Annotated in this window: 38 protein-coding genes and 2 tRNA genes; 19 read left to right on the forward strand and 21 right to left on the reverse strand. The window is 55.8% G+C overall.

The genetic code is table 11. The features are described from left to right. Both RE6C_RS02055 and RE6C_RS32690 read right to left on the reverse strand, forming a co-directional pair. A partial coding sequence (locus RE6C_RS02055; RefSeq protein WP_236617874.1) for an HD-GYP domain-containing protein occupies positions 1–552 on the reverse strand: 552 nt, incomplete at its 3' end. A gap of 49 nt (positions 553–601) precedes the next feature. Then, entirely contained in the window at positions 602–817 is a 216-nt protein-coding gene (locus RE6C_RS32690; RefSeq protein ID WP_008653384.1) for a hypothetical protein, read from the reverse strand. 389 nt (positions 818–1,206) lie between these two features. Here RE6C_RS32690 and RE6C_RS02065 point away from each other — a divergent pair, with 389 nt between their 5' ends. Both RE6C_RS02065 and recQ read left to right on the forward strand, forming a co-directional pair. Beyond that, the gene (locus RE6C_RS02065; protein ID WP_008653385.1) at positions 1,207–1,830 is read left to right on the forward strand and encodes an RNA polymerase sigma factor; all 624 of its coding nucleotides are present in this window, start codon (positions 1,207–1,209) and stop codon (positions 1,828–1,830) included. An 87-nt stretch (positions 1,831–1,917) separates the two neighbouring features. Next, complete coding sequence (gene recQ, locus RE6C_RS02070; RefSeq protein ID WP_008653386.1) at positions 1,918–4,155, forward strand: DNA helicase RecQ; 2,238 nt, start codon at positions 1,918–1,920, stop codon at positions 4,153–4,155. 41 nt (positions 4,156–4,196) lie between these two features. Here recQ and RE6C_RS02075 read toward each other — a convergent pair whose 3' ends face one another. Genes RE6C_RS02075 through RE6C_RS02085 form a run of 3 tightly spaced genes read right to left on the reverse strand, consistent with a single transcriptional unit; the run spans position 4,197 to position 7,815 of the window. Beyond that, positions 4,197–5,153 carry an ABC transporter permease gene (locus RE6C_RS02075; protein WP_008653394.1) on the reverse strand — a complete coding sequence of 319 codons (957 nt, stop codon included), beginning with the start codon at positions 5,151–5,153 and terminating at the stop codon, positions 4,197–4,199. Continuing rightward, entirely contained in the window at positions 5,150–6,718 is a 1,569-nt protein-coding gene (locus RE6C_RS02080; protein WP_008653400.1) for a sugar ABC transporter ATP-binding protein, read from the reverse strand. Before RE6C_RS02080 ends, RE6C_RS02075 begins: the two co-directional genes overlap by 4 nt. Further along, positions 6,715–7,815 carry a sugar ABC transporter substrate-binding protein gene (locus RE6C_RS02085; RefSeq protein WP_236617875.1) on the reverse strand — a complete coding sequence of 367 codons (1,101 nt, stop codon included), beginning with the start codon at positions 7,813–7,815 and terminating at the stop codon, positions 6,715–6,717. The genes RE6C_RS02080 and RE6C_RS02085 overlap by 4 nt, the downstream gene beginning before the upstream one ends. 214 nt (positions 7,816–8,029) lie before the next feature. Between RE6C_RS02085 and RE6C_RS02090 the strand changes: the two genes are divergently transcribed. From RE6C_RS02090 to argF, 5 genes are all read left to right on the forward strand, one after another. Beyond that, the gene (locus RE6C_RS02090; RefSeq protein ID WP_236617876.1) at positions 8,030–8,557 is read left to right on the forward strand and encodes a hypothetical protein; all 528 of its coding nucleotides are present in this window, start codon (positions 8,030–8,032) and stop codon (positions 8,555–8,557) included. Continuing rightward, positions 8,554–9,891, forward strand: coding sequence for an NTP/NDP exchange transporter (locus tag RE6C_RS02095; RefSeq protein ID WP_008653408.1), 1,338 nt, complete (start codon positions 8,554–8,556; stop codon positions 9,889–9,891). Before RE6C_RS02090 ends, RE6C_RS02095 begins: the two co-directional genes overlap by 4 nt. A 172-nt stretch (positions 9,892–10,063) precedes the next feature. After that, a complete protein-coding gene (gene argB / locus RE6C_RS02100) occupies positions 10,064–10,927 on the forward strand; it encodes an acetylglutamate kinase (RefSeq protein WP_008653409.1) in 864 nt (287 codons plus the stop codon). Further along, on the forward strand, positions 10,924–12,414 hold the full coding sequence (locus tag RE6C_RS02105) for an aminotransferase class III-fold pyridoxal phosphate-dependent enzyme (RefSeq protein WP_008653411.1): 1,491 nt from the start codon (positions 10,924–10,926) through the stop codon (positions 12,412–12,414). Before argB ends, RE6C_RS02105 begins: the two co-directional genes overlap by 4 nt. Further along, on the forward strand, positions 12,414–13,352 hold the full coding sequence (gene argF, locus RE6C_RS02110; RefSeq protein WP_008653412.1) for an ornithine carbamoyltransferase: 939 nt from the start codon (positions 12,414–12,416) through the stop codon (positions 13,350–13,352). The genes RE6C_RS02105 and argF overlap by 1 nt, the downstream gene beginning before the upstream one ends. Positions 13,353–13,380: 28 nt before the next feature. On the opposite strand, the gene RE6C_RS02115 is transcribed toward argF, so the two are convergent. Beyond that, positions 13,381–13,947: a hypothetical protein gene (locus RE6C_RS02115; protein WP_039960989.1), complete on the reverse strand. Its 567-nt coding sequence runs from the start codon at positions 13,945–13,947 to the stop codon at positions 13,381–13,383. Positions 13,948–14,299: 352 nt separating this feature from the next. Here RE6C_RS02115 and RE6C_RS02125 point away from each other — a divergent pair, with 352 nt between their 5' ends. From RE6C_RS02125 to rpiB, 4 genes are all read left to right on the forward strand, one after another. After that, positions 14,300–15,424: a glycosyltransferase gene (locus tag RE6C_RS02125; RefSeq protein WP_008653415.1), complete on the forward strand. Its 1,125-nt coding sequence runs from the start codon at positions 14,300–14,302 to the stop codon at positions 15,422–15,424. 211 nt (positions 15,425–15,635) lie between these two features. Continuing rightward, positions 15,636–16,619, forward strand: a complete 984-nt coding sequence (locus tag RE6C_RS02130; protein ID WP_008653416.1) for a lipase family protein — start codon at positions 15,636–15,638, stop codon at positions 16,617–16,619. 10 nt (positions 16,620–16,629) lie between these two features. Then, positions 16,630–17,658, forward strand: coding sequence for an AAA family ATPase (locus tag RE6C_RS02135; protein WP_008653417.1), 1,029 nt, complete (start codon positions 16,630–16,632; stop codon positions 17,656–17,658). A 542-nt stretch (positions 17,659–18,200) separates the two neighbouring features. Continuing rightward, positions 18,201–18,674, forward strand: coding sequence for a ribose 5-phosphate isomerase B (gene rpiB / locus RE6C_RS02140; protein ID WP_008653419.1), 474 nt, complete (start codon positions 18,201–18,203; stop codon positions 18,672–18,674). A gap of 62 nt (positions 18,675–18,736) precedes the next feature. Here rpiB and xerC read toward each other — a convergent pair whose 3' ends face one another. The 3 genes from xerC to RE6C_RS02155 all read right to left on the reverse strand — a co-directional run bounded on the left by xerC (position 18,737) and on the right by RE6C_RS02155 (position 21,277). Continuing rightward, positions 18,737–19,639, reverse strand: a complete 903-nt coding sequence (gene xerC / locus RE6C_RS02145; RefSeq protein WP_008653420.1) for a tyrosine recombinase XerC — start codon at positions 19,637–19,639, stop codon at positions 18,737–18,739. Positions 19,640–19,667: 28 nt separating this feature from the next. Then, positions 19,668–19,913 carry a hypothetical protein gene (locus tag RE6C_RS02150; RefSeq protein WP_231846438.1) on the reverse strand — a complete coding sequence of 82 codons (246 nt, stop codon included), beginning with the start codon at positions 19,911–19,913 and terminating at the stop codon, positions 19,668–19,670. A gap of 71 nt (positions 19,914–19,984) precedes the next feature. Continuing rightward, on the reverse strand, positions 19,985–21,277 hold the full coding sequence (locus RE6C_RS02155; RefSeq protein WP_236617878.1) for a hypothetical protein: 1,293 nt from the start codon (positions 21,275–21,277) through the stop codon (positions 19,985–19,987). Between the two features lie 281 nt (positions 21,278–21,558). Between RE6C_RS02155 and RE6C_RS02160 the strand changes: the two genes are divergently transcribed. Continuing rightward, positions 21,559–21,645 (forward strand) — tRNA-Ser (locus RE6C_RS02160). Between the two features lie 76 nt (positions 21,646–21,721). Here RE6C_RS02160 and RE6C_RS02165 read toward each other — a convergent pair. The 8 genes from RE6C_RS02165 to RE6C_RS02200 form a co-directional block, all read right to left on the reverse strand. After that, on the reverse strand, positions 21,722–22,663 hold the full coding sequence (locus RE6C_RS02165) for a CNNM domain-containing protein (protein WP_008653427.1): 942 nt from the start codon (positions 22,661–22,663) through the stop codon (positions 21,722–21,724). Then, the gene (locus RE6C_RS02170) at positions 22,660–23,880 is read right to left on the reverse strand and encodes a CNNM domain-containing protein (protein WP_039960999.1); all 1,221 of its coding nucleotides are present in this window, start codon (positions 23,878–23,880) and stop codon (positions 22,660–22,662) included. Before RE6C_RS02170 ends, RE6C_RS02165 begins: the two co-directional genes overlap by 4 nt. A gap of 23 nt (positions 23,881–23,903) precedes the next feature. Next, complete coding sequence (locus RE6C_RS02175) at positions 23,904–25,787, reverse strand: ABC transporter permease family protein (protein WP_008653430.1); 1,884 nt, start codon at positions 25,785–25,787, stop codon at positions 23,904–23,906. 89 nt (positions 25,788–25,876) lie between these two features. Next, the gene (cysC, locus tag RE6C_RS02180; protein WP_008653431.1) at positions 25,877–26,686 is read right to left on the reverse strand and encodes an adenylyl-sulfate kinase; all 810 of its coding nucleotides are present in this window, start codon (positions 26,684–26,686) and stop codon (positions 25,877–25,879) included. 39 nt (positions 26,687–26,725) lie between these two features. After that, positions 26,726–28,201, reverse strand: coding sequence for an SMI1/KNR4 family protein (locus tag RE6C_RS02185; RefSeq protein WP_008653432.1), 1,476 nt, complete (start codon positions 28,199–28,201; stop codon positions 26,726–26,728). Positions 28,202–28,506: 305 nt separating this feature from the next. Continuing rightward, positions 28,507–29,874 (reverse strand): DUF1501 domain-containing protein, encoded by a 1,368-nt coding sequence (locus RE6C_RS02190; protein ID WP_008653433.1) that lies wholly within the window; start codon positions 29,872–29,874, stop codon positions 28,507–28,509. Between the two features lie 44 nt (positions 29,875–29,918). After that, positions 29,919–33,005, reverse strand: a complete 3,087-nt coding sequence (locus RE6C_RS02195; RefSeq protein WP_008653434.1) for a PSD1 and planctomycete cytochrome C domain-containing protein — start codon at positions 33,003–33,005, stop codon at positions 29,919–29,921. Between the two features lie 256 nt (positions 33,006–33,261). After that, positions 33,262–34,365 carry an AAA family ATPase gene (locus RE6C_RS02200; RefSeq protein ID WP_008663882.1) on the reverse strand — a complete coding sequence of 368 codons (1,104 nt, stop codon included), beginning with the start codon at positions 34,363–34,365 and terminating at the stop codon, positions 33,262–33,264. Here RE6C_RS02200 and RE6C_RS02205 point away from each other — a divergent pair. Then, entirely contained in the window at positions 34,364–36,877 is a 2,514-nt protein-coding gene (locus RE6C_RS02205) for a DUF4159 domain-containing protein (RefSeq protein ID WP_236617881.1), read from the forward strand. The two genes, RE6C_RS02200 and RE6C_RS02205, sit on opposite strands and share 2 nt — an antisense overlap. A 52-nt stretch (positions 36,878–36,929) precedes the next feature. Here the strand turns inward: RE6C_RS02205 and RE6C_RS02210 are convergent, their stop codons facing one another. From RE6C_RS02210 to RE6C_RS02225, 4 genes are all read right to left on the reverse strand, one after another. Next, entirely contained in the window at positions 36,930–38,780 is a 1,851-nt protein-coding gene (locus RE6C_RS02210) for a phospho-sugar mutase (protein WP_008653437.1), read from the reverse strand. A gap of 169 nt (positions 38,781–38,949) precedes the next feature. Beyond that, positions 38,950–40,074, reverse strand: a complete 1,125-nt coding sequence (corA, locus tag RE6C_RS02215) for a magnesium/cobalt transporter CorA (RefSeq protein WP_039961000.1) — start codon at positions 40,072–40,074, stop codon at positions 38,950–38,952. A 19-nt stretch (positions 40,075–40,093) separates the two neighbouring features. Continuing rightward, the gene (gene smc, locus RE6C_RS02220; protein WP_008653439.1) at positions 40,094–43,672 is read right to left on the reverse strand and encodes a chromosome segregation protein SMC; all 3,579 of its coding nucleotides are present in this window, start codon (positions 43,670–43,672) and stop codon (positions 40,094–40,096) included. 167 nt (positions 43,673–43,839) lie between these two features. Continuing rightward, positions 43,840–44,646 (reverse strand): DUF456 domain-containing protein, encoded by an 807-nt coding sequence (locus tag RE6C_RS02225; protein ID WP_008653440.1) that lies wholly within the window; start codon positions 44,644–44,646, stop codon positions 43,840–43,842. A 235-nt stretch (positions 44,647–44,881) separates the two neighbouring features. Here RE6C_RS02225 and RE6C_RS02230 point away from each other — a divergent pair, with 235 nt between their 5' ends. The 6 genes from RE6C_RS02230 (at position 44,882) to RE6C_RS02255 (ending at position 49,477) form a co-directional block, all read left to right on the forward strand. Then, on the forward strand, positions 44,882–45,487 hold the full coding sequence (locus tag RE6C_RS02230; protein WP_039961001.1) for an HNH endonuclease: 606 nt from the start codon (positions 44,882–44,884) through the stop codon (positions 45,485–45,487). A 221-nt stretch (positions 45,488–45,708) separates the two neighbouring features. Beyond that, positions 45,709–46,173, forward strand: coding sequence for a hypothetical protein (locus RE6C_RS02235; protein ID WP_007328560.1), 465 nt, complete (start codon positions 45,709–45,711; stop codon positions 46,171–46,173). 152 nt (positions 46,174–46,325) lie between these two features. After that, a tRNA-Pro gene (locus tag RE6C_RS02240) sits at positions 46,326–46,399 on the forward strand. 109 nt (positions 46,400–46,508) lie between these two features. Next, a complete protein-coding gene (locus RE6C_RS02245; protein ID WP_008653444.1) occupies positions 46,509–47,963 on the forward strand; it encodes a tyrosine-type recombinase/integrase in 1,455 nt (484 codons plus the stop codon). A 95-nt stretch (positions 47,964–48,058) separates the two neighbouring features. Then, the gene (locus tag RE6C_RS33405) at positions 48,059–48,241 is read left to right on the forward strand and encodes a helix-turn-helix transcriptional regulator (protein WP_008653451.1); all 183 of its coding nucleotides are present in this window, start codon (positions 48,059–48,061) and stop codon (positions 48,239–48,241) included. Positions 48,242–49,072: 831 nt separating this feature from the next. Next, positions 49,073–49,477 (forward strand): hypothetical protein, encoded by a 405-nt coding sequence (locus RE6C_RS02255; protein WP_039960995.1) that lies wholly within the window; start codon positions 49,073–49,075, stop codon positions 49,475–49,477. Positions 49,478–51,190: the final 1,713 nt, after the last annotated feature.

Here is a 51,190-nt window from a genome sequence, read left to right on the forward strand (position 1 = left end):
ACTGAGTGCCGAACGGTAGACTTGATCCGTCGTCATCGCGTCAAAGGCACCGGCGATGGACATCATCCGAGCGCCCAGCGGAAGGGCGTCGCCACGAACATGGTCTTCTTGTCGGCGTGAGTCATACCAGACACCGCAGTACCTCACGATATCTAACAACGATTGGTCGGCGGTGCAGCCACGCAGGATCTCGCAACCAAGTTCCGAACAACAATCCATCGTCAGCTGCTCTTCGATGCTGAGCTTGCCTGGCTTTCGAAGAATGCGATCCGGGATTCCAATCTTGCCGATGTCGTGAAGCAACGCCGCGACTTCGATGCGATCTCGCGTCTGCTCGGCCAATCCCAACCGTTCACACCACGCGGAACAGGCAAGAGCAACGCGTAGGCTGTGGGCCGCCGTGGGGGCGTGCTTGGTTCGAAGAGCATAAAAGAGCGATGTCGCCATGCCCAACCGGGCCATGGCCAAATGATTTTCAAACGGCCGCGTATCTTCTGCCGGAGTGTTCGACGAATCTGTTTGAGCGTTTGCGATCGGAGCGGGTTCAATCACTCCCGGGAGCTGCCCTGTGGCTGCTTCCCCAACCCCATCAACAGCTCACTCAATCGAGACGCCGAATGTGCGGCATCAGATGGTGCGGCGTCTGATGTCGCGGCATGAGCAGACGAGCCATGGCCCCAGAATTCTTAAGCTGCGGGCGATCTGATGGATCTGAATTGCTGTTGGCCGCATCCTCGGCAGGAGAAGCTGCGGGAACAGGCACCACGGGTGGCATGCTGTGGTTGGCGAAATCGCTGGGAACCATTTGGTCGTTCATAGCCGGTATTCTGCGAGACATCGTTGTCGAGATGACGAACCCTACGTCCCATTTTGAACCCAGCTGCCTAAGGATCCCCTGGTGGCATGAATCACTCGGATTTCGCACCCTCACGGGCCCCTAAAGTCCGCACAAACGATACCACTGGTCTACCGAGACAATTTCTGCCCCGTAATTCGCTGGGGATTGGGAACTTCGGCATCCAAATTTCGGCTCCAATGACTCGAAAACCTCGAGCGATCACCCCGTGCGGAACAATCGCAATCTTCCGCGAAAAACTTGCCACCGAACCCCCGTCCATCTAACATGGTTACGCGGCTTGTGACGGACCTTTAGCCTTCAGTCCAGAGCCCACAGGCTCAATTCATCTCATCTTCCGGACCATCACTGTGAGCCTTTCCGACGTCGATCGTCAGCTACTGCAACGTTGCCTCGACCGGGAACCCCGGGCGTGGCAAGACTTCGTCGATCGATTTGTTGGCCTGGTCGTCCATGTCGTCAATCGGACCGCGATGGGCCGTGGCTTGTCGATGGACGAAGCCACCCGAGACGACATGGTTGCGGAAGTGTTCCTGGTCTACGTCCGGCATGATTTCGCCGTGCTTCGCCGCTTTCGACGCCAATGCTCGCTCGCGACATACCTGACGATCGTCGCTCGACGTGTTGTGGTCCGTCGCCTGACTGCCAATTCGGCGGTACCTGGAAACCACACCTCGGCATCTTCCGCGGGGAGCTCGCTGGGTGGCGGAAACTTGGCCAACGGAAACACCGTCAATGGTGCCACCAACGGTCACGCCACGCCAACGCAGGTAAACGGCGAACTTCAGCGAATCGAAAACGCCGAAGAAGTCGAGCACTTGATGCTACGTTTGGACGCGCGTGAAGCGAGCGTCGTGCGGATGTACCATTTGGAAGGCAAGTCCTATCAAGAGATCAGCCAAGCGGTCGGATTGAGCGAAAATACGATCGGCCCATTGCTCCATCGTGCCCGAGCCAAAATGGGCCGCGGCTGAAAACCCTCGATCGAGTGAACGACACTGTTCACCGAAACTGCTAACCTGTTCGATCTTCTTTTTCGAACGATTGCAGTGAGTTCTCGGATGTCGTCGCCTTCTGATTCGACCTCAACCTTCGCACCGTCCAACTCTTCCGGAAACGAGATGGACCGAGCCCATTCGGTCCTGCGATCGGTCTGGGGCTACGACTCGTTTCGTCCGCTGCAGGCGGATGCCGTCCAGGACGTGATCCAGGGGCGGGACAGCTTGGTTGTTTTGCCGACCGGCGGCGGGAAATCATTGTGCTACCAAGTTCCGGCGCTCGTTCGCGACGGAATGTCCGTGGTCGTCTCACCGCTCATCTCGTTGATGAAGGATCAAGTCGACGCGTTGACCAGCAACGGTGTCTCAGCGGCGTTGGTCAACAGCACCCAGTCGGTGGAACAGAAACGCGAAACGGCAGAACGGATTCGCCGAGGCGAGATCAAAATCCTCTACCTGGCCCCCGAACGGTTGCTCACACCCAAGACACTCGACTTTCTACGCAGCCTGCCAATTTCGTTCTTCGCAATCGACGAAGCTCACTGTGTTAGCAATTGGGGACATGATTTCCGCCCCGAGTACCGCGGACTGCGAATTCTCAAAGAACAGTTCCCCTCGGCGTCCGTGCATGCTTTCACCGCGACCGCATCCGAACAAGTTCGCGATGACATCGCCGAACAATTGCAACTGAATCAACCAAACGTTCTGGTTGGTGATTTCGATCGACCAAATTTGACGTATCGAATGCTTCGCGCCGACGGCAAATTGAACCAGATCCAGCAATGCATCGCTCAACATCCCGGTGAGTCTGGCGTGGTGTACTGCATCACTCGCAAAGAAGTCGAACAAACCGCCGGCGCACTCGAATCCATGGGCATTCGAACGCTTCCCTATCACGCGGGATTGCCTGACGAAGTTCGACAGGCAAACCAGGAAGCATTCATTCAAGAGAAAGTCGACGTCATCGTCGCGACGGTCGCGTTCGGCATGGGCATCGACAAATCCAATGTTCGATTTGTCATTCACGCGGGGATGCCCAAATCTATCGAACACTATCAACAGGAAAGTGGTCGAGCCGGACGCGATGGACTGGCCGCCGAATGCATCCTCTTGCACAGCGGCGGCGATCTGATGTCATGGAAACGCATTTTGGAAAACGGTGACCGCAACAACTTCCAATCCGCCATGGCCTCCGTTGAGTCAATGGCGGCACTGTGCAACGGTGTGAAATGCAGACATGCATCGCTCGTCGAATACTTCGGTCAAGAATACGACTCAGACAACTGCAACGCATGCGATGTTTGTCTGGGCGAGCTCGACGTCGTGGACGATCCAATCACGCTTGCGCAGAAAATCCTGTCGTGCGTGGTTCGGCTGAAAGAGCGATATGGTGCCGGACACACTGTCAAAGTTCTCACCGGGTCGCGTGACCAGAAAGTCATTCAAGCCGGACACGATCAACTGAGCACCTACAACTTGCTCGCAAGCGAAGGTGCCACCGCCGTTCGCACTTGGATCGAACAACTCATTTCTCAAAACCATTTGATTCGGAGCGGCGAGTTTCAATCACTTCGCCTGACCGAATCCGGCCGAGCCCTTCTGAAACGCGAAGGTGAAGTGACGCTCACAAAAGTGTCGGCGAAAAGCTCATCGCGTCGTCCCGCCGCGAATGAATCTTGGGAAGGTGTCGATCGACAGTTGTTCGATCACCTCCGTTCACTACGCAGCGAGTTGGCATCAGAGCGGGGCGTGCCGGCCTATGTTATCTTCGGCGACGCCGTCCTTCGCGAATTGGCTCGTGTTCGTCCAACTTCGATTGAGAAACTCACCAACATCCGTGGAATCGGTGATCGAAAACGCGAAGAGTTTGGACAACTGTTTTTGGATTCAATCGATCAATACTGCGAGGAAAATCCACTGGACAGAAACCAGACCGCCAACTCCTCTCCGACGACCATTATCAAACCTCGCGTGAACGCGGCGCCCAACGCTGCCATGGTTCAAGCATCTCAGCTTTTCCGTGACGGATGTTCGGTGGAAGAGGTCGCATCGAAAATGGGCCGAGCTGAGTCGACGGTGAACAAGTACCTCAGCGACTACATCCAAGCTGAAAAAATCACCGATCCATCACAATGGGTTTCCACCGAAGAATCCGAGGCAATCCGAGCCGCTTTAATGGCCGCCGAAGATGAACGGCTCCGTCCGGTCTTCGAAGCACTCGGCGAAGAAGTCTCCTACGAAAAGATCCGCATCGTCGCTTCATGTATGAAGAACGAGATGGCAGATGACCCGGACGACTGACAGTCGCAGCGTTTCAAGCTGCCAAACCATGGTCGATCGGATCAGCTTCGACTCCATCGTGTTCTCAAGGCGTCGATCAATACCGCCACAACGATCACAACTCCTGTGATGATCTGTTTGCTGGCGTCGGACACTCCGACTTGAGCCAACCCGGTCTGCAAGACTTGGATGATCAAGACACCGATAAACGATCGGATCACGTTCCCGCGACCTCCCATCAAACTGGTACCGCCGATCACGCACGCGGCGATCGCCGCCAACTCGATTCCGATGGCCGCGTTGGGATCGGCCGTCGACAATCGCGATGTTTGTGCGAGTCCCGCCAAACCGCACATCATCCCACTGATCGCGAAAATTGCGATGCACAAAGGAGCCGACCGAATCCCAGACATTCGAACCGCTTCCGCATTGGTGCCGATCGCGATGCAGTAGCGTCCCCAAACCGTCCGAGTCAAAAACAGCTGTCCCAGAACCACAGTTGCAATCGCGAACATGAAGGCGGGTGAAACAAACGCGCCGGGCAAAGGCTGACCAAACCATTCGATTCGGCTGCCAATGTAAATCGCCTTCGAATCGGTCACCACTTTGGTTGCTCCGCGAGCGATCTCGAGCATGCCCAACGTGACAATGAAAGATGGAATCCCAAATCCGATTGAAATGGCTCCATTCACCCCACCGCCGATGGATGCCACCAGAACCGCAATCGGAAGCGCCGCCCAAATTGACCATTCATAGTTGACCATCAAAACGCCCAACACCGCCGACGACACCGCCAGCAACGAACCAACCGACAGATCGATTCCACCGATGATCAACACCAACGTCATCCCGACGACCAAGAACGTCAGATCGGGAACTTGGTTGGCGATCGAGATCACCGTGGACATTTGGAAGAAGTTATTGCTGAGCGTCGAGAAGATTGCCACCAACACCAACAAAACCGCCACCAACCCGAGATGCGGGGCGAGCTGTTTCAAGAATCCTTGCAAACGATTCATGGTTTCGCCTCCTCGTTCTGCCATTTGTCGTCAGATAACGCAGTGGTCAGCTGCGATTCTTGTCCCGCAAAGGAAGCTTCCAAGATCGCATCCTCGCTGAAGTCATTCCGTTCGTACTTCGTCACCATTCTGCCGGCCGACATGACCGCGATTGCGTCGCACGTTTCAAACAATTCTTCCAAATCACTGCTCACAATCACGATCGTCTTGCCTTGCTTGGCTAATTCCTCAAACAGTTCGTAAAGCTTTCCGCGAGCGGCCACATCGATCCCGCGCGACGGTTCATCGAAGAGGTAGACCTCGGCACCGCGAGTCAGCCATTTGGCCACCGCGACCTTTTGTTGGTTGCCGCCGCTGAGTGTGCCGACAAGTTGTTCCAACGATTGGCATCGAGTTTCCAACGACGCGTGGATCGCACTGGCTGATTCAGCCTCCGCTGTTTGCCGAATCCATCCCTTGGCGGAAAACTTGGTGGCAAGCGCGGCCAGCGAAGTGTTGGCTCGGATCGGCTGAGTCAGCAGCAACCCGTTCTGTTTCCGATCTTCGGTCACCATTGCGAAACCAGCTTCGACAGCCTGACTGGGATGGGTGAAGCGAACTGCCTCGCCACCGGCCAGCAACACGTGCCCCGAATCAGCCACGTCGGCACCAAAGATTGCTCGTAGCAACTCCGTTCTTCCGGAACCCACCAATCCAGCGATCCCCAATCGTTCTCCTCGACGAACATCGAACGAAACGTTGTTGACCATCCCGCATGAGATCCCCTGAACCGACAAACCGACCTCGTCTCGACGATGACTGACAAAGCTGGCCGCTGGCTGGCTGGAATCGTCGTCCGCTTCTTCCTCGGAACTCATCCAAGCAACCATCTTTTCACGATTGATGTTTGCGATGGGTTCTGTGGTAACGAGCTGACCGTCGCGCAGCACGCTGACTTCGTCGGACAGTTGCTGAACCTCTTCGAGTCGGTGCGAGATGTAGATGATCGCGACGCCTTGTTCACGCATGCGGGTGAGATGCGTAAACAACTCTTCGGATTCACTTCCGGAAAGCGCAGCCGTTGGCTCATCTAAAATCAACACGCGAGCGTCACGGGCGAGCGCTGCCGCAATTTCGACCATCTGTTGTTTGCCAACACCCAAACTGCCAACGATCGTGTGCGTGTCGACATCGGGCAGACCAAACCGATCCAATATTTCGCGAGCGGAACGATGCAGTTCGCTCATTCGCAAAACGCCCCACCGATTGGGAAGAGACGCCAGCCGAAGGTTCTCGGCGACCGAAAGCGTTTCGATCAAATTCAATTCTTGTTGAACAATCTGAACTCCACTGGCCTCCGCATCCTGCTTGCTGCCAGGCTGATAGTCGCCACCACCCAGAGACATTTGCCCTGCGGACGCCGAGACCAAACCGCTGATGATCTTGCACAGCGTGCTCTTGCCAGCACCATTGGCACCAAGCAAAGCGTGTAGATGGCCAGCATAAAAATCGATTGAAACATCGTTCAGCACCGTGACGTTGCCGTAAGACTTCGTCAGGCCACGAACCGAAAGAGCGACCTTCATTCGTTGCTCAGAGTCTCGGACGTGATCAGATCGACGGGCGTTTCAACGTCTTCGATGGAAGCTACCGAGTCCGAAGAATCGCCGAGCTGTTCCAGCGCAGCTTCGATGCCAAAGACAGCCAACTGATCACCGTGTTGATCCGCGGTGGCCAGCACCTTGCCTTCTTCAATCGCTTGCCGAATCGCGGTGATGTTGTCGAATCCAACGATTTGCACTTCGCCCGCACGGCCTGCACTCTTAACCGCGGCGATGGCGCCGAGAGCCATGGAATCATTGGCGGCCAAGATCGCAGAGATTTCTGGATGCTCGCTCAACATCGACGACGCAACCGTGTTGGCTCGCGACATCTCCCAATCCGCGGATTGGCTGCTGACGATTTCCATGTTGGCCTCTTTCATCGCGGCCTCAAATCCTTTCAATCGCTGTTGAGCATTGAACGAAGTGCGAATGCCTTCCAAAATCGCGACTTTGTCGCCTTTGCGATTGGCGGCCAAGTAGTCACCCACGGCTTTCGCTCCCGCCAGGTTGTCTGGGCCCACAAAGGGAACCGCGATGTTTTCTTGCTGCAGCACATCCGCATCCAAACGGTTGTCAATGTTGACCACGACCACTCCCGCATTGATAGCTCGTCGAAGAGCGGGCACCAACACCTTGGAATCCGCGGGCGCGATGACGATCGCATCCACACCGCTGGCGACCATTTCTTCCACCAAAGCAACTTGCCGACTGACATCGCGTTCGTCTTTGATACCGTTGACGACCAACTCGTACTGGTCCGAATGCTCCGCTTGATGAGCCTCGGCCCCTTTGGCCATTGTCGAAAAGAACTCATTGGCCAACGACTTCATGATCAACGCCACTCGCGGTTTTTCATTGCCTTCGTCCTTGGATTGCGAAGTGGAATTGGACGACGTGCACCCGGTGACCATCAGAGCCAAAACGGCAGCAACGCAAACGACACGTTGGATCGTCGTCGTTTTCGACCGACATGCGGACTGAACCATTGGCAAAGATTCGTTGTTCAATGATTTCGAGACTTGCCCCGAGAGGGTCAGATCTCGTTGCGGACCAGGTCCGGTGATGATTGCAGTGAGCATTCGATTGATGCGGTGAGGTGGGGAAGGAAGCATCAGGAAGGTGTGCCAGGCGATAAAGAAACATCACACGGCAGCGACAGCATAACCAGTCTATCGATTGACGTGGCGTGAGGCACCAGCATGTTTCGGCAGTGGGGTTGCTCAGCCGGCGATGGCCCATGAAATTGTTTGGAACTCAATTTCGCTTCGCACCTCGCACCCGATCGGCTCGATCATGTTTGCTTTGGATGTCCTATCACGAATCATCCACGTCGGCACGGCGATCACCTTGGTCGGTGGATCAGCGTTCATGCTGTTGGTGTTGATGCCCTCCGCCAAGATGATCTCCGAAGAAGCCCGCCAAACGCTGGCCCAAGCGGTGACCGGTCGCTGGAAACGCTTCATCCACGGCGGCATCCTGCTGTTTCTGCTCAGCGGATTCTACAACTACATGCGTGCGATCCCCACTCACAAGGGTGACGGGCTGTACCACGGTTTGCTGGGCGTCAAAATGTTGCTCGCCTTCGCAATCTTCTTTCTCGCGTCAGCGTTGGTTGGCCGCAGTGCCGCCTTCAACGGCATCCGCGAAAATCGTGCGAAGTGGTTGAAGGTGATTGTCCTGCTCGCAGCGATCATCGTCGGCATCTCGGGCTTTGTGAAAGTTCGCGGGCCTTCGGTGTCCACGGAAGAAGCCGTCGTTGTTGTTTCCGGCGAACCCGAATCGGTCGAAGGATTGGAAACGCAACCGGCGATCGCTGAGTGACTCGCCTACGCCAGTGGCGTGACAAGTTTTTCCGACCAGGAGAAATCCGGCTTCTGGTTTGGTCGACGGCATGGTTCTTTTGTTTGCTGGGTGGCTACTACCAGCTTCGGCCGCTTCGCGAAACGGAAGCCTTCACCCGCGGAAGTGATGAAATCCCGTGGCTGTTTCTGGCGAGCTTCCTGACCATGTTGGTCGCCTCTCCGATCTACGCCTCCGTCGCGAATCGTGGACGTGGAATGCAATTGGTCAGCCGCGTCTACCGTTTCTTTGAACTGAACTTGCTGGTCTTCTTTTTCGCGATGCAAGTCAGCGACGCCGGCATCGCCGCTTGGGTGGGCCGCGTTTACTTTGTCTGGCTGAGCGTTTTCAACCTGTTTGTTGTGTCGTTGATGTGGAGCGTTTTCACCGACGCCTACCGCAGCGACCAAGCCAAACGGTTGTTTGGGTTCATCTCGGCGGGCGGAACGATCGGCGGGATCACCGGATCAGCATTCGCATCGTGGCTCTCACAACAAGTCGACATCTCGTATGTGCTGATCGCGGGCATCGTCGCATTAGAATTGTGCCAGCAATGCGGTCGAGTTTTCGCGAAAACGTTGACGTCACAAGACTTGGTCAACCAGGACGCTCAAAACCAAGACGACGAAACCGCCGCACTGGCCTCGACTGAACAGACTGCCACATCGAAAGAAAAGCATTCGATGTGGGTTGGGATTCGCACCGTTTGGAAGTCGCCTTATTTACTGGGCCTCTGTTTGTTCATGTTGGCACTGCAAGCCTGTGCCACGACGGTCTACTGCGAACAAGCTGACTTCATCCGCGAAGCGAATCTCAACGAAGCCGACCGATTCGCGTTGATCTCCAAGATCAACCTCTGGGTGCTGAGCCTCACGTTGGCGGTGCAGCTGCTCGGAACTGCCGCGTTGCTTCGTCGGCTCGGGATGGCAATCGTCTTGGGAGTGTTCCCGCTGATCTACGTGGTCGGTTTTGCTGGATTGGCGTTTTGGCCCAGTCTTAATTGGATTGTCGCGTTGGTGGTCGTCCATCGTGCGGCCAGCTACGCCGTGTTTGCCCCCGCGATTCAAATTTTGTACACAGTCGTGGATCGCCGAACGCTTTATCAAGCCAAGGGATTTCTGGACACGGCCGTGGTTCGAGGCGGGGACGTGATGTCGGCCCAGCTATTCGGGGTATTGAGGTTCAACGGTTTGAGTTTGACCGCGATCGCCGCCGGTTTCCTACCGCTGGCGGTCCTGACTGGATTGCTGGGGATGCGGATTGGTCGCCAGCAGGCCGAAATGCAGCAACGCGGGCGACCGGCCGGCCATGATTGACCCGCTCGTTGGCCATTCGTAGACTTGACGGGTTTCCGACCAGCAATTCTCGACGAAATTCGCCCACGCCGGCCAGCAATCGCTCGCCGGCATCTTTTTTTCGTTGATCTTTTCCGTCATTCATCTCTTCCGCGAACCTTCTTTCTACGTCCAACAGGGACACCCGCCGCTCATGGACCAAGCGATTGCGAAAGCCGACACCCTCATCGAAGCGATGGGTTGGATCCGCCGTTTCCGAGGCAAAACGACCGTCATCAAACTCGGCGGCAGCCTGCTCGAGGACCGAGAGGCCCTGCAGCACTTGCTGCTGGATGTGATCTTCATGGAAACCGTCGGCCTGCGTCCTGTCGTGGTTCACGGCGGCGGCAAAGCGATCACGGAAGCAATGGCCAAAGCCGGCATCGAAGCCCAATTCATTCGCGGGCGACGGGTGACGGACGAGAAATCGCTGGAGGTCGTCGAACAGGTCCTCGCGGGAGAACTCAATGTCGAATTGACCGAAATGATGGAACGGTTTGGTGGTCGCGCTGTCAACTTGTCGCCTCGAACCACGTGTGTCCTGAAAGGCAAGAAGCTGATCGATTCCGAAGGCGACGACCTTGGCTTCGTTGGTGAAGTGACCGAGGTCGATCGTGACGTGATTGAAAGCTTGGCATACACCGACCAAGTCGCCGTGATCCCTTCTTTGTGCACGGATGAAAAAGGGCAACTGTACAACGTCAATGCAGACACCGCCGCGATGGCGGTCGCTCAATCCTTGGGAGCGGACAAACTCGTGTTCTTGTCGGACGTCAACGGAGTTCGCCGAGACCCCAAAGATCCCGAGACAATCATTCCAGCGTTGTCGGCCGAGGAAGCTCGCCAATTGATTGCCGATGGTGTGATTCAGTCCGGCATGATCCCGAAGGTCGAAGCCTGCTTGGAAACACTCGGTCGTGGCGTTCAGAAAGTCCACATCATTGATGGACGACTGCGTCACTCATTGCTGCTCGAAATTTTCACCACCGACGGTGTGGGCACGGAGATCCACCAGTGAACGCGTCCGGCAACGGCGATGCCCCTCGCGGCGACAATTGGATCAATGCGATTGCAGGACGTCTCTCTCCGACAGGTGAGAACTCGTTCCGGGATGCCTTGCGTCAATTCGCAGATCAACCCGAGTGGTGCGGCGATGCTGACCTGCGAACCAAGATCACGGAGCAACTGCGCACGCTGACCAACGCGGATGCTTCAACGCTCGCTGATTGCATTCCAACTTCTTCGCGAGACCAAGCACTCGAACATGCTTTGATCGCGGCTCGTCGACGTCATCTGTCACAACACGATGCGGAAGACGCGGCCGCCGAGAATGCATCGGCGCCAAAGTGCCTTTGTTTGGTAGGCAGTGATCACGGACGCAGCATCGTTGCGAGAATGGCGAGCGGCAAACCAACGTTGCGAGGCAACGAGTGGCCCCTGCTGCCTGGCTTCGTGCACGCGCCGGCGGAACGCTTCGTCGACAAAATCGATTCATCAACCGCGGTCGCTTTGGTCGCTCCGGTGGACTTCAGCGGAGTCGGCCAGCCATTGACCGCTGAATGGTGGGCTCGATGCCGTCAACGATGTGATGAAACGGGCACGCAATTGATCGTCGATCATGGTGACACTCCCGCAGCCGGGAACGGCTACTTCTTTGCTCATGAAATGGTCGCCGGAATCTCTGCCGACGCGGTCATCCTTTCGGCCGGCTTGGTCGGCGACCTTCCTGGCGGCATGTTGGTTCTATCGGAATCGCTCGCATCGCATCTCGACCAAACCGCTCATTCCAGTGACTTGGTTGGACATCTTGTTTCCGCCGCACTGTCGACGCTGATTAAAACCGACGCTCTTGCCACGGAAGCGGACGCGTTCGCCATCGCTCTGGCTGAACGAATTGCCACCCGCGGGTGCGTCCGAGACCTGCATGCCTGCGGGCACACCGTGATCTTGGAATTGGATGTCGAATCTCAAGCTTGGATCGATCAATCCGCGGCGGAACAACTGCACGCCGATGTTTGCAGCGAACATTCGGTCCTGTTCCAACCTCCGTTGCTGATGACGGCCGAACAACGGGAAATCCTGATCGACCGAATCGATGCGGTGCTGGCGGGGTTGGAAGGAACTCAGGAGTCAACGGAAGCAACCTCATCGGCGGAAACTGAATCGGATCCGATGGAGGAACCCGCTGACGAAGCCCGACCCGACGAAGCCCAACCCGACGAATCGCCAGTCGACATTTCACTTGATGCGGATATCGATGAAGCCGCATCTGCGGAAGATTCGGACGAAGAGCTGGATGACGACGAAGACGATGACGATGAGGCAATCGAAGAGGACGAACTCGACGACACGGCCGATGAAGAATCGGCTGAGGAAGATGAAACGGACGACGAAGTCGTAGGCGGCGATGAAGACGAAGAGCACGAAACCGAACAAGAAGAAACTGAACTGGAAAACAACGAACTGGACGAGTTCGAATCCAACGAGGAAACGGAGAAACTTTGATGCGACACTTGCTCACACTCTTTGATCTGACCCCGCAAGAGTTGCGTCAGATTTTGGCAACCGCACAAACCCTCAAATCCAAATTGAAACAGGGCGAACGGCCCGCCATTTTGGAACGCTACACGCTTGCGTTGTTGTTTGAAAAACCAAGCTTGCGAACCCGTGTCAGCTTTGAGACCGGCATGAACCATCTCGGTGGCAGCAGCTTGTTTCTGGGCGACGATGTCGGTTGGGGCAAACGCGAATCACCGTCTGACTTCACTCGCGTGTTGGGACAATTTGTCGACGCGGTTGCGTGTCGAGCGAAATCACACGAACGTGTTGAACAGTTGGCGGAATACAATGCTGTCCCGATCATCAACAGCTTGACCGATCTCTGTCATCCTTGCCAAGCAATCGCCGATGTGTTGACGTTGCTGGAGAATTTTGGCGAAGTCAAAGATCGCCACATGGTTTTCGTTGGCGACGGCAACAACGTTTCGCGATCACTCGCTCTCGCGTGTGCGATGCTGGACATTCAATTCACGCTCGCACGTCCGGATGGGTACGAACTCGACCAACCATGGCTCGATCGAATCGGTGAGAAATATCCCAACGCGAAAATGAATCAAACGGCCGATCCGATTGCCGCGGTCGAAACCGCTGATGCGATCTACACCGACGTTTGGACCAGCATGGGGCAAGAAGCCGAATCCATCGCTCGACGAGCCGCTTTCAAGAATTTCCAAGTCAATGAACAGCTACTCGAAGCGGCCCCAAAGACCGCTCGAGTGCTGCATTGCTTGCCCGCCGTGCGAGGCGAGGAGATCACCGACGCGGTCATGGATGGTCCACAAAGCGACGTGATCGAACAGGCGGGCAATCGAATGCACGCCCAAAAGGCTCTGATGATTCAGCTCCTGCGACCCGAGTGGATCGCAGAAAACATCAGCGTTTAATGGCCGAGAACTTTCGCCCCACCGCTTCCTAACGTCGAGCGAATTGCAATTCGCTCGAAACGAATGGGTTGGTACGAACTTCACCTGGAGTGAAACCAGGCGAATTCGAAACAAGCGTTGTGGCGGCTTCAGATTCATCCGACGCGTCGCTGGACTTTTTAGATGCAGCTTTTGCCTTCGTTACCAAATGCGGTGACGATTCACCTGCTTTGCAGATATAAGGATTCGAAACGGGGCCGACATAGCCGCGACGCTGATTGATCGGAGCCACTTGGCTGTGGTAACCAGCACCAGGACTCACCACTGGTGGCGATGCAAACGGGCTGATCCCATAAGGACGGTAGTGACGCGTGCCGTAGTAAACCGGTGGGTTCGTCGCGAAATACGGTGGGTTTGGAATGTTGGATCGATACACCGATCCGTACGGCTGATAGAAACCGTAGGGCTGAAACCCGAACGCATAGGGCGATTGAGCGGACGCTTCTTCGGAGCAGGCCACGCATCCAGCCAGAACGGCGACGCCCAAGAAAATGCGCTGAATCGATCGCTTCAAGCGACTCGAACCTCGCGAAAAGGCAAATTTCTGAGACAACATAGCTGGCTCGCTTTCTCTCATTGAAAGAGGTGTGGTTGGATCAATTGGCAAATGTCGATCGTGAGCACCCCCGTGCATATTCCACCGTAGTCACCCTGCCAACCGTTGCAATCCAAACCACCGGCCCGAAGCCGAATAATTCCTCGAATCTGACACAGATTTTCCCCGCACGTCGCCATTTCGTCGCGACGAGTGATAAACGTTCACGAAAGGATTGCCTGGGAAATCGGCGTGACTTGCCTTTTGCCGGAATGCCTCCCGTGGGTGCCATCGGGCTGGAGTTGTCTGACACGGATGCCCGGCTTGTTACTAAGCTGTTCACGTAAGACTTCCAATCACGCCGACTCCGCCGATGAAAATGAAAATTGCCTGCGTGATTCATTCGCTCGACGGGGGCGGCGCCGAACGCGTGATGGCGGGGCTCGCTTCTCGCCTGGCAGACCGCTCGCACTCCGTCACCCTGATCACACTGGATGATGGAAAACACGATCGGCACGAAGTCGACTCCCGCGTCTCGCGCCATTCCATCAACGTCCTGTCGACGCCAGAGAACACCGTTTCAATCTGGTCCCGAACCCGCCGTCTTCGATCGACCATCGCGGCGGGCAAATTTGATGTGGTGCTTTCGTTTTGTGACGCCACCAATTGGCTAACGTTGTTGGCAACCACGGGGCTCAGTGTGCCGGTGGTGGTCAGCGAACGAAGCGATCCCAAACATCAATCGCTCGGCCGAGCCCGCGAGTTCTTTCGTCGCCGACTTTATCCAAAGGCATACCGCGTGGTGTGCTTGAGCGAGGATGTCGAGGCAACGCTGCAATCACAAACACATAGTCATACGCTTGTCATTCCGTCGGCGATTGAAGTGCCGAAGGAGTTCCACTCAACCGTCGAACAACGCACCGAAAGGGACGCCGACACCGACGAAGAAACTTGCCGTCTTGTCGCGGTTGGAAGACTGGAACATGAAAAGGGCTTTGACCGTTTGATTCGCTGCTTGAGTGAATTGCCAAACGATGCGCCGAATTGGGAACTCACGATACATGGCGAAGGCAGCCAGCGTGGTCATTTGGAAAAACTTGCTCGTGAACTCAAAGTTGATTCGCGGGTCAACCTCCCCGGTTGGACGCGACCGATCTGGCCCGTCTATCAATCCGCGGATTGGTTTGTTCTGCCCAGTCGCTATGAAGGGTTCCCATCCGCGTTGCTCGAAGCAATGGCATGCTCCACCGCGGTCTTGACCGTGGACGCTGGTGGTGCAGTTCGTGAAATCATCGATCACGGTCGCAATGGATGGCTTGTCACCAACGATGACGCTGCGTTGCGAGCCGGACTACTTCATTGCATGGCGTCGCCAGAGTTGCGGGAACGGCTCGCTGCCCAAGCGGGCGAAGTGACCAGCCGTTATGGTTGGCCCGCAATGGTGGACGCTTACGAAGCGTGCTTGCAAGATGCCTGCAAGCATCAGCATCGCGCCTGACCGGTCGGAAAGATGCGTTGTTTGTGAAGCGTACCCGCGACAGCGCCATCGATTGGATTCGCATCATCCCTCCGCACGGCAACAAGTTCGAATATTGTCCGGCAATTCTCGTCCCCGTGTGAATCCAAAGTCATTGCGTTTGTGATGACAACGCGAAAATCTTGCGTCGCACCAGGTTGAAATTCGCACGCCTATCCCTCTTTGCCAAAGGGTGTGGCACAATGAGGTCGCTGATCTTCTCATTCGAAACGGAGTTATTCAGATGAGCAAACCGTCTGATGCACTGGAACTGAAACCCATCGCTGGCGTTGTCCAGGATCCCAATGAAGTCCCAGTCGTCGTTCACAGCGACGTCAAAGGTGCCATCGACGACATGACGTTCTTGCAAAAGTCGTTGCTATTCGCCGAGTTGGCAATGGTCGCCTACAACGATGAGCGAGAAGCCACCGTCGCCGCCGCCATGGTTGGCTTTTCCGACGTCACCTTCTTTGATCACGACGGTTCCCAAGCTTACCGGTTTCGCAACGATCACGATTGCGTGATCGCATGCCGCGGTACCGAGCCCAATGAATGGAATGACATTCGTGCGGACGCCAACGCCGCGTCGGTTTTGGCCGAGACGGCGGGCAAAGTCCACCGCGGTTTCAAAACCGAAGTCGACGATCTATGGCCAATGTTGGAAACCGCGTTGGTTGGCAACGAGCAACCCGTTTGGTTCTGTGGCCATTCACTCGGTGGTGCGATGGCCACCATCTGCGCCGGACGTTGCTACCTGTCTCATATCAAATCCGTGCCGAGTGGATTGTTCACCTACGGAAGCCCTCGGGTGGGTGACAAACGCTACATCAACTACGTCGAATTGCCTCACTACCGGTACGTCAACAACAACGACATTGTGACTCGAGTCCCACCCGCGTGGATGGGATACCGCCACTGTGGAACCGAGGTCTATATCAACCGAAACGGACGAATCGGTCACCTGGGCATGATTCGAAAACGACGCGACCGATGGCACGGATTCCTGCGAGGGCTCAAGCGTTTTCGGGTGGATCACTTCAGCGATCACCCGCTACACAACTACATCGATCCCATCCTGGATGCCGTTCAAAAAGAACAGGATGCAATGGGGCGTGGCGAAAGCGCCGTCGATGCTTCAGACTTGACGGGACAAGATCCCAAAACCGAAGCCTCCTGACGGACACTCCATGAATTCGCCTTCGCCGAATCCATCCGAAGAACGCTCCTCGAAACACTCCGAGTCGGATCGCTTTGCTCGCGAACCGGAAGTGGTTCAAATTGGTGGCGTTGAACTCAAACTCGCTCATCCATACGAGGCCGCAGGCGATTGGATTGGCCAAAACGAATTGCTGATGCAATTGTTGGCCTGCTGGCTGACGGTGGACGAAACCGACATCCCCCTGACGCCGCGTTTGATCGGCTCGCCGGGCGTTGGCAAAACACAACTCGCGATCGCGGCGACCAAGCGTCAAGGTCTGCCGCTGTATATCTACCAGTGCACCGCCGACACTCGACCGGAAGACTTGTTGATCACACCCGTGCTCAGTCGCGGTGGTGAGATTGCCTACCATGCTTCGCCCCTGGTCAGTGCGATGATCACCGGCGGCGTCTGCATCTTGGACGAAGGCAACCGGATGAACGAAAAGTCTTGGGCGTCGCTGGCACCGCTTTTCGACACCCGCCGTTACGTGGAATCCATCGTCGCCGGAATCACGATTCCCGCGTCACCTGAATTCCGTTCAGCAGTGACGATGAACCAAGACGAGTCGACGTTTGAAATCCCCGATTACATTCTCAGTCGACTGCAACCGACACTGCAGGTTGGGTTTCCAAACAAGCAAGACGAGATGGCCATCCTGCAGTACCACCTGCCGTTTGCCGAACCAGAGATGTTGGCGCTGACCGTCGATTTCCTGCAGCGTTCGCACGAACTGAAACTCGATTTTTCCCCCCGAGACGGTATCAACCTGCTGCGTTTCGCGATCAAGCGAATGAAGCAAAACCCGTCGCATCCGGTCGCTCACGATGCCGCCTGGCAGGAAGCCCTCGAAAAGTGCCTCGGCGACGAAGCAGTCGATCTGGAATCACTCGCAGAACGCCGCAAACGCACGCTCGGCGGCGACGCGGTGCCTTTGGGACTAGCAGACCTGTTCTTCGATTCCGATGATCCACTGCATCCCGATCGCGAAGACGAGGACGACGACGATCTCATTTAAAGGGATTGCGCAACATTGCCCCGGACGGGGACCGTGGATGAATTGCAAAGTGCAAATTTCCCAATGCAAATTGCAAAGTGATTCAGGTCTACCAAGCCGCGAGATTTTCACCGATCCACGATTGCCAATTTGCAATGTCCATTTTGCAATTTGCAATCACCCCGTCCGCCACTTCCCACCTGGCAATCACGCCAATTCGCCCCGGACGGGGCCGTCGTCCATAGCTCGGGGCGGAAGCCCCGAGAACCATGCCCAAACCCAAACGGTCGCCCCGGAGGGGCCGTCGTGGAGACGCGGTGGGGAATTGCAAAGTGCAAATTTCCCAATGCAAATTGCAAAATGATTCAGGTCTACCAAGCCGCAAGATTTTCACCGATCCACAATTGCCAATTTGCAATGTCCATTTTGCAATTTGCAATCACCCCGCCCGCCATTTCCCACGTGGATCTCAAGCCCCGGTTACGAATCGACGCCGAACGACTATCTTGTGGCGTCTTCTTGGCATCTCTTTTTGGCTCGTTCTTTCGTCGGTACTTGGTCCTATGTCGCAAAATGCGGATTCCGTCTCGCCCATTCGCCTGGCTGTTGGTGGCGACCATGCCGGTTTCGCTCTGAAACAACTCGTTGTCGAGCGTTTCGGATCGCAGGTCATCAGCCTGACCGACTGCGGAACCAATGACGAAACCTCCTGCGACTACCCCGATTTCGCTGTCGAAGTCGCCGAGCGAATCAACAGCGGCGAAGCCGATCGTGGGCTGCTGATTTGCGGCAGTGGTGTCGGCGTCAGCGTCGCAGCCAACAAAATCACCGGCATCCGCGCGGCGATCTGTCACGACACTTATTCCGCGCGCCAAGGCGTAGAGCACGACGACATGAACGTGCTGTGCATCGGCGGCCGGATCATCGGCAGCGAGCTGGCATTCGAGATCATCTCCTCGTTCCTGAACGCCAAATACACTCCCGAAGAACGCCATCAGCGTCGACTCGACAAGATCCTGGCACTCGAGTGCGACTGAGCCATCGGAGCAGATCGGTTCCGTGAGCTCACGAAATCATTGGCTCATCGCCGAACGCGTTCTCACGCCGACCGAGGGTGAGCCTTCTCATAAACCTGACGCAGATTTGCTGCACTGACATGCGTGTAGATCTGGGTCGTTGTCAGCGATTTGTGACCCAGCAATTCTTGCACGCTGCGAATGTCCGCGCCGCGATCGAGCAGGTGAGTTGCAAAGGAGTGCCGCAATGTGTGCGGGCTGGTCCGCGTATCCAGCTCCGCCTTGGCAATGTACTTCTCGAGCATCCGACCAACGCTGCGAGTCGTCAGGATGTTGCCAAACCGATTGACAAACACGGGAGCCGATCGGCCAAGCTTTTCAGCCTCAGGCGATCGGCTGCGACGTCCAGCGTAAGCCTGGATCGCTTTGATCGCGTACGAACCCAGCGGACTGATCCGCTCCTTGCGTCCCTTTCCGCGGACTCGGGTGATCCCTTGGGAGAAATCCAAATCACCATCGCGAAGTCCCACCAACTCGCTGACCCGCAGTCCCGATGAATACATCGTTTCCAAGATCGCTCGATCACGAAGTCCCGCTTCGCTGATCGCAGGCGGTGCAACCAAAAGACGGCCGACTTCGTCGCTGGTCAAAACGTGAGGAAGCTTGCGGTTGCTTCGTGGATTCCGCAGCGGCTTGGCCGGATTGCTGCTCGCCATTCCTTCTCGCATGGCGAACTTGAAGAAGCTTCGCAACGAGGCGAGCTTTCTCGAGATGGTCGTGCGAGCGTAGCCGGCTTGTTGAAGTGCAGCTTGAAATTGACGCAATTGCTGTGGCGTCAATGAATCCAGTTGGATGCGTCCCGTCTCGGCTTGTCCGATCCATTCCGCGAACGCGAACAGGTCTTCCCGATACGCTTTGATCGTCAAATCAGACGCATTGCGTTCGGTCGCCATGTACTGCAGAAATCGGGTGATCGCCGTTCCCAAAATCGAGACTCACTGCTGACGGATGGATTCAAACAAAGTCATCAATGGAAAGCGAATCAAACTCTGAGCTCGCCGACACTTCGTCGTCCACCACAACCGTTTCGCGAATTTTGCGAGACAACATCGCAGCGTCATACCACGAGAAATCGAGTTCCGGATTGGCAGCAAAACGTGCCAACTGACGCAGGGTCTCGTCACGGTTCTCGTCGTCGAACAAGAAGATGAAACGTTCTTCGCCTTTGACCAAGGCTAACACGTTGACTTCCTTTTCCATCGTTTGATCGTCCTGAGTGCGAATGTCGCGGGTCCGGAGAAACTTCCGCTGGGAGTTTCCCGCGATGCTGCTCAGTATCGGCTCACGGGCCATCGCAGTATGAGGTCGCTTTGGTCACGACCACCCCGCGACTCCAACATTTCGACGATGTGCAAGTGACAACAGAAACGAATGAAATCATCGCTACGTTTGATATAACCCTGCCAAGCCATCCCCCGTGCGTCATCCCCCGTCTCAACGTAGTCTGCCAAACGCTGGGTGAAGTAAGGATCGTCGCCGCGATACAGGCGAGTGTGCGAGATCACGGGATCGTGTTGAACGATCATCGCGGGCGGTGCCATCGCGGGCGGATCGGGAATCAAATCCGTCGGGTCGGGCCAGGCTGGTGGCAGGGGTGCCATGCTGGCAAACGGCTCGGATCCGCAGGCTTCTTCATACATCACGCCACCGGCATCGACCGAGCCGTCAACGATCACGTCGCCTTCCCAGCCCATGCCTTGTTCTTGCCAACCAGTGCCGTCTTCCCACACGACTTCTCCATCATTGATGGATGGAGCCATCGTGGGACTGATGACTTGGTGCTCGGCCACTTCCGCTTGATAGGAATGATGATCCACCAAGCGAATGACGCCGGCGGATTCGGGACCGGCGGGCGATTCCTCATCACCAAAGGGATCCGCTTCTTTTCGCAATGGGTTTGAACTGGCAAAGTCGGGCTCCGGTGTCTCGACCTCTTCCGCCGCTTTGTCGACCGGTGTTGCCAGGGGAATTCGTTGTGGGATTTGCGTCTTGAGCTGGCTGCGAGCCAATTCAAATTCAGCTTCCCGAACGATTCGAGCTGGAATTTTCTCTTCGGCTTCGGTCCCCCAAGGCAAACCGTACCCGGGCGGAATCGTGTGAAACCCTTCGTTGGCAGCGTACCAGTGAACGGTCATCCCCATTCGCGGCGGATAATAAGCGTCGAAATCAGTGACCGATCCGACGACGATCGCTTCGACATCCATCATCTGTGCGAGCCGTTGAAAATCGGCTCCGACACGAGGTTCACCGTACTGCATCGAATAGGCTCGATACTGCGTCGAGGTGACGCCCACCGGCAACACTTCAAAGCCCGGAATTGCTTGCAAAGCGGCGTAATACGATCGTGCGACTGCCTCGCCGTCCACGTTGGGCTGGTGGCTTTGGTTGTAGAAAGGCAGCACCGCGACCCGTTTCATTTGCGGGAAGGGGTTGTGCAGCGTGTCTCGCTGACGCGTTTCCGGAACCAGCGTGCATCCACTCAACAGCGATACACTCAGACACACCCACACCATCGTGGTGCGAGTCCAAGCGGACGCGAGCAAGAATGTCATTTGGCGAGCCATGTGTTTCACGATCGACCCCTCGGTCACCGCGCAATGTCTCCACCCCCACAACTCTCATCGGCCCACCGCCCCCCATTTCTTCACCCCAATCCGAAGAATTTCGCTCTTTCTCCTGAAACGAATAGTCGGGCAACTTGCTCCGTAACGCCAGCTTCCGAACCAGGAAGCGGCTACATCCGGCGAGACCAACATCCACACCTCAAAAAAGGCCGCACTGCTCTCGCCACCGAGTCGCTTCTCGTCTGGGCGAAGTCGCGGCGGCCTGCTAAAATCCCTGTTCCGGATGGGTGGCCGAGTGGACGAAGGCTCTAGTCTTGAAAACTAGCGTAGGGGAGACCTTACCGTGGGTTCGAATCCCACCCCATCCGCTTCTTTTGATCTCGGACGTTCTCGATGAATGGCGAAGATCCGCGGGGCAATTGCGTGAGCCATTCCGGCCGCGAATCAGCCAAGCAGTGGCTGCAACAATTGCCGGCGAGTGACCACGCTGCCAATCTTTCCACTGGCTTCGTACAAGACCGCGACGTCGCTGTGGGCGTCGTACAAACGCAACAGCACGCCTAGATGCCGGTCGGTCAACGCACCGCGAACGATCGGCAGCGGCGCTGGAACCTGGTCTTGATAAACCAGATCAGAGTAGCGGTAAAAACCGATGATCCGGCCTTTGCGACGCACCAAAATAATGGGGTGATTTTGCCGGCGGGCCTGGCGGCGGGCGAGCTCCAAATCGACGGGTGAATCCACGACCGCCAATCGCTCGGGACGCACGCCAAACTGGACGGCCGGTCCATTGCCAACATCAAAGACATTCTGGGCCAAATTGCGTTGTCCCACCGCCAGAATCCCCGCGTCTTGCCCCGCCTGAAGCACCTGGTCCAAATCACCACGTGCCATCGACAAACGCAAACGGAACGGCGTTTCACCGGTCAGCTTCTGCAGCGCATTGCCCAGCAAGCTGAGCAGCAACGAGATCGGAGAAAACACGATCGTCGCGATCAACAACAACCAACGGGTGCCTCGCAAGAGTCGATAAGGTGCTTGATAAAACAGGTGTTTTGGCAGCAACTCACCAAACACAAAGACCACCGGCGTCATCATCACGGTGGCAGCCAATTCGATCGCTTCGCCTCCGCCAATCAATGCACCAACGAACATCACGATCGCCAAACTGGTCAGATAGTTCGCCAGGTTGTTTCCAACCAAAGTCGTGGCAACAAAGATCGCTGGATGATTGATCATCCACACCAGTCCTCGACCGGCGAACGAACCGCTCAGTCCATCCAGCACTAATCGCGTGCGTGAGACCCGATATAGCCCGGTTTCGCTGCCGCTGAAAAAAGCGGACAGCATCAATCCAACAAGAAAAACTCCAACAGCCAACATCATGATGAAGGACGCTCCGAGTCAGGACCCAACCAAGCTTCGATCCAGATCCCGTCTTCGTCCTCTTCCGTCACCACCAACTCGTATTCCGCCAACGGAGCCACATCACCGGCACGCGGAACGCGTTCGTTGTGACGCTGAATGTGCCCACCAACGGTCGCCGTGCGTTCTTCGGGCAAATCAATTTCCAACGTTTTCGCGAGTGCACGCAGGCTGGTCGACCCAGGCATTCGATAGTGCTTGCCACCCAATTGTTTGATTTGATCTTCTGCGGCGTCCAATTGATCCGTGCTCGCCAAAACGCCTCGCAGAATGTCGTCAACGGTCAGTGCACCAACGACCTCACCGAACTCGTTGACTACAACCGCCATCGTGATGTCTTGTTCGTCCAACTGGTCGTAAACCTGAGCGATTTTCGCAGACCACGGCACATGCAAGACCTTCTCCACCGCCGAAGGCAAATCGTCGATCTGTTGCGGCCTGAGCAGTCGAACCGCGATCGAACCGAGAATGGTTTGGCCAGAAGAATCCTCGGGATCCGCGACAATCAGATAGCCACCAGGAGGCGACCCTTCCGCCAAAAGAGATGTTTTGAGCGGAGGCGAAACGATCATCAGCTTGCTGCGCGGACGCATCATTTCGTCGGCTTGAATCTCAGCCATCATCACCAACGACCGCAGTGCCAATCGTTCTCGTCGAAGCAAGGTTGCATCGTCGGTCCCGAGTTCGATCGCACGTTCAATGTCCGTCAACTCGATCTCTGGCTCGGGCTCAAACGTCGGCCACAACAAACGCCCGGCGGCTTCGTTGGCCCATTTCACGAACGGCAAGATGGGCGAAACGATACCGACCGCAATGGTCATGGGAACGCCAACCATCAAAGCGATTCGCGTCGGCGTCATCACCGCGAAACTCTTGGGCAACATCTCGCTGAAGAAGATGATCGTGAGCAAACAAACCAGCGTAAAAATTCCCGGGCGCGAAAGATCGGCGGACACGATCGCGACCAACGTGAAGTAAGTCATGTTGATCAGCAGATTCCAAAACAGGATCGCAGCCAACAATCGATCCGGCTCCGCGAGCAACAACGTCACCACACGTCCCGCCGCTCCGTTGCGACCGATTCGTTTTCGGTCACGTTCTTTCAGCGAGAACAGAGCGGCTTCGCTGCCACTGAACAGCCCGCTAGCGACAATGAGTACGAGCATCGCGGCCAACATTGGCCACTTCGACATCAGCTCGCTCAATTCGTGGTCCCCGGCAACGCCTCGGGACTGTCACCCGTTGTTCGCGTTGTCTCATTGCCGCGGTCTGGTTCCAACGACACATCAAATTCGCTGAGCGCGGGAATCATCATCGCTGCGGTCGTGAATCCATAACCGGCAAGCAGACTAAACACGACCCACAAGTGATCGGTTTGCAGCAGAAACTGAGTGATCGCGTAAAACGTGATCAGCGGCAATGCAAAGGACGCGGCAAAGATCGCCGACGACGGGTTTCGCCACCCAAGTGCGGCGAACAGAGCCAGCCCACCGCCCAGGATCATCACCAAGAACGGTGCCAACTGAAGCTGGAACGCGCCACGGAAGCTGACCATGATCGTCATGCAAATCGCGATGCCAACGCAAAGGAAGAACACGGTTCCCAGGCTGGCCAGTGTCGCCGTTCGGCCTGAAACATAGTTCAGCCCGGAGTGAATTCCCAACATGGAAACAAAGACGACCAAGGCGAATCCGCCTAACAGCGTGTAAACCATGTTTTCGATGGTCATCACGCCAGACAGCCCTAAATAGATCGTGAGCAACATCGGCAGAATGATCATCTCTTTCGCCGCGTACATCACGCCCCAAAGTTTGCCGAATACAAACTCGCTGGGTCGAAGGTCCGTGACCAACAACAAGTCCAACGCCAACCCATCTCGCTCACCGGTGACCGCGTTCACGGCCAATGCATTGACCAAGACCAAACTGATCACGCCCAGCACCGCGACCGGAATCGTTACCGCGGGCAAGGCTCGTCCAATGCGGCCTGCTGGTTCCATCGCGACGCCGCTTTCCACCTGCAGGTAAACCGCCGTGGCAATGATTGCGAAGATCAAAACAAAGACCGCTCGAATGAGAATGATCTTTCGTCCGTAAGCCCAAGTTCGAATCTCACGCCAAAGGATTGGGTTGTCCCAAACCGGCCGAGGCTGCCGGACTTTCCAGGACTCAGGATCTTTCTCGCGATCGCGTTGGAACGCTTCGCTTTCAAACTCTTCGCTGGTTTCGGCCTCGGGTGCTTTCATGCGAACTTCACGCGATGGGTTCCACACACGAACCTTGGCGATTCCGATTCCCAAAATCACGGCTGACAAAACGCTGCCAACGAGCACAAATAATCCGCCGCCGTCACTCAGAAACGCTGCCCAACCCGCATCCGCATTGGTCGCCGCCAACAAAGCTCGTGGAGCACTGATCGCCATCGCCCACTTGGAGTCGTCCCCAAACATCGACGCCGCGATCTCGCCCGCGGCAACCAACAGCAACAACACCAATACCGTCAGAGCGATCGACTGAAATGTTTTTTCTCGCCACAACGCGACCACGGTACCAACCGCGGCGGAGACGACGACGCTGACCAACGTGACCGCGAAAACGGCCAAGACTTGTCCCGGTGCGACTCCGCCCAACAAGGGCAACGTCAGAAACAGCGGCAAAGAAATGACGCAAAGTGCAAACGGTGACAACAGGGTCGCTGCCGCTTTGCCGCCAACGATCTCGAAGCCCGACAAACGGGTCATCAGCATCAAAATCAGGGTCCGGCGGTCCTTTTCCTGAGCCACGCTGCTAGCCGCTCCCACCGCCGCCAACGCTGACAAAATCACCAACTGAAGCGGAGCGAGCAAACGGAACATCCAGCCACCAAATTTGGCCGCGTCCGCGTTGGCCGCCAAAGAACGCGAACCGTCCAGCACCAAATATCCGGTGCATAGCAACAGAAACAGTGCCATCAAATAGACACCGCGTGTGACATAGGTCGCCGGCCGCTTGGGGACGACGGATGCTTCGCGTTGAAAAACGGGGCCGAGCATGACTGGGATCAAACCGTGGGGCAATTGCCGAAGGAGGTCGCCGAGAGGATTCACGTGCGGTCGCAGTCTAATGCATCACCGCCCAATCGAGAATCAAGTCGTTAAGCATTGACTCCAAGAATGGTTCGATTTGGCGAGTATTTTCACCCCTTTGCAGGCCCGAGAACGCCTCGTTTCTCCATTTCGCGGATGATTTCCGTCGCCTGATCATGAGGCGTCTGGCCCTTCCGCCACTTCAAATGAATTTCAGGCGAGGGCGGTGCGTCGTAGGGGTCGCTGATTCCGGTGAAGTTTTTGATTTCGCCCGCGATCGCCTTTTGATACAGCCCCTTCGGATCTCGCTGCTTGCAAATTTCCAGAGGCGTGTCGACAAAAACCTCCAGGAAATCACCTGCTCGGCCACTGCTCTCGATCGTTTTTCGCACCCGATCTCGGTCGCGCTGATAGGGACTCACAAACGCAGCCAAAACGATCACGCCAGCCGATGCGAACAACTCGGTGACCGCACCAATCCGGCGAATGTTTTCTTCACGATCGATGGGACCAAACCCCAATCCAAACCGCCCGGCGAACTCCTCGCCATGCTCTTCTTGCAACACGGACGGAGGAGCACACAAACCATGACGCACATTGTCGCCATCCAGCAACGTGCACGTTGCTCCACGATCAATCAGCAACCGATCCAACTCATTCGCGATCGTGCTCTTGCCGCACCCGCTCAGCCCAGTGAACCAAACCACAACACCGCGTTGCCCCAATTTGCTTTCGCGGTCTTCACGAGAAACTGTGTGGGCGTGCCAAACAATGTTCTTTTGCACATCGTCTTGGCCGTCGCCGGCTTTTGGTGCGCTGCTGGCGGCGGAGTCGTCAGAGTTGGGCTGGCTCATGTTTTCGATTGATTGGGAATGACAGGGTGAATGTTCATCGGCCACGTCAGCATTGACGTCGTCCATCCTAATTGCACAATCCGGCAATCGACGCCGGTGGAAGACTCAAATGCCGTATCGTTTTCGGAAGCAATCTCGGTGCATCCGAGCGAGATTTTCGTGTGATGTCCACCCGGCGATTTGCGTCGCATCGACCAATCGCCCGAGCAGGTCCGCATACAACGTCATCGGCTCGGTGCCCAAATCCCATCCAGCGGCATAGAGACAGCGAACCGCTTCGGCCGTTTCGCCATTGTTGGCGTTCTGTTCGGCGCGGTCCAAGAAAAACGACGTCAATCGACTGCGTACCGAACCACCTTCTCGGTTCTGCAAACAGTCCAGGTACTCAGTCATCAAAATGGAATTGGGCACCGCATTGGCTACCGCAAAAGCATTCTCGCCATTTTCGCCCGAAGCGTGATCCCACGATGCCGACGAAGACTCATTTTCGCGGCACAACCAATAGGCACCGAACTTGGCCATTCCATCCGATCCGGATGTCGCCCAATGAGTCCGTAGTCGAACGCTTTGGTCAGTGAAAACACTGCACCGCAATGAATTCAAAAACGCGACCTTAGCTCCGGCTGAATCACCGCGTTGCAAACGGCAGTACCCCAGCAACTCAGCCGCCCAAGCCAACTCGGGAACCAAAGCATGAGCCCGCTCACACAGGTCCTCGATTCGCTGCCAATCCTGTTGAGCAGGATCTATGGCATCCGCTTGTGCAACTCCTTCGTCCCGCAATCGCTGAGCAACCTCGTTGGGCAGCGATCGCAAATCAAATCCCCATCGCATGATGTCGTTCCATGCGATTCCCATCCGATTCGCATCGGCCGGCTTCAAACGATGTGTCAGCTCGTTGCTCAACGCGTCAATCACCAATTGGCAAGCAATCGCGACGTTGCAAACACCCGCCTCAATCAACGCGTCAATCCAATCGGTGTCTCCGGCTCGCCAACGTTGCTCTTCTGCAATCGGACGAATGGCATCGGGCAATGATCGTGTCATCCAATCTTGCCAAGCGTTCGCGCCAGGCTGCGACGGACGCCCACTGTCCATCGGCGAGGGAATCGCGTGACGCTGATCGCTGGCCGGAAGGTACGGCAAAATTTGATCAAACAACAATGCTTCGGCGAGAGAGCTTCCCCATGGCAGCCAGTCGCCTCCGCCGTGATACCAATGGCACAGATCGTACGTGATTTCAGACGATGAGTTCTCGCCATCTACCAATCGCAGGCACAGCCAATCACCAGCGTGGCTGCCCACCAGCGGAAGGAAATTGGGCGGCATCAACGGCGGCCAAACCGGATCTGGGATCGGCTTGAGCAATGTTTCCGGCGACACAGCAACGATGAACTCACCATTCCCGGGTGTTCGCCAAACCTCGTCGTCAAACCACGAAACCAAATCGGGTTGCAGAGTCAATCCAAACCGTCGCTCGAGTTGTTCAGACCACTTGGGCGCAGCATCCAACGCCCGACCTGATTGAACGGAAGCGTTCGGGCCGGTGGGTGTCTCGGCATCGTCCAGAGGATCAGACACAGATTGCGGTGTGCGACAGCAGAAAAGAGGAGAAAAGCAAAGCAACACAGATTGTAGAGCATCTGGCGTTGGCCCAAACACTAACCCTGGATAGGAAGTTACCGCAAGAGCGTCAGGGCTGCTTCGCCCCACCTTCGCGTCGGGTGAACAACAATCACCGTACTGGGTAGTGGACGAGGCTATGAATCCCGCGCAATCGATGAAGTGGACGAGGCAACGAATCGAATGCTCAAGGACCCGTTGCCTCGTCCACTACCGAAATCCCATCCACTACCACATTTCAGCACTGATTATTCAGGCGATTCTTAGCCCTGAATGACCGCGTCCATCACGTGTCCCTTCACATCGGTCAACCGCATATCACGCCCACCGAACCGGAACGTTGACCGCGTGTGGTCCACGCCCATCAGGTGCAGCATCGTCGCGTGCAAATCGTGAATCTCGGTGCGGTTTTCGACCGCTTTGTAGCCAAATTCGTCCGTTGCACCGTAAGTGATGCCCGGCCGAATCCCTCCGCCAGCCATCCAAATCGAGAAACCAAACGGATTGTGGTCACGCCCATTGGCTCCTTGAGCAAACGGCGTTCGGCCGAATTCGCCCGCCCAAACGACCAACGTCTCATCGAGCAACCCGCGTTGACGCAAATCCTTCAGCAATCCGGCGATCGGTTGATCGACCGCACGGGCGTTGTTTTCATGCCCGGCCTTCAGATTGTTGTGCTGGTCCCAACGGTCCCCGCCAACTTGCGGGCAAGTCAACTCGATAAAGCGCACGCCGCGTTCGATCAGCCGGCGGGCGATCAAGCATTCAGCCGCATAGATTTGGGTCGGCTTGTACTTCGCGTCCAATCCATACAGTTTGCGAATGTGCTCCGGTTCGTCTTTAATCGACATCAATTCCGGAACCGCCGCTTGCATCTGAAACGCCAGTTCATAATTCGCGATTGCCGATTCAACTGCATCGTGCCGCAGTCCATGACGCATCGCTTCGGAATCCAACTTGCCGATCAGATCGAGATGTGCCCGTTGGCGTCCGATGTCCGGTTCAGGTGACTTGATGTTCGCAACCGCGGTTCCGTGGGGCTGAAAGACAGACCCTTGGTAGGTCGCCGGCAGAAAGCCGTTGCCAAAACAATCCAGCCCACCGGGAGGAATCAGACCTCCGTTCAAGACAACAAATCCGGGAAGGTTGTTGCACTCCGAACCCAAGCCGTAGTTCACCCAAGCGCCCATGCTTGGACGCCCCTGCAATCCACTGCCGGTGTGCAAAAAATAGTTTGCAAACGTGTGCTCGGAAAACTCAGAAACCATCGAGCGAACCACTGCCAGCTCGTCCACACATCCGGCAACGTGCGGGAACAAACTGCTGACCGGAATACCGCTCTCACCGTGTTGTTTGAACTTCCACGGGCTGCCGAGAACTTTGCCGTTGTTGTTGAACTGAGTCGGCTCGACGCGGAACAAATCTCCCGGTTCGCGACCATCCATCTTGGTCAACAAAGGCTTTGGATCAAACGTGTCGATCTGTGACGGTCCACCATCCATGTAAAGGAAGATGACATTCTTCGCCTTCGCCGGATGATGAACGCCATGTCCCGCATGATCAGCGGATGCCTCGTTCATGAGCGCAGCCAACGCCACGCCACCAAACCCCATGGAAGTTTGAGCCAACATCTGACGCCGACTGATGGACGGATGCCCGAAAGTTGAAAGACCGGTCATGGCACAAATATAAATTCTTTGGTGTTGACGATGGCATGAGCCACGTTGGCCCACAACGAGACATCATCCACGGTCGCTCCCGTAGCCTCACTGGATGCCTGAATGTACTCCCGAATGGAATTCAACTCGGCCTCTTCCGCCGGACGTCCGAGCGCGGTCCAGAACATCCAGTCGATTCGCTGCTCAACGGTGATCGTCTCAGCCGAACGCGAAGACTCGCCGGAGCCCGAGGAATGATTGGGCGGCACTTCTCGCATCGCTCGCTCGGCAAACAATTGCGATTGTTTTTTCACCAATGGATCGTTGAGCATCACCAATGCTTGAGCCGGAACGTTGGACGCATTGCGACGCCCCATCGTGCTGAAAGGATTGGGCGTATCAAACACGCTCATCATCGGCGACAGAAAATTACGTCGGACGGCCAAGTAAATCGATCGTCGTCGAGCCCCATCCAGCGGACCACTCTTCGCGGGACGCCCTCGACCGTTCATGAACGATGTCAAGTGAATCGGTACCGAATCACCCTCCAACGATCGATCGAGCTGACCAGAGATCGCCAACAAACTATCGCGAATGACCTCTCCCTCCAGCCGATGCAGATTGCTGTGGTGCAGCAACTCGTTCTTGGGATCAACCGACTCGGCATGCGAGGCCATCTCTTCGGAGACACTTTGTATCGACATCTGATAGGTGTTTGTCAGAGCAATTCGCCGAATCATCCATTTCAGATGACGACCATGACGATCAAAGTCCGTGGCGAGGTGATCGAGCAATTCCGGGTGCGTCGGACGCATCCCCAACACACCAAAGTCGTCCGTGGTCGGCACAATGCCTCGTCCCAAAAGATGATGCCATAGACGATTGGTGATCACCCGAGAGGTCAGCGGATTGTTTGGATCGTTGATTTGATCAGCAAGTTCCAAGCGACCACTTCCGGTCGCGTCGCCGATGCGTTCACCGCCCGTGATGGCGGTCAAAAAATGCCGAGGTTCAATGTCGCCTTCGCTGGATGAATTGCCGCGAATCAAGATTGCCGCGTCCTCACCGCTACCGTCGATCATGCCAATCGCTAATCGCGATCGCTTTCGAATCTGCGACGCCAATTCCTGACGTTGGGTCGACCACTCGGATTGCCATTGTGCAACTTCCGATCGAATGGATTCGTCCGAGGCAACTCGCTCTCGGATCTTTTCTTCCAACGAAGCAATTCGTTCCGCTTCCGCATCGAGCCGACTTTGAATTTCCTTCCGGGTTTCTCCCAAATCCTCCTTGGATGACTGAGCCACACAAAGAATTTCGATGCTTTGATTTTCAGCCGGTGTGAATTCCAAGTGCAATCGATGGCCGATGTATCGGCCAAGATTCATTTGGACCCAGCCGTCAACTTCTTTGAACTTGACGATTGTTTCGCCATGCAACGGACCGTCCACTAGTCGGTGTGAATCAACACATGCGAATACGTTGCCCGTTCCACGAAGCCGAATCGAAACGACGGGCTCGGTCAATTCAAACGTCGGTAAACGCAGCGTTCGGCCTGGACGTGGGTAAGCCTTCAACTTGCCCCGCGCGTTGGTACTCTTGGATCGAATGGACTTCAATCCGTTCCAAGCTTCATCGTTTTTTGCAACCGCGTTCTTGGTCAGCGTGACCAATTGCTGAGCGATCACGTCTGCATCCGCAGCATCCGCCTCGTTCGACGGGATCAGTTGTGGATCGCCCGCGATGAGAGGCCCGGCACCAAAAATGAAACCGTTCTGCCGGAAGTCTTCCGCGTTCAGTTCATCAAACGAATTCACAACCGCTTCGGGCCAGTCAACATTTAACTCATCGAGCTCAGCAGCCCGATACAGATCCGCAAAAGTCGTCACAAACTTTTCGCGATAGGTTTCATCCAGTTTCTGAAGTTCATTCGCTACGCGGCCATTGTGCTCGATCGTGTCAAAACGAACTTCGGCGTAGTCGCTGCTCTGCAGAAAGCCTGACAGCGAGTAGTAATCAGCCGTCGAGATGGCATCAAATTTGTGGTCGTGACATCGAGCACACGCGACCGTGACGCCTTGAAACGTTTTCGACATCACATCGATCATGTTGTCGATGCGATCGGATTCATCTTTTCGAATATCGACTGGCGAGTGAACCCATTCGCCCAGATGCCAAAAACCTGTTCCCAAGATCGACTCATTGAACGGGGCTCCACCCTCCGGTCCCTGATAACTCATTCGTGGCTGAGTCATCAGGTCGCCAGCGATGTGCTCTCTCACCCATTGGTCATACGGCACATCCGAATTAAGCCCTCGCACGACATAGTCGCGGTACTGCGACGCGTTCGGAATGTCGGCATCAAATTCGTGCCCGCGCGACTCGGCATAGCGAACCAAATCCAACCAATGCCGGCCCCAACGGTTGCCAAACTCGGGCGAAGCGATCAGCCGATCCAGCAAACGGTGCATCGCATCCGGACGTGAATCACTCTCAAACTTTGCAACCTCTTCTGGTGTCGGTGGCAAGCCTGTCAATGCAAAAGTCAACCGGCGTACCAGCGTCTTTCGGTCGGCTGGGTTTGCTGGCGAAAGCCCCGCGTCTTCTAAACCAGCCAATATGAATCGGTCGATTGAATCACGAGTCCACTCCGGATTGCTGACCGCCGGAGGTGTGCTGTCACGGACCGGCTGCCACGCCCAGTGGTTTTCGCGACGGTCGTCCAAGTCAAACGAATCGACTTCGCCTTCGGCTCCTTCGGGCAACGGTTCCTCGGGCCAGTAGGCTCCGTCAGCAACCCACTTTTCCAACGCCCCGATATCTTCATCGGAAAGCTTGCCCGATGGCGGCATTTCGTAAGATTCAAAACGAACCGCCTCGATCAACAAACTGTCGTCAACCTCGCCCGCGATGAGGGCGGGTCCCGAATCGCCACCGCTCAGCAAAAACGATCCGTGGTCGACTCTCAAGCTGCCTTGCCGCTCATCGACATCTGATCCGTGGCACTCGTAGCAATGTTCGCTCAACAACGGTCGAATGCGATTCTCAAAAAACTCCCGCTGATCCGATTCATCGTCCGCCCAACAGGTCACCGCCAACAACATCAAGAAAGGTGTCAGGTACCTTTTCGGCAAACCGGGTACATCTCTCATCGCCCCCCGAAGATAACTGACACTTTTCTCACGGACGCTTGCTTGGAACGATCGCGCACGGCGGCATTTCGATTGGTATTGCGAGCGATACGACATAGCAGAAATTTGTCGGGTGGGCATCAGGCGGGAATGACTCGGATTGGGGGCACAACTCGATTGCCGCGTCAACGCTCACGCCGCAACGAATCCTGGCACTCAAAAACCCTCGTCATTTGGAGCGTTCCATTTTAGCTGGTTCCGGAATTGGGATGTCGCTTAATAGCCGCTGAATCACAGAATCCGTATTCATCCCCTCGGCTTGGGCTTGGAAGTTGGTCGCGATCCGGTGCCGCAACACGGGCAAAGCAATTTTCTGAATGTCGCCAGGCTCCACGCTGAACCGGCCATTCATCGCCGCGATGGCCTTGCCACCGGCGATTAAGTTTTGCCCGGCGCGAGGCCCCGCCCCCCAATCGACGAGTTCTTGAACATACTTCGGTGCAGACTCATCCGAAGGTCGCGTCGCCCGGACGAGCTGGGCCGCGTATCGGATCACAAGCGGTCCGGCCGCAATGCTGCTGACCAATTTCTGACAATTCAAAATCGCTCGTGCGGAGAGAATTTTGTTCACTGTCGCCGACTCACCTCGCGTCGTCGCCATCAGAATCTTTTCTTCTTCCTCAGCCGAGGGATAATCGATTTTGATGTTGAACATGAATCGGTCGAGTTGGGCTTCCGGCAACGGGTACGTGCCTTCCTGCTCGACCGGGTTCTGCGTCGCGATTGTAAAAAACGGCTCAGGAAGAGCGTGCGTCTCCCGTCCCACCGAGACCTGACGTTCCTGCATCGCCTCCAACAGAGCCGCTTGGGTTTTCGGTGGCGTCCGGTTGATCTCGTCGGCCAGCAGAATGTTGGCAAAGATCGGCCCCTCAACAAACCGGAAACTTCGCCGTCCCGATTCCTCTTCTTCCATCACCTGAGTCCCGGTGATGTCCGACGGCATCAAGTCGGGCGTGAACTGCACCCGTTTAAACGACACATCCAAAATATTCGCGAGCGTGCTGACCATCAAAGTCTTGGCCAGCCCCGGTACACCCTCGAGTAAACAGTGGCCTCGAGTAAAGATGGCCGCTAGCAACTGTTCGATCGTGTCTGTTTGGCCCACAATGACCTTTGCCAACTCATCCCGCATCTTCTGTTGATGTTCCGAGAACTCTCGCAACACGTCTGCCAAATTGCGGGGCTTGGACGCATCACCCGAACTCGCATTTGACGCTGCATTTCCTGCGGCGGGGTTCATTGGTGGAGGGGTCGGAACCGAAGGATCAGCCATGAATCACAGTCCAAATCACAATGTATCGAGTCACACGGGTTGTCACCGCACGGCTCAAATCGATGGCGTCATGGATCCAAACCATTCCGGCCAAACGCTCGCATGCGGGAGTCTTCGCAGTTTACGCCTTGCGGCAACCAAGCGATATCGGTGTGCAATCATCGTTGTGCTTTGCATCGCCACCACGCTCACGACCACCGCTCCACACTGCGCAGCTCAAAACAATCGCGGTCGCATCGATGCTCCCACGGTACAGCGAGCGATTGATCGAGGAGTCGAATACCTTCGCAAGTCGCAAACCGACCGGGGAGGATGGGATGAGTTTACCGGCCAATCCTGCGGCTTGTCGGCACTTTGCACCCTCGCGTGGCTCAACGCGGGAGTGTCCCGCAACGATCCTGACATGGTCCGCGCGCTGAACTACCTTCGCCGCTACGAGCCCACACAAACCTACGCCGTCAGTCTGCAAACGCTGGTCTTCTGCCATGTCGGTGCTCTCGGCGACCTGCCGCGAATTCGTCGCAACGTCGCTTGGTTGACCGAAAATCAAAAAGCCGCCAATTCGAGAAACCCGGGAGCGTGGGACTACGGCGACCGCAGAGGCGATGGCGATCCATCGAACAGTCAATTCGCATTGCTAGCTCTCGGAGAAGCCGTCAACCGAGGCGTGGAAGTCGACCCCGCCGTGTTCCAACGAGCCCAAGCCTATTGGCGGAACTTGCAATTGCAGCGAGGAGGCTGGCCGTACCGATCCAACGATCCAACCGGCAGCATGACTTGTGCAGGAATCGGTTCGTTGCTGATCGCGCAAGACGCTTTGAGCACGCTCGACAGCGACCAAAAAACGCTTCAGTGCTGCAACGAACAAACCGGTGATCCCGCAATTGAAGATGGATTTCAGTTTCTGAGCAAAATCTTCACGGTCGATACCAACCCCGGCAGCACTTTATCGAGCGACTTCTATTACCTGTACGCCATCGAACGAGTCGGGCGATTGTCGGGTCGTCGCTTGATCGGTGGACATGATTGGTACCGCGAAGGCGCCGAACACTTGGTAGGCCTCCAAGACGCTTTTCGCGGATTCTGGATCGGTTCGGGGCCCGCGGAAAGCAAACGGGAAGTCGCCACTTCGTTTGCGTTGCTGTTCCTTTCCAAAGGCAAACGGCAAGTGGTCGTGGGGCAACTCGACCATCCATCGCTTCGAACACTCGATGCAAACAACACCGCTTCCATTCCGTTTTCAACTTCGCTCAAGCAACTGGTGCGACACGTCGAACGCGACTGGTCGCAGGAACTGACTTGGCAGACGATCCAAGCCGAAGGTGCCTCGGTCGCCGATCTCTTGCGAGTTCCCGTGATCGTGATTCGTGGGTCGCAAAGAATTCAATTCAGCAATGAACTGGTCGACACACTGAAGCAATACATCGATCAAGGTGGAACGATTTTGTTCGATGCGATCGGTGGAGACGGATGCGGCGATGCGTCTGGCTTCCAAGCAAGCGTGATCGACCTCAGTCAACGATGGTTTCCCGGCAACCAACTTGAACGCTTGCCACCGTCCCATCCGGTTTGGTTCGCCGAGCGTCCCGTTGATCCAACAGCCATCGGCACGGACTACTGGGTCTACGGCATCGGTGCCTGCTGCCGAACACCGGTGTTCTATTCGCCGCGAAGTTTGTCGTGTCGATGGCAACACAGCGGACCACTTCTTCGCAACGGCGACATGCCAACCGCCCTGCGACCTCAAATCGAAGCGGGCATTTCGATCGGCGAAAACATCATCGCTTATGCGACCGGACGAGAACTCAAGAACAAGCTCGATGCAACATCAATCGTCGATGGATCAACCGCACCTCCACCCACACGCGGAGCCATCCCAATCGCCGTCGGTGCACTTGGTGCGGGCGAAAAACAAGTCCTGCGGGCTCTCCCAAATGCCGCCACGCTGATTCGCGAAAAGCTGGCGATCGAAGTCATCGCGGTGAACGATCCGATTGAGCTGACCGAGGAATCACTGGCCCGCGTGGGGGTGCTGTATCTGCACGGACAAACCGCGGTGAATCTCAAACCATCTGAGAAAGATGCGTTGCGAGCATTTGCATCCCGAGGTGGCATCATCATCGCCAGCCCCATCTGCGGCAGCGAAGCATTCGGGACATCCATCCGCTCACAACTTGGCGACCTGTTCTCCGGCGAGTCATTCGAGCCGATGGAAAAAGAACATCCCGCCTGGACAACTCGATACGGCGGCTACGATTTAAGTGACGTCACCATCCGGCGAACAAACCAATCTGGCGAACGTCAGAAAAACCAAACGCTCAAGATCAGTCGCGTACGATCCACACCGATCGTCGATCTACTGCAGGTCGACGACCAAGCGGCGGTGTACTACTCGCCGCTCGATCTTAGTTGTGCACTGGAGTCACAAAACTCGGTGCAATGCCCGGGCTACAACACCACCGACGCCGCCCGAATCTTGGCCGGCTTGATTCTCTATTCGCTCAACCGCTGAGACGACTCAACGAGTCTCAAGAGTTCAACGAGTCTCAAGAGTTCAACGCGTCTCAGGAGTGCAGGCGAGCGAAGTCACGGACGTCTTCCTCGATCGCACGCAAGCGATCGGACAGCTTGATGTCCGCTGCACTCGCGTCTTGCGACTCGGCGGCTTCCAAACGAGTGAACACGTAGAACTTCACTTTGGGCTCCGTGCCACTGGGACGAACCGCGACGTAGTTGCCGTCCATCTCCAAATCCATGATGACCAAGTTGCCACTTGGTCCTTCCAGCGGCGAAGTGGAACCATCGGCGACGTTCAAAATCGTCGCACTACCGTAGTCTCGTACTTGAGCGACCGCGATTCCGCCCAGCGATTTTGGTGGCTCGGCGCGGAAAGCTTTCATCAAGCCTTGCATCGCAGCCATCCCTTCGCTGCCTTCCATGAACACGTTGATCAAGTTCTCGCGATGCAAACCGTGTTTGCTATACAAGCCAGCCATGTACTCATGCATGGACTTGCCTTCGGCTTTCAACTTCGCCGCCAACTCGCCCATCAACATGCAAGCGACCGCGCCGTCCTTGTCCCGAGCGTAAGTGCCGACAAGATAACCGTGCGATTCCTCGCATCCGTAGACAAAGTCTTCGGGGCCTTCGCGATCCATCGCCTCAGCAATGTATTTGTATCCGACCAACAAATCGCCAACGCAGCGTGCACCGTGCGACTCGGCGATCCGTCGAACCAATTCGGTGGTGACCAAAGTCTTGATCACGTAGGAACGATCGGTCAGCTTGCCCGACTTCACTGTTTGCTCCAGCACATAGTCCGCCAGCAAAGCAGCGATCTGGTTGCCGGTGAATGTTCCCCATTCGCCACTGGGATCGGTCGTCAATGGAGCGGCCACGCCCAACCGATCGCAGTCGGGATCGGTTGCCAAAATCAGGTCATATCCGCCCGCACGCGCCGTTTCGATGGGAGCTTCGAAAACAGCCGCGTTCTCGGGGTTGGAAACGTGCCCGGGAACATTCGGGAAGTCCCCACTTTTTTCGCGGTGCCCTTCGTAGACGTCAAGTTGTGTGAAACCGTCTCGCTTCATCAACGGAACAACGGCTTCTTCGCCGACACCGTGCAGTGGCGAGTAGAGAACTTTGACATCACGCGAACCTTCGAATGCACACTGCGACGCGGCGTCAATGAAAGCCGTATCAATTTGCTCGGTAACCACTTCGATGCGCCCGTCGGCCATCGCTTCCGCGAATGGAGTGACGCGAATTTCTTGACAGCTCATCACTCCATCGATGATCGCTTTGTCGTGTGGAGGCAAAACTTGACCGCCCGTGGACCAATAAACCTTCACCGCATTGTCGCTCGGTGGGTTGTGACTGGCCGTCACCATGATGCCGCAATCGCAGTTCAAGTGACGCACGGCGAAAGACAACTGTGGCGTCGCCCGGTAATCATCCAGCAAATAAACCTTGAACCCGGCAGCAACCATGATGCCGGCGCACAACTCGGTGAAGTGACGAGACTTGTGACGCGTGTCGTAAGCGATCGCACACGACAGTTGCTTGGCACCGCCGTGGTATTGAACCACGTAATCCGCCAACCCTTGGGCGCTCTCACCGATCGTTCGGTCGTTGATTGCGTTCGATCCAATTTCGTACATCCGACCGCGACGTCCGCCGGTACCGAATGGAATGATCGTCCAAAAAACGTCATCCAGTTTTTGCCACATGCCATCGGCGATGTGCTGAATCGTTTGGCCGCGATATTCGCGATATCGATCTTCGGTCAACCAAGATCGAATGTTTTCAACGGCTCCAGCGGTCAGCTTCTTTTCTTGGCAAGCTTGATCGATTGCGGCCAAGGCTTCGTCGACGGTCATGGAAGGAGACGAAACGGGGTTGGAACCAGAAGTCATGATGAGATCGCACCGGGGATAACGGGGAGACAGGTCGAATCAGTGGGCCCAGATTCTACGCCCCGACGGACTGTCTCACCACCTAACGTCCGCGCGATCCGGTGGTCCATTCATCGGGCGAAATCGCCTGCATTTGGCCTCAAAAACCGGCCGATTCAGACCAAACCTGCTACCCCAACCATCCTTTGCGGTACAAGAAGTACAGCAGGCTCAATGCCAAAACCATCATCACTGAAAGAGCGAACGGGTAACCAAAACTCCATTCCAGTTCGGGCATGTTCAGCGGTGACGCCTTCTGGTCGAAGTTCATCCCGTAGATCCCAGCGACAAAACTCATCGGGATGAAAATCGTTGCGATGATCGTGAGCACTTTCATCACGTCATTATTTTTTTGCCCCAACAACGCGAAATACAGCTCTCGCAATTCGCCGCAGGTCTCGCGGTCGGTGTCCGCGGCTTCCATCAATTGCCCGATGTGGTCCTGGCAATCTCGGAGATACAAACGCGTGTCATTGGCCAAAATGCCATCGCCTTCCCGCAACAACAACCGCAACGCGTCGCGATGTTGCTGGACCGTTTTCCGAATCGCTAACAAGTCCGCTCGGATGTGGTGCAGGTGCATCGGAAGATTGTCGTTGTCCGCATCCTGCAGCAATTCGGCCATCTCGGACAAGTGACTTTCGTAGCGATCAATGATTGGAAAGTAGCCATCGATGATCGCATCAATGACGGCGTAAACCAGGTAATCGGCGCCGCGATCTCGAATGCGTCCCCGTGCGTGGGAGATCCGATCGCGAACGGGATCCAGACAATCCCCGACCTTCTCTTGAATCGTGATGACGGTGTTGCCGACCAAGAAAATGCTGACTTGTTCGGTGTGAAAGCCGTTGTCACCAACCGGCATCCGGGCGATAAAAAACAACGTCTCGCCGTAGCGTTCCATCTTTGCGTGTTGATCCATCTGCACCACGTCTTCCAGGGCCAGCGGGTGCAAACCAAATCGTCGCCCAAGTGAACGCAGTGCGTCCATGTCCCGGATGCCATGCAAATCGATCCAGGTCACAACGTCCGGATTGGCCGAGTCATCAAACTCGATGGATTCAACGACTTCGTTGGTATGCGTCCGTCCGTCGTACTGGATGACACGAATGTGACTGGGGACGGTGTCCTTCTTCTTCGACGAGACATCGCCCGACAGATCACCAGGAACGTTTCCAATTTTGGAACGCGAACGAGCCCAGCGTGGACGATGCACACGAAGACGCAGTGGCAACTTCCCCGGAATCGATCCCATCGCGAGCAAGAAATCGCGTTTACGCGGCGTTGATTTGTCCGTCTTCGCTGACATCTTCGAACCGAATCGAGACTTGTTTGCTGACCCCGGACTCTTGCATCGTGACACCGTACAACGTTGTCGCCGCGGTCATCGTTTTCTTACTGTGCGTCACAACGATGAACTTGGACTGATCCAAAAACTCCGTCAACACGGTCACGAATCGGCCGATATTGGCTTCATCGAACGGCGCGTCCACTTCGTCCAGCACGCAGAACGGGCTGGGCCGATACTGGAAGATTGACATCAACAAAGCCACGGCCGTCAATGCCTTTTCACCACCGGACAACAACGAGTTGCTGAAACTCGGTTTCCCAGGAGGCGTGGCAACGATCTCGACACCGGCTTCCAAGGGGTCGTCCGACTCTTCCAAAATCAGATCGGCATGACCACCACCAAATGATTTGCGATACAGCTTTTGAAAGTTGATTCGGATGGCTTCGAGCGTGTCCAAGAACAACCGCCGAGAATCGGCGTTGATCCGAGCGATCACGCGTTGAAGCGAATCTTTCGCAGCAGTCAAATCCTGATACTGACCATGCAGCTCGTCATAGCGAACCTGCAACTCGTTGAGTTCTTCCAAGGCTTCCATGTTGACCGAGCCAACGTTTTGCACCTGGCCTCGAAGACGACTGATCTCTTCATCGACCGATGATCGATCCTCGATTTCAGCGAGTTCTTCTGGCGGCTCATCATTCCGCAGGTCGATCTGATAATCCTCGGCGATTCGATCGGCCAACGTCGCTTGTTTCAGCGCCGCGGCATCGCGAGCGGAACTGATTGTCGCGACGGATTCGGTTGCTTTCGCGACGGCCTTGATCGCCGCTTGCGATTCGGTTTGGACTCGGCGAGTGGCTTCGCGTTCTTGATTGGCTTCCGCGGCCAAGACTTGCAGTTTGGCGTCGGCCGACTCCATTGCGATCATCAATTCCGCCAAGCGATTGTCGGCTTCCAAGATTCGCGTTTCGATCTCAGTGATCCGCTCTCGCGTTCGATTCATCGCGTCGCGAACTTCTTGGTTCGCCGCTTCGCGTTGGCCTTGATCGCGACGAGCCACATCGGCAGCGATGGTCAACGATTCAACGCGTTGTTCGCTACGTGCGGCCTCGACCGAAATGCTCATCGCCTCGGATTGCACTTCGCGAAGTTGCTCCGACGCCGCGGTCAGTTGAACATCGACTTCGGTCCGCTGAGCTTCCAGCGTCTCGATCTCTTGCTTTCCCTGTTGAATCGAAACAGCCAGCTCGCCGTCTTGTTGTTTGGCCGTTGCGAGCAATTCGTTGTGTGACGCCGACGATCGTTTGAGTTCGTCCACGGTCGCCTGACGAGCCGACAATCGCTCGGCAACGTGATGCAGTTTGGCTTCTGCCGCCGCGTGTTCAGTGATCCATTTCCGCATCGCCTGCTCGTGACGACCAAGCTCGGCCGCTTCGCTATCGACAACACCGGTCAAGCGACCGACTTCTTTTTCAGCTTCGGCAATCTGATAGCTGTAGTGCTGCATCTCGGACTTCGCCGCCGCCAACTCGCTGCGCCGGCTGACCAATCCGGTTTCGCCGCCGGGAGGCCCAACGACACTGGATCCATCATTGTCCAACAAGTCGCCCGATGCGGTCACGAATCGCAAACCCGCCGACGAAAGTTTTCGCAAACCAATTGCCGTGCCCAACGTGTCGACCAACCATGTGTTGCCAAGGAGATGGCGAACTAATGGTTCCAGTTCGACTTCGCAATCGATCATTTTGTCGGCGCGACCGATCACACCAGCCAACCCGTCCAAGCGAATTTTGTCGCCGGGACGCCGATTGGGAAGTTCATCCAAACGGATGATCCCGACGCGAGTGCCAATCTTGATATCGCCACGGCTAATCGCATCGCTCACCGAGCCACCGCGAACGATGACGTACTGGCTGCGTGGTCCAAGAGCGGCATCAATCAATGGAGCGACTTGCCGATCGACGGAAAAACAATCCGCGACGATACCGACCAGATCTTTTTTCAGCTCAGCATTGTTCATCCGCAGCACTTCGCGAACGCCGCCGCTGACGCCTTCCTGTTTCTGCTGCAGCTCTTCGAGCACGCGAGCACGCTCGGTGATCCCTTGCAGCCGAATCTTCAGCGATCCAATTTCTTCGCGGCGTCGTTCCAAGACTCGTCGCGTCTCACACACTTTCGCGTCGGCGATTTCGACTTCGCGTTGTGCGTCGGTGATTCGTTTCTCAAGCTCAGAAACGTTACGAGCAACTTCGTCGTGATCTCGTTGAGCCGTCTTCAGCCCGTCTTCGGCTGTCACCGAATTTCGAGCGATCTCTTCGAGAGCACGCGCGGCTTCACGCATTTGCTGAGCCACCCGGCCTCGATTCGCCTCGTGCTCTGCGACGCGACGAACCGCAGCCAAATGATCGCGTTGCAAATCATCGCGCGTGGTCTCGATGCGGTGAACGGTCGCTTGTTCCGCATCACGCTTGGCGGCGATTGATTCCTTCTTCTGTTGGACGTCGGCCAGCTCAGCCTCAGCGACTTCTAACGCAGCGATTGTCTTTCGCAAATCTGCGATCGCCGATCCCGCTTCGGTTCGCATCGCACGCAAACGACGGTAATGTCCGATCAACGTGCGTCGTTGTTCGACCAACGTCGTCTGATCCGATTCGTGGCGACCACCAATGCGGGCAATTTCGCCTGACAACTCGCTGCGGCTTTGCTCCGCTTCGCGAGCCGCTTCGGCAATTGTCTGCAATTGCATCTCGGCGGCTTGCCGTTGCTCTTCCAACGACTCCCGCAACGCGTCGGCTTCACGATGCTGTCGTTGAGCAGCTTCCAGTTGAGTGGTTGCTTCGTTCAGGTCCGTTGACAACGTCAACCAATCGTTCCAAGCGACAACCGTTCGAAGCTCCTTCAATCGGTCGCTGGCTTGGCGATAGCGTTCTGCTTTGCCGGCTTGGCTCTTCAGCGTTTTCAGCCGAGTCGCCACTTCGTCAACGATGTCGCCCAACCGTGTCAGGTTCGTCTGCACACGTTCGAGCCGCCGCTCCGCTTCCACCTTCTTGGCTTTGAAACGACTGATCCCGGCGGCCTCTTCGAAGATCGCTCGCCGATCTTTCGCGTTGGCTTGCAGCATCCGATCGACTTTGCCCTGTTCGATCAAACTGTAGGCATCGATCCCGATACCGGTTCCGCGAATCAGAGCCTTGACGTCCTTCAGCCGGACCGCCTGTTGGTTGATCAGGTATTCGCCTTCGCCGCTGCGATAGACTCGCCGAGTCACGTGGACCTCGGGAGCGTCGACCGGCATCTGGCCGCCACTGTTGTCGAAAATGATCGTCGCTTCGGCGGCACCGGCGGGCCCGCGAGTTTGTGACCCTTTGAAGATCACATCGGACATGTCCTTCCCGCGCAGACTCTTGGCACTTTGACTGCCCAAGACCCATTTCATCGCATCGACAATGTTCGACTTTCCGGAACCGTTTGGTCCCACGACGACCGTGATGCCGTCGGGAAAATCAAACCGCGTGCGATCAGCGAAGCTCTTGAAACCGGCCAGCTCGAGTGCTTTGAGCATGAATGATTGTGTTGCCGGGAGCGAAAGAAGAAGTAAACGACGGACGGGTGAAACGTGGTTTCGATGGATCAAGACTAGCCAAAACGCTGGCAAAATCCTAGTTCGATCACGTGAAACGGACCACAATCCTGGCGATCCAAAAACTGACTATCGAAATCGCCTGGTGATCAGAAAAGCACCCCAAATACGCAGACAACCAAAACCAACAGCCCAGCGACCATTTTCCCAACCGTTCCGGTCGTTCGGCCCCAAAACGCGGCCTGGCCAATCCGCCAACTGTCTCGCCAATTCTTCCCGTCGTTCCATTCCGCGAACATGGCTCCCGCGGTCGCCCCCAACCCTCCGAACAAAATCGCCGCCAAAACCGGACCAACGACGGGAATCGGTAGCCCCACGATTCCTCCCACAATGGCCCCGATGATCGAACCCACAATCGCCATCATCGTGGCTCGGCGACTCGCCCCCGCTCGGCTGGCCCCCATCGCACCCGCCAAAAACTCAACCAATTCGCCGACCAAACCCAGCACAAACGCGATCGCCAACGAAACCAACCCGAGCTGCCATCGCCCGGTTTCCGGTCCCAACCATGCGTACAACGCCATCAGGGCAATCGCCAGCCAATTGCCCGGCAGAGCGACCAAATTCAGCAACCACGCCAACGTGCAGGCGAGAATCAGCCCGATTCCCAGCGCGACCACACCGATCGGCATCATCACATCTCGAATCGTGTCCCGCGTCCAAACCAACCCATCACTGACTCTCGCCCAAAAGCCGCCGGCTTCTTCCGTCGCGACCGGATCCGCTTGTGCCAACCAATGTCCGGCTGGAAGGCTCGCAAGCTCCATCGTTTCCGCATCGACGACCGCTACCACGCGATTTTCGGCGAGCGATCCAGCGTCGGTCTCCGCCACCATTCCAAACGCCGTTGGCGACAGGACCGCGAGAAGCAACCATGCAATTTGCAGTTCGATCATGCTGTGAATTCTGTCAGAAGAATTGAAGTGGAAAGGCAAAATGGACACACGAGGGTGAACCAGACCCTGTAATTTCCCGTCTCATTGGCGCCTTGGGAACCAGCCCGTCACGTTGCAGGAACGACGGAGCGAAGGTGGAAGAGACGACGAAAACTGTGGTTTCTTCTTTTCCCAAACGCTACGATGGAGCAACTTCGAAGCCAACTTTCTGATCGAGGAAAGGACTGACGCAACAATGAGCGGACGGGTTTTAGAAACCAACGTGTTGGTGCTGAATCGCTTTTACATGGCGATTCGCGTGGTCAATGTTCGTCGAGCGTTGACGCTTTTGTATCGCGATTGTGCGGAAGTCATTGACAACGACGATGGACAATTCATCGGATACGACTTCGATAGCTGGTGTGAACTGAGCCAATTGGCATCAGCTCAAAAGCAACCGGAGGACGAATACATTCAAGCCGTCGGGTTTGAAATGAAGGTCCCCCGGATCACTCGGTTGACGCGGTTCGATCGCATGCCGGCCCAAACGGTTCGATTCAATCGAAAGAACCTGTTCGCCCGCGACGATCACACTTGCCAGTATTGCGGCAAAGCGGAACCGACGCACAAGCTCAGCCTGGATCACGTCGTCCCCCGCTCTCATGGCGGTGGAACGACCTGGGAAAACATCGTGTGTTGCTGCTTGCGTTGCAACAGCCGCAAAGGCGGACGCACGCCGCAACAAGCACGAATGAAGCTGCTGTCTCGTCCGATCAAGCCCCGGTTCAATCTATTGATGACTCATTCAATAGATGACCCACGCTACGCTTCGTGGAAGACGTTCCTGCAAGCGGCTAAATAACCTGTCTGGGCAGAACAATTCCAACGATTTGAAAACGGCTTCGCTCGTCATCCCGAAGGGTCGTCAGACTCGCCGGGATCGGCGTGATCGTGTTTAAACGTTGCGTTCCGGTGTCTCTGGGTCCGAAAATGAGGATTTGCTCGACAAACAATTTTCGGCGTGGTTATACTCGGGACATCATCGGACACGACCCCATCGGACCCGAATCGGAATCATTGCTTATGTCCTACGACGACAACCCCACATCGCCCGTTTTCCGCATCGATGTTTCAGCGGAATCAGACGCTGGCGTGCCAGTTTCGAACGAGGAACTGACGGTTGGGTTGCTGCGTCAATTGGTCGTCAGCCAGCAGCAACAGACCAAATTGTTGACCGAATTGGTTCAACAAAATGCAGCAATGCACAAGCAACGTGCGGGTGAATTGCAGCAATGGAAAGACGCCAACCCGCAACTTTCTCGGGCCTGCCGACGCGCCGCGGAAACGCTCAGCGAAGTGCAAACTGAATTTTTGCAAACGTTGACCGAAGAGATCGACGATTCGGGCGATCATTTGGTCGAAGGGGAATACATGCTGAACGAATTCATCGATCGGTTTGGCCCCCGAATGGCCCATCTGAACGGAATTTTGCAGGTTCTCGCTCAACTCGGGACCGGCGAACCTATCGCGCAGCAACAACAACACTGAATGCGAGCGAGGGATTTCGGTCACTGAAAAAATTCTGTGGCCAGGAACTCCCAAGTGGACTTTCGAGAAACGGAAACGTTCGCTAATCTCTCGCCTTCTCGGACGCGAACGTCTTCCACAGACGTTCCAAGATCGTCCGAAAACTGCCTTATCGGGGCGTAGCTCAGCCTGGCAGAGCGTCTGGTTTGGGACCAGAAGGTCGCACGTTCGAATCGTGTCGCCCCGATTTTCTTTTGCCGTGTTTTACGGTATTTCTGGTTTTGGTTGACGCCCTGAAGTGGACTATTTTTAGGTCCCAGGGTGTCAGGACGAGCGTCAAAGCACCAACCAGGAAGATGGCTACCAAGTACAAACTATCTTGGCGGGCGAAAGAGCATCGCTGGCAGAAGAAACATCGCGGGAAAACCTACTACTTCCCTGCGCCGGAAGGCAAGCTAGCCAGCTACCAGCGATGCCTTCGTGCGTGGAAGGCAAAGAAGGCTGAGATTGAGTCACAGGACGCTGAAGCGAGCGCCGAATCAATCAAGCGGTCTTGGGATCCGGTTGTGCATCTCGTTTGCGAGATCCAACAGCAAGTTCTCGAAGAGCACGGCGACACCGTAGAAACTCGCGAAGTTTTCGAGGCCCTGCAGCGCCGTTACATCGACCGGCTCGTCAACGCTTCAATCGCGAGGTCGGTTGGTGCAACTGACGCAGAAATCGAATTCTTCACCAGTGAAGTGAAAGAGACCGCCGAGCTACTCTCGCAGACGTACTGGCAGCTTCCGAGAAAATTCTTCGACAACACCAAGACAACCCCGCCAGAGATTCCGCTTCGCGTCCCGCCGTGGGAGTCGGAGGGCGTCTTCGAGGTGCCTAGCGAGCTTCCCTCGCTCGCAGCCCGGTTTGTTGATTCGGTCCGCGCAGACGCAAGCATTCGCCGCGCGGAGAACGTAAAGCGAGAAATCGACCGCTTCATCAAATGGTTGCCGGACGATAGCTCGCTTGCCGACGCGGTCAGTCCGGTCACGCTCGACCAGTACCTAGTTCACATCAAGGGGCAGCCGGTCGCTTCAAAGACGAAGGCTGATCGCGTTGCCGCTGTGAAGCAGTTTGTCCTTTGGCTTTACCATCGCGAGCTGATTGACGAAATCCCAAGACTGATCACAGCGAGGAAGTTCTCGATTGAAGTCGGCAACTCAAAAATCGAGATCTTCGAAGACTCGGACATCGAGGCGATGCTCAAGGCCGCGAGAGAGCGGGAGCAGCTTTACATTCTCCTCGCTCTCAATGCAGGCATGACGCAGGTGGACATATCCGACCTTCGCCGCGAAGAGCTGAACCTTGAAGCAGGAACGATCACCCGCAAGCGATCGAAGACGCGAGACCACAAAACGGTCCCGACCGTGACCTACAAGCTTTGGCCCGAGACTCTTTCCCTGCTGAAAAAGCATGTTAGCAAGGAAGCCGAAAGGGTCTTGGTAAACATCAACGGCGATCCGCTGGTTGATATCCGCGAAGCTGGTGAAAAAACGAATCGCACTGACGCAGTCGCGAAGTCAATGCAGCGCCTTCGCAATCGAATGAAGCGGTCAAAGCCAATCAGCTTCAAGATTTTCCGCAAGACTGCCGCGAGCAAGATCGGTTCAAACGATCGCTTCTCTCGCTGGGCTGGCTACTTTCTCGGGCACGCGCCCGCGAGCACAGCCGACCGCCACTACGTCCGGCCCAATCAACATAGTTTCGATGAAGCGATCGACTGGCTACGCGATCAGTTCATTCATGAAGAAGGCGTGAAGGCAGAACCTTAGTACTATTACTAGTACAAAACGGATGGACAATTCCCCTCAGTTCCGGTAGGTTTAAATTAGAAATTCACGTTTTTCCTTCTTGCAAAAAGGTCGAAATGAAGCTTCTGAAACAGTCGGAAGTTGCCGAGCGTCTCGGTTTCACTGAACGCTACGTACGCTCGCTGGCCCGACAAAACAAAATTCCCCAGCCGATCCGAATTGGAAGCCGATCGATCAGGTACCGGGAAAAAGAGATCAACGAGTTCATCGCGAATGACTGCCGGATGAACAAGTCCTGAAAAGGACAAGACTCGCGAAGAAGGTGCCCCCTTCGCCGCGAAAAGGGCTCAGAGATTTGAGCACCATCTGCAAGAAAAGAGTTTTTTGCAAAGACCTCGCCTATGACAGGCTGAGTCTCAAAACGTCGCTTGATGCGAACCTTCACCCACAGCAGCGGCAATCGCTGCGCCCTCAGCCGCGTGTTATCCACGCCGCGCGGCTGGGGATTCTTTCACGCACAAGGAATAATTTAAGTGTTTGCATTGCCATCAATCACGAAGAGCAAGAACGACAAGAAGCGACAGAGCTTCAAGCAACAGCAAAAGGATATCGCTTCACGTCACGCGGCGTTCATGGATGAAGCGGTATCGACCCCGAAAAGCTGCGTATTCGATTTGCTTCGAAGACAGGGAAAGCGTCACAATGTTTGACAACTGCCCCTTGACCAAGCTTGTTAATCGCGAAGCTGATCAGCCACCTATATTTCGTCGCACCATCCACGAAACACTCTTAAACCTTATTTATGAAGCGGTTTTCTCGAAGCGGGCAGAGAAACGCTGAAGAGCAAATAGAGGGCGAATGGAGCTATAGAATCCCAAGTTCTTTGATGCATCGCCAATCGAACTTGCAGCGGCTTGTTACCGACGAACTCAGCGCGGCCGGAGCCATATGTAACAAGCCTGATCAAGCATCTTCCGGGCTACTCCAGGTAGGTTAGGACTGCCCTGTTCCGATCGTGTTAATATCAGGAATTTCAGGTGGAATCAATCGGCGAATCAGTCGCGAGGATGTCGACCAGATGCAAGTCTTCGCGGCTAATTTTTTTGTTTCACTCTACAAGGAAGCTTTGGATGATTACTGCGCCAGCATACGGAACAGACGTGATTGAATTCGGAACGATCGAACTTGACGGTTCGGAGCTGATTCAGACTTTGACGCTGAGCCTTTTTGACAGCGAGCCTGTCCCCGTCGACACTCACGGAACATTCAATGAAGCGATGAAGCGAATCAAGTTTGACGACTTCGACAGCGAAGCGGTTTCCATCGCGGTGACGCCGGTTGAATCTCCAATCACAATTGAAGCGACTCGGTTCCATCCCCGCGAGTGGACCGTTTACCGGCTCTCTGGCAGCTCTGCTGAGCTGGTTGGTCACTTCACGGGTGAACAGGCGAAGGCGGAAGCCGAGAAGCTCCAGCGAGCCGGTGAGGGCCTGTTGATCGGTACGCCTTACTTGGCGAGCTATCCCGAGGGGTGATTTAGAATCGCTTCACGAATGAACGCCAGCCCTTGCCGCGTGCGGTGGGGCAGGGCCCCTGATCACTGGCTTTCAAATGCTGACATCATCTTAGCTATAGCCTCTTTCAGTCTTCGGTCACTTTCACGGCATCGCTCTTCTTGCCATCGCCAGATTGGTGCCTGAAACTGTCTCTGGGACCACCGATACGCGAGGTACTTCTCCCGGTCCCATTTACCATCGGTTGTGAACAACGAATAGTGAGGCCGCATCGCGGCAACGACCTGACTGGTCTTCAATGCTATCCTGAACGCGTGATCGTCAACTTCAACCTGACTGAGCTGGGGGCTGAACAAGACCGCCAGGACTACTGCGCTTAGTTTCATCTTTGAATCCTTTCTAAGAAGCACGGGTGAACACCGCTATCGTCCCAGTGACTCCAGCGAACAGTTTCCAGTCAAACGTATCGGGCAAGGAGTTGCTTCGTCGACCAGAGCAATTCAGAGAAGCCTTTGTTCTTTCCGTTCGCGAATCAATCGTTGTTCCTCAAGCATCTTCTCACGCTCCTCTGTCCTCTTCTCACGCTCTTCTCACGCTCTTCTTGCTGCCGAAGGGATCGCTCTCTACTTTCGAGTAGCCTCTGCCGCATCTCACGAAGTTTCGCTCGCGTCTGCTTACGGCTCATTTCAAGATCATTCTTCGACTTGTCTCTCAAGTACGTCGGAAGTGTCACCGACTTCTCGACTCCAAACAAGTCTTGGACGAGCGAATCGACATCTAACGGCTTTTGTCGCATGGACCTGTAGCCCTGTTCGGTGGACAGCGAGAGAACTGAAGCCAGCAGGGCACACTTGAACAGCATGACGATTTCCGTTTAGCCGAGGCGAAGCGTAAGGGTCCGTTGACAAAGTAGCCGAGTCGCTTCAGCAAAACGATGGGGTGTTTTTGGTCGGCGGTCCTTGCTTGGCGAGCCACTGGGTTTGCAGGTGTCAGCAATGGCTTCAAAACCCAAAAGGTGTCAAGGCAGAAACTCGTTTCACGCCGCAAAACACGCTATATCGACGTTAAAAAACGTGCCAAAAACGGGCGGTCTACGACGTTCGAATCGTGTCGCCCCGATTTTCTTTCGCCGTGTTCTACGGCATCTCTGGTTTTGGTTGACGCCCTGAAGCGGACTATTTTTGGGTCCTCAGGGTGCTAGTGAATCAACCAGAATAATGGCAACAAAATACCGGTTGATGTGGCCTGCCACCGATCGGCGATGGCAGAAGAAGCACATCGCCAATCGACGCCAAAGTGCTTGCAGTACCCTCGCAGCACATTCTTCCCCGTGTATTCGGGCAACCAGGACTGCGCCGATGCTAGCCTTGTAGCACGCTTCATCCGTTTCACTCTCGGAGGCAACGATTTCTTTTTTCTTCTTATGGTTCATTCCGCCCCATCACTGGACGGCACAACGCCCAGCGTGATTCGATATCCAATGGACGTCGTCGTGGTTCGCGGGAGCACTGAAACCAATCGGGGAGGACAGCTTGAAGCAAGCCAAGCGTGTCTGCGGTCATTCGTCATCCAAATCCCAACGATCAAGTATGTACGCTTCAGCATCCGGTGGAACGGTCAGGTCCGTGAAAGGATCTCTCGGATCGTCAGCGGTCGTGTAGTCATTTCTGAGCATGTTGGGGCGAAACAGCACGTCATGCCCCGCCACAATACGAAAGCCAAGCTCGGCCAACT

This window comes from Rhodopirellula europaea 6C, from assembly GCF_000338295.1.
In the GTDB taxonomy this organism is placed as follows: domain Bacteria; phylum Planctomycetota; class Planctomycetia; order Pirellulales; family Pirellulaceae; genus Rhodopirellula; species Rhodopirellula europaea.

Excerpts from the sequence above, each read along its gene's own strand:
- RE6C_RS32690 (WP_008653384.1), bottom strand. The coding sequence starts at position 817 with ATGAACGACCAAATGGTTCCCAGCGATTTCGCCAACCACAGCATGCCA.
- RE6C_RS02230 (WP_039961001.1), top strand. The coding sequence starts at position 44,882 with ATGAGCGGACGGGTTTTAGAAACCAACGTGTTGGTGCTGAATCGCTTT.
- smc (WP_008653439.1), bottom strand. The coding sequence starts at position 43,672 with ATGCTCAAAGCACTCGAGCTGGCCGGTTTCAAGAGCTTCGCTGATCGC.
- RE6C_RS02200 (WP_008663882.1), bottom strand. The coding sequence starts at position 34,365 with ATGGCTGATCCTTCGGTTCCGACCCCTCCACCAATGAACCCCGCCGCA.
- recQ (WP_008653386.1), top strand. The coding sequence starts at position 1,918 with ATGTCGTCGCCTTCTGATTCGACCTCAACCTTCGCACCGTCCAACTCT.
- RE6C_RS02245 (WP_008653444.1), top strand. The coding sequence starts at position 46,509 with ATGGCTACCAAGTACAAACTATCTTGGCGGGCGAAAGAGCATCGCTGG.
- RE6C_RS02085 (WP_236617875.1), bottom strand. The coding sequence starts at position 7,815 with ATGCTCACTGCAATCATCACCGGACCTGGTCCGCAACGAGATCTGACC.
- RE6C_RS02190 (WP_008653433.1), bottom strand. The coding sequence starts at position 29,874 with ATGTTGGCTCAAACTTCCATGGGGTTTGGTGGCGTGGCGTTGGCTGCG.
- RE6C_RS02195 (WP_008653434.1), bottom strand. The coding sequence starts at position 33,005 with ATGTTGTTGGCGGTGACCTGTTGGGCGGACGATGAATCGGATCAGCGG.
- corA (WP_039961000.1), bottom strand. The coding sequence starts at position 40,074 with ATGGGATCGATTCCGGGGAAGTTGCCACTGCGTCTTCGTGTGCATCGT.
- RE6C_RS02075 (WP_008653394.1), bottom strand. The coding sequence starts at position 5,153 with ATGAATCGTTTGCAAGGATTCTTGAAACAGCTCGCCCCGCATCTCGGG.
- argF (WP_008653412.1), top strand. The coding sequence starts at position 12,414 with ATGCGACACTTGCTCACACTCTTTGATCTGACCCCGCAAGAGTTGCGT.
- RE6C_RS02255 (WP_039960995.1), top strand. The coding sequence starts at position 49,073 with ATGATTACTGCGCCAGCATACGGAACAGACGTGATTGAATTCGGAACG.
- RE6C_RS02225 (WP_008653440.1), bottom strand. The coding sequence starts at position 44,646 with ATGATCGAACTGCAAATTGCATGGTTGCTTCTCGCGGTCCTGTCGCCA.
- argB (WP_008653409.1), top strand. The coding sequence starts at position 10,064 with ATGGACCAAGCGATTGCGAAAGCCGACACCCTCATCGAAGCGATGGGT.
- RE6C_RS02135 (WP_008653417.1), top strand. The coding sequence starts at position 16,630 with ATGAATTCGCCTTCGCCGAATCCATCCGAAGAACGCTCCTCGAAACAC.
- cysC (WP_008653431.1), bottom strand. The coding sequence starts at position 26,686 with ATGGACGACGTCAATGCTGACGTGGCCGATGAACATTCACCCTGTCAT.
- RE6C_RS02155 (WP_236617878.1), bottom strand. The coding sequence starts at position 21,277 with ATGGCTCGCCAAATGACATTCTTGCTCGCGTCCGCTTGGACTCGCACC.
- RE6C_RS33405 (WP_008653451.1), top strand. The coding sequence starts at position 48,059 with ATGAAGCTTCTGAAACAGTCGGAAGTTGCCGAGCGTCTCGGTTTCACT.
- RE6C_RS02165 (WP_008653427.1), bottom strand. The coding sequence starts at position 22,663 with ATGATGTTGGCTGTTGGAGTTTTTCTTGTTGGATTGATGCTGTCCGCT.
- RE6C_RS02080 (WP_008653400.1), bottom strand. The coding sequence starts at position 6,718 with ATGAAGGTCGCTCTTTCGGTTCGTGGCCTGACGAAGTCTTACGGCAAC.
- RE6C_RS02150 (WP_231846438.1), bottom strand. The coding sequence starts at position 19,913 with ATGGAAAAGGAAGTCAACGTGTTAGCCTTGGTCAAAGGCGAAGAACGT.
- RE6C_RS02210 (WP_008653437.1), bottom strand. The coding sequence starts at position 38,780 with ATGACTTCTGGTTCCAACCCCGTTTCGTCTCCTTCCATGACCGTCGAC.
- RE6C_RS02170 (WP_039960999.1), bottom strand. The coding sequence starts at position 23,880 with ATGTTGGCCGCGATGCTCGTACTCATTGTCGCTAGCGGGCTGTTCAGT.
- rpiB (WP_008653419.1), top strand. The coding sequence starts at position 18,201 with ATGTCGCAAAATGCGGATTCCGTCTCGCCCATTCGCCTGGCTGTTGGT.
- RE6C_RS02090 (WP_236617876.1), top strand. The coding sequence starts at position 8,030 with ATGTTTGCTTTGGATGTCCTATCACGAATCATCCACGTCGGCACGGCG.
- RE6C_RS02205 (WP_236617881.1), top strand. The coding sequence starts at position 34,364 with ATGAATCACAGTCCAAATCACAATGTATCGAGTCACACGGGTTGTCAC.
- RE6C_RS02125 (WP_008653415.1), top strand. The coding sequence starts at position 14,300 with ATGAAAATGAAAATTGCCTGCGTGATTCATTCGCTCGACGGGGGCGGC.
- RE6C_RS02115 (WP_039960989.1), bottom strand. The coding sequence starts at position 13,947 with ATGTTGTCTCAGAAATTTGCCTTTTCGCGAGGTTCGAGTCGCTTGAAG.
- RE6C_RS02235 (WP_007328560.1), top strand. The coding sequence starts at position 45,709 with ATGTCCTACGACGACAACCCCACATCGCCCGTTTTCCGCATCGATGTT.